The sequence below is a fragment of the Helicobacter macacae MIT 99-5501 genome, assembly GCF_000507845.1.
In the GTDB taxonomy this organism is placed as follows: Bacteria; Campylobacterota; Campylobacteria; order Campylobacterales; family Helicobacteraceae; genus Helicobacter_B; species Helicobacter_B macacae.
Window position 1 is genome coordinate 173015 of the sequence record NZ_KI669454.1, and the last position, 57671, is coordinate 230685.

The window sequence follows — 57671 nt, forward strand, 5'->3', positions numbered from 1 at the left end:
GTAGCCCTAAGATTCCGCTTCTTAGTTTGCATTCTTTAGAATCTAGCGATTTTGTAAATGGCGTTGGGTTTGCAGAACTGCTTGATAGGCAGAGATTAGCCACTTTTCAATCGCTTGAGAATCTGCAATATGATAGTCTTGGGGCAGAATCTAATATAAAATCTAGCAAGGAGCAAGCTAGCGTGAAATCTAAAGAGATTTTGTCAAAAATCCCGCTAGATTCTATCGTGCTAAATGAATTAAGCGAGCGTAGCGTAGGCGCGCTAATCGCGTATTTTGAGCTACTTACTTCAGCAGTGGGGTGCGCTCTAGATATAGACACTTACAATCAGCCCGGTGTAGAGCTTGGCAAGGTTTTGCTAAAAAAGGGCTTTTCCAAATAATCTCTAAAAGAGGGCAAATGCAAGAGAGCAACAATCAGCAAGAAAACAACCAACAAAATAACGATTCTAGTCCAAAACCTGCGAATTTCTCAAACCTAGCAAATCTCGCTCAAATCGCGTTTTTGAGTGTGCTTTGGGTAGGCAAATGTCCTAAGGCAAGTGGGACTATTGGCTCTATCGCAGGTGTGGCACTAGGCTTGCCGATACTTTATCTCTCCTCTCAAACGCTATTTTTGCTCTCTATCTTTGTAGGGCTATTTGCCATAAAGCAAGTCAATATATACGAAGCGCGAAATGAGGGCAAAGAGGGCTTTAGCCACGATGAGGGCTGGATAGTCATCGATGAGGTGGTGGGCGTTTGGATTGCGCTATCTATCGCGTGCTTTGGCGAGGTAAGTGTTATCGGTGTTGGGAGTGCGTTTGTGCTTTTTCGTGTGTTTGATATATGGAAGCCCTCTCTCATAGGCAAAATCGATAGAGAAGCAAAAGGTGGGCTAGGCGTAGTGGGAGATGACGCGCTAGCAGGTATAATCGCAGGGCTAGCTAGCCTTGTGGTAATAGAAGCGTTTGGATATTTGGTGAGATTTTATAGGGATTTTGGGGGATTTTGAGAGTAGATAGCGCGTATTTTAGGGCAGGTGGAACGATTATTGATTATTGATTAAAAAAATATCGACAATTAAAAGGTTTTTTATGGCTGATGACATTCGAGGGTTGTTTTTGGACTTTTTTGCCAAAAAGCAGGGCAAAATAGCAAGCACGCAAGGCACAAACACGGCACGCGACAAGGGAAGTGTGAGTGCAAGCAAAGCAGACACTAACGCAAGCCAAGCAGAAAATAGGGCAAGCCAAGCGGGAAATAGCGCGGATTCTTTGGCGAGTGAGTGCGCTAGTAGCGAGGCTAATGGAGGCGGTGGAGGCGAGGCTAGCGGGCATAAGGTGTATGATTCTATGCCTTTAGTGCCTGATGATGCGAGCTTGCTTTTTACCAACGCAGGAATGGTGCAATTTAAAGACATTTTCACAGGCAAAATCCCCACGCCCACGCCTCCTCGCGCCACTAGCTCACAGCTTTGTATCCGCGCGGGTGGCAAGCACAATGACTTAGAAAATGTCGGCTACACAGCGCGACACCACACACTTTTTGAAATGCTTGGCAACTTTAGCTTTGGGGATTATTTCAAGCGCGAGGCGATAGCATACTCGTGGGAGTTTGTAACGGAGGTGCTAAAGTTTGATAAAAGCCTTTTGTATGTAACGATTCACAAAAGCGATGATGAGGCTTACGAGCTGTGGCAGGAGCATATAGAGCCTAGTCGCATAAAAAGAATGGGCGATAAGGATAACTTCTGGCAAATGGGCGACACAGGACCTTGCGGACCGTGCAGTGAAATATACATAGACCAAGGGGAGAAGTATTTTCATAGCAGTGAGGATTATTTCGGTGGCGAGGGCGATAGGTTTTTAGAGATTTGGAATCTTGTCTTTATGCAGTATGAGCGCGACAAGCAGGGCAATCTAACGCCACTGCCACGCCCAAGTATCGATACAGGAATGGGGCTAGAGCGCGTGTATGCGCTAAAAGAGGGGAAAATCAACAACTATGATACTTCGCTTTTCGCCCCGCTAATGAGGAAAATCGAGCAACTCACAGGGCAAAAATATGTGCGCGATGATGAGATTTCAGAATCTAGAGGCGTTAATGAGGTAAAATCCAAGCACAGCAGTGGAGCGCAAAACGCGCAAGCAAGTTTCCGCGTAATCGCTGACCACGCGCGAAGTGTGGCGTTTTTGCTCGCGCAAGGAGTGAATTTTGATAAAGAGGGGCGAGGCTATGTGTTGCGTAGGATTTTGCGCCGAGCGGTGCGACACGGCTACTTGCTTGGGCTAAAAAAGCCCTTTTTGTGCGAAGTGGTGGGCGAAGTGTGCGAATGTATGGGAGCGCACTATGGCTACTTGCTAGAGCGCAAGGGCGCGATAATGGAGCAGTGCAGGGCGGAGGAAGCGCGATTTTTTGAAACCATTGACGCGGGAATGGAGCTTTTTAGCACGGAGTTTGAGAAGCTCCAAAAATCGAGCAAAAAGGGTGCTGGCAAAAATAGTGAGGACAAAATAGGTGAGGGCAAAAAAGGCACAGGGCTTTTTAGCGGGGAAGTGGCGTTTAAGCTCTATGATACTTATGGATTTCCGCTTGATTTGACGCAAGATATGCTGCGTGAGAGTGCTATGGAGGTGGATTTGAGCGCGTTTGATAAATGTATGGAAGCGCAAAAATCCCGCTCTAAAGCAAGCTGGAGGGGCTCTGGCGATGAAGCAAAAGAGGGCGATTTTAACGCGCTTTTGAGTGCGTTTGGCGAAAATGAGTTTGTGGGCTATGAGAAAGATTGTGCCAAAAGCAAGATTTTGGCTTTGCTTGATACAAATTATAGACGCATTGAAGTGCTTAATGGCGATGGATATATTTTCTTAGACTTAACTCCGCTTTATGCGGAGGGTGGCGGTCCTGTCGGCGATAGTGGTGAGATTTTTATGAATGGTAAAAAAGTCGCAAATGTCATTTATACCAAAAAATATTTTGGGCTAAATATCAGCGAGATTAGCACGAGTAGCGAACTAAAAGTGGGCGACATTGTGGAAGTCAAAGTTAGCCCAAGTCGCACCGAAATCGCCAAGCACCACAGCGCGACACATTTGCTCCACCTTGCGCTAAGGCAGATTTTGGGCTTACATATCGCCCAAGCAGGAAGCCTTGTAGAATCCACTCGCTTGCGCTTTGACTTTTCTCACCCAAAGGCACTAAGCAGCGAGGAGCTAAGCCAAATCCAAGATTTTGTCAATGAGCGTATTTGGGAGGGCAATGCCCAGCAGTGCGAGATAATGCCGATAGATGAGGCAAAGGCTAAGGGCGCGTGCGCGCTATTTGGCGAGAAGTATGGCGAGCGCGTGCGTGTGATTAGCTTTGGGGAGTCTATGGAGCTGTGTGGCGGGATTCACTGTGCCAATAGCGCGGATATTGGGAGCTTTTATATCACAAAAGAAAGTGGGGTAAGCTCTGGGGTGCGCAGAATCGAAGCGGTATGTGGCAAAGCGGGCTATGAGTATGCCAAAAACGCGCTTAATGAAGCAAAAGAAGCAAGGCTAGCACTTAAAAGCAATGACTTGCTAGGCGCGATAACTAAGCTAAGGCTAAGCGCGAAAAATGCCAAAAAAGCCACGCCCACAAGCCCCAAAAACTTGCAAGCCGAGTTGATAAATGGCGTTAGCTTAATCGTGCAGAGCTTTGAAGAAGTAGGCATAGACGCGCTCAAAGAAATGGTGGATAACGCCAAAAACGCGCATAAACGCGTGGCGATAATGCTTTTTGGGCTAAATGAGGGGCGCATAGACATAGTCGCAGGCGTGAAAGAAGCAAACTTAAAGGCTGGAGCGTGGGTAAAGCAAATCGCGCAAATGCTAGGAGGCAATGGCGGGGGCAGAGATGACTTCGCACAAGCGGGAGTAAAGATAGAGGGAGTAAAAATCGAGGGCGCAAAGGTAAATGGCGCGGATTGTGGGGATTCTAGTGGTGCAAGTTCTAGCGGGGTGGATTGTGGTGCATTAAGCTCTAAAATCGGCAACGCGCTAGAGGAAGCAAAAGGGATTGCAAAGGCGGGGTTGTAGTCAAGGGCGCAACTCAAAGGGCGCAATATAGGTGGTTTGCAAGAGTTGGTTTGTAAGTTTTGTGGGGAAAAAGTCGCAAGTCAAAAACTTACAAAGCAAAAATTTGTAAAAACAACAAAATTTGCAAAAGCAAGCAAGATAAGCAAGAAGATAAGTTAAAGTCTAAGAAAATAATTTAGCAAGCAAGGTAGATTTAAAGATTTTGCATAAGGCGCAAAGATTTTCACAAAATCTAGCCCGCACGACTAATCATCTGCAACTATATCTTATGGCTATTGCGCGTATGATGTTTGCGTGCAAACAACTTGCTTTGGCTGGGCTTGGTATTTTGCATATTTAGGTAATTTTTAGTAATTTATCATTATAATATGCGACTATTTCATTAAGCGATTCTTGCCTACACAAAGCAGATTAAAATCTCCTTATAAGGATATAAATGCCAAAGACTTCTTCAAGTAATAAAGACATAAAATCCCTCATCACTACCCCTATATACTATGTCAATGATGTCCCTCATATCGGGCATACATATTCTACTATCATCGCTGATATGCTGAAAAAATACAAGTGGCTAAGGGGCGAAGATGTGTTTTTGCTGACAGGCACAGATGAGCACGGGCAAAAAATCGAGCTTTCTGCCAAAGCAAAGGGTAAGACACCTAAGCAATATGCAGATGAGATAAGCTCTAAATTCCGTGATTTGTGGGATAGGCTAGGCATTGAGTATGATTATTTCATACGCACTACTGATGAGGGACACAAAGAAGCTGTGGCAAATGTGTTTGAAGAGATGTGCAAAAATGGAGATGTGTATTTGGGGGAGTATGAGGGGGATTATTGTGTAAGCTGTGAGAGCTACTACACAGGGGTAGAAAATGGCAAATGCCCAGAGTGTCCGGGGGATAAGCCACTTACCAAAATCAAAGAGGAGAGCTACTTTTTTGCACTATCTCGCTATGAAAAAAGACTGCTTGAGTGGTATAAAAATGGTGCGATATTGCCCATACACAAGCGCAATGAAGTCATAGCTTTTGTAGAGAATGGACTAAAAGATTTATCCATATCGCGCACAAGTTTTGAGTGGGGGATAAAGCTACCAAAGGTAAGTGTAGATGGGAAAACTCCACAAAAAGAACATATCGTGTATGTGTGGCTTGATGCGTTGTTTAACTACCTAAGTGCGCTTGGGTTTTATCAAAAAGAAAAATCTAGCCATAATGATTCTAGTCCAAAATCCACAGACAAAAAGCGATATTGGGGGAATGCCACTCATATCGTTGGCAAAGACATTTTGCGCTTTCACGCGGTGTATTGGCCTGCGTTTTTGATGAGCTTGGGACTACCTCTACCTAAGCATATCTATGCGCACGGGTGGTGGCTACGAGATGGGCAAAAGATGAGTAAATCACTTGGCAATGTCATAAATCCTACCGAGTTTGCCTCTGCTTATGGTATAGAAAATCTGCGTTTTTATCTTTTGCGCGAAGCACCATTTGGACAAGATGGCGACTTTAGCCAAAAGGCATTGGTTGAGCGCATAAATACCGAGCTTAGCAATGATTTGGGCAATCTACTAAATCGCCTCATAGGGATAAGCGAAAAATATACAAATTTGGAAATACACTTAGGCGGTGATGATTTTTCAAGCAATCTTGCGCAAGGCTTTGGTGGGCGATATAAGGGCGAGTGGGAGGAAGCAAACGCGATATTTGAGAGCGCGGAGGCAAAAATGGAATCGGTAAATATCAAGGGCTACATTGAGGATATTTGGAGGGTGCTTCACCTTGCAAATGCAAGTGTGGCTAAATATGAGCCGTGGAATCTATACAAAAATGGCGAGATAGAGGCACTAAATGGGCTTTTGGCATTGCTTGCAAACTTGCTATTGAAAGTTGGGTTTATGCTTTTCCCTGTGATGCCAAAGACTACGCAAACTATTGCTAGGGCGTTTGGAGTGGAGATTACGCAGGAGGATTTTAGGCGTTTGGTGGTGGAGAATGTGCCTTTTAGGGATTTGCGTGTGCAAAAAACACCGCCGCTTTTTAGTAAAATCGATGGATTGCTTATCGATGAAAACTACGCGCTAGAATCAAAAGAATCCAAACAAGAATCCAAAAACGCGCAAGAAAAAAATAAAAATGCCAAAAATGATAGTGCAAAAAATGCTAATGCCAAAATCGCAAGTGCCAAAATCGATGGCGTAGCTACTATCCAAGAAATAACCAAAGATTCTAGCCAAATCGGTATAGATGATTTTGCCAAAGTAGACATTCGCGTAGGCGAGATTTTATCTTGTGAAGCATTGCCAAAATCCAACAAACTTTTGCGACTAAGCATTGATATGGGGGAGGAAAGCCCTAGAGTGGTGCTCTCTGGCATAGCGCAGTTTTATCGTCCAGATGAGATTATCGGCAGGCAAGTGTGCGTGGTGGCAAACCTAAAGCCAGCTAAGATTATGGGGGAATTTAGCTATGGAATGATACTTGCTAGCAAAGATGAGAATGGGCTGTCATTGCTTGGCATAGATGGCAAACGCAAAAATGGGAGTAAAGTAAGCTAGTGAGAGTGCTTGAGGCGAGTGAAATCATTTGCGGGGAGCTTATAAATACCCCTGCTATCGGCTCTTTTGAGGGGTTTGCTACAAAGGTAGAAGATGTCAAAAGGGGTGTGCTGTTTTTTGCCCTAGATAGCGATGATATTGACGCAGCACTAGAAAAGGGTGCGTTTGGTGTTGTGTTTGATAGCTCTACACAGATGCGCAATGTCGAAATAGCGTGGATAAAGGTGGATAATATCCAAAGCTGTATTTCTCGCTTGGTGCGCTATCTCCTTATTAGCAAAAAGATAGAGATTATCTTGCTTGATGAGATTCAATATGCCATAGCAAAGCAGATAATCCGTGCAAAAGAAGTGCTATTTTTTGATGAATACAAGGGCGGGTTTATATCAGCAAACAACTCTATCAACAATTCTATGAGATTTTCTGTGTGTGAATTGCTTGATGAGATAGTCCAGCAAAATCCCACCAAAATCATCACTTCGCTTGAGGGCATAGCGGATTTGAGCATCGAGGAATACACCACTTGTGTCAATCCGCAGCATTTGCCATTTGATATTATCACTCCTCATCAAATCTTTGAATCCAAATTTTATCACAAGATAAGTGCGTATCAGATTCCATTGCCTGCGGTGTTTTTGCCAGAGCTTGCTGCGGTGGTGGAGCAGCTGTGCTTGCGTGAGGGGGAAGAGATAGCGTTTGATATGAGTGATTTTGCACCCATAGAGAAGCTACTGCCCATAGCACTTTCCCCAGAAGCGAGAATCCTCCCTCTTGGCAAAAGCAATAAAGTCGTAATCTCAACTAATAGTGTGGATATATTTTTGCGCTATGTGCGCTATCTCAAAGAAAACGCAAGGTATGGAGAGCTAGCGTTTTTTGTCCCTAGAATATTAGATGATAAGAGCAAAGAGGTGTTTACGCCTATCCCTTGTGAGGGGGATTCTAGCGAGTATGGTGGGGAGTCTTCTGCCCTGCAGTCGTATTGCAAGGTGGGATTTTGCGTGGAGTATGATAGAGGTGGAGCGCAAAGCGAAGTGGCTAGCGAAAATCCACAAGGTAAGGAAAGTGGGGAAAATAAGCAAAATAATGCTAGCGATAAACTAGAAGCGATATGCTATGACTCATCAAATGAGCTACCAAAGCTACTTAAGCTATCAAGGTTTAATTTCGCACTTGTGCTTGGGATTAGCACGGAGGGATTGATTTTTGTGCTAAATGAAGCAAGCAAGGACACTTCGCCCGTGCTGTTTTAGTGGATTTGGGTAAGCAAGAACTTTATTCGCTATTTATTGCCGATAAGTCATAGAGAATAGAACAATGCAAGGAGCACCTGACCCCGCTTGCACCATACAAGAACTTAGCCGAGCGATGCGCAACAATCCCACACAAGCAGAAAAAAAACTTTGGCAAGCATTGCGAGGCAAAAAACTAGGATTTAAATTTAGACGGAAATTTGTGATTGATTCTAAATATATTGAGGATTTTGTATGCTTAGAAAAGCGGCTTATCATTGAGTGTGCGGAGGACAACACTCAAAGTCCCCTCCCGAAGCACGAGGGGCATTTAGACTTTTATTTAGAATCAAGAAATTTTAGAATTTTGCGCTTTTGTAATAGCGAGATTTTGGGGAATTTGGAGGGTGTTTTGCGTGTGATAAAAGAGGCTTTGGAATCAAGTGAGGATTTTGCTAATGCAAAATCTACCCACGCCAAAGCCCCCTCCGCAAGGGAGGGAAAGAGAGAAAAACCCCTTCCCTTACGGTATGTATTTGGGGTGGGGCATCTTCCGCAAGGGGAGGGGGAATCAAAGAGTAGCCAATCAGCAATGAAGACGAAAAAGAATGTGTTGATGAGGAATCGGAGGAATACTGCACTAAAACGACATAGCAAGACTAAAAGAGTGCTAACAGATGAGCAAAAACTCATTGTTGATTTAAGCAAGAGAATGGAGGAAAATGAGATTTTGGCTATCCAAGCGTGCGCTGGAAGTGGCAAAACCTCTACTTTAGAAGAAATCGCTTTAGCAAACACTAAACAACGATTCCTCTACCTAGCGTTTAATAAATCTATCGCTACTCAAGCTATGGAAAGATTCCCAAAAAATGTCGAGGCAAAGACGATACACTCTCTTGCTTTTAATTATGCCAAAATGCACTTAGGAGACTTCGCTCCGCAGAGCAAGATAACGATACTTGACTTGGAAAAGTTGGTAGAATTTGACTTTGATGAGCCTTATGATTTTGCTTATGGATTAAAAATATTTGAAAATTTTTTAAGAAGTGATAAGACATTGGTTGAAACTACTTGTTTGCAAACATTTGATAGTGATTTGAGCGGAAGCAAAATCTCCCCCCCCCCCCTTAAGAGATGAAAAATTTATAAAGTTTCTATATGAAGCGACTTTAGAGGGGGCAATCCCACCAACACGGGATTTTGTAAAAAAATTTTATCAAATTCAAAAGAATGTGAAATATGATGATATTGATTTTGATAGTGCGGAAAGATATGCTAGAGCGAGGCTTTGTGAGAAAGTTGGTAATTTTAAGCCATTAGATAAATTAAATATTTTTAATTTGTGTGAGGTGTTGCGATTTAAGTGTGGGTTTAGAGATATTAAAGCAGGTTTGGATAGGTTTAATAAATTTCTAAAAAGCAAAAAAGATTTTGATGATGTCAAATTTTGGCACAGAACCATCATTAAATATTTATTTCAAGCAACTTTGGATAAAAAACTCCCCATAACCCACGACTTTTATTTGAAGTATTATCAGATGAGAAAATATGAGCGATTGGAAGAAAAATATGATTTTATATTACTTGATGAAGCGCAAGATACAAATGAAATAATGCTTAGCATATTTTTAGACAATGATTGTAAAAAAATCTTTGTGGGCGATACATTTCAAAGCATTTATGGGTTTAATGACTCCATAAATGCTTTTGAGATTGTAGAAACAAATCACCACCTTAGCTTATCGCAAAGCTTTCGTTGCAAGCAAGAAATACTTGATTATGCTAGCTTTTTCTTAGAAATGTTTGCAAACAAAGATTTTACGCCTATGAGAAGTGGATTTAGCGGTGATGAGAGAATCACTACTAGGGCGTATATATCACGCACAAATGCGGAAATCGCGCGATTTTTGGTTGATTTGTATAAAAGCGATAGTTTTGAGTATAAAGAGTATCGCTTACTAAAGAGGGTAGATAGTATTTTTGAGCCTATTTGGGCGATAGTGCATTTTAAATCAAGTCAATTTGATAAGATTCCAAAGCGGTATTCTTACATAAAAGATTTTAATGACTTCAAAGAATTGATAGAATATATCGAGGAAATAGGAGATGCAGAATTGAAACAAGCGATAAAACTTTTAGAGGAGTTTGAAAAGATAGAAATAAGCAAAATCCAAAATCTAGCAGAATCTCTCTATGCAAACAGAGAAGCCAAAAATATCATAACCAACGCTCATCAAAGCAAAGGCTTAGAATTTGATGAGGTGGTGCTCGGAAGAGATTTTTTTGACCTTTATGAAAAGCAACTAGAAGCGAGAAGAGAAAAAGAATGGGAAAAATTTCAGCAAGAACTAAATCTATTTTATGTAGCTATCACTCGGGCAAAAAAGAGACTTATTGATAAATCATCTAATGCGGAGTTATATGTTGAATGCAACGATTGGTATTACAACAGTGATGTGCTGATTTTGGGACTATAAGCGTTTTTGGCTTTGCCAAATCTATTTGGAGCGCACACCGATTTGGTGGTATTCAAAGCCTAGATTTTGCAGACTAAAATGCCGATAAATGTTGCGCCCATCAAAGATAACCTTTTCTTTTAGCTGCTTTGCTATCTCTTCAAAATCTGGGCTTCTAAACTCCCTCCATTCTGTTACTAGCACAAGTGCATTTGCACCCTTAATCGCGCTATATTTATCCTCTGCAAAGACGATAGAATCTAGCACATTTTTTAGATAAAACTTCGCTTGATTGATAGCTTTTGGGTCATAGGCATTGATTTTTGCACCTCTTTTTGCTAGCTCATTTATCAGCACGAGCGAGCTTGCCTCACGCATATCATCAGTCTCTGGCTTGAAGCTAAGCCCCCATAATGCAAACACAAATCCATTTAGATTTTCCCCAAATCGTGCGATGATTTTCTCCACCAAAAGCATTTTTTGAGATTCATTCACGCCTTGAATCGCCTGTAAGATTCGCGGTGTGTAGCCATTATCAAGTGCGGTTTTTTCTAGCGCTTTGACATCTTTGGGGAAGCAGCTACCGCCATAGCCACAGCCCGGATAGATGAAGCTATATCCGATTCGCGAATCTGAGCCTACGCCTAGTCGCACATCGTTTATGTCCGCGCCCACACGCTCACAAATCTGGCTCATCTCGTTTATGAAGCTGATTTTGGTGGCAAGTAGTGAGTTTGCGGCGTATTTTGTCATCTCGGCAGATTCTACACTCATAGCGATAAATCTATCGCTTTTGACTAAAAACGGCGAGTATAGTGTGCGCATAATTTCTAGGGCTTTTTGGCTATCTGCACCGATTACCACTCTATCTGGGCTCATAAAGTCTTTTATGGCTACGCCCTCTTTTAGAAACTCTGGATTGCTTATGACATCAAAGTCTATGTCTAAACCGCGCGATTTTAGCTTCTCTTTTATGATAGATTTCACAGATTTTGCAGTGCCAACAGGCACTGTGCTTTTATCCACCACCACGCAATATCCCTCTATAATCTCGCCAATATCCCCCGCCACACTTTGCACAAAGCGCAAATCCGCACTGCCATCATCGCCCATAGGTGTCCCCACAGCGATGAAAATCACTTCGGCATTTTGCAGTGCCTCACGCTTATTTGTGCTAAAGTGGAGTGTGCTTTTTGCTTGATTTTCCTTTATCATTTCACTTAAGCCCGGTTCATAGATAGGCACGATGCCTTGCTTTAATTGAGTGATTTTGTCCTCATCTATGTCAAGGCAAATCACGCAGTTACCATTCTCGGCAAAACAAGCCCCCGCTACAAGCCCTACATATCCACTGCCTACAACTGCGATTTTCATTGGAATCTCCTTTTTGGGTTTTATAGCGTTATCGCATTTTTGTGCCATTTTTGGCTAAAAGGTTTTCAAAATACTCTATTGTTTTGACTAGTCCGTCTTTTAGTGCGACTTTTGGCTGCCACTCTAGCTCTTTTTTTGCTAGGGTAATGTCTGGTTTGCGCTGCTTGGGGTCATCTTGTGGGAGTGGGTGAAAGATTAGCTTGGATTTAGAGTTGGTTAGGGCTAGGATTTGATTTGCTAGCTCTAGTATGCTAAACTCACTTGGATTGCCTATATTTACAGGTCCTACAAAATCGGGGCGAGAGTCCATTAGTCGCATCATTCCCTCTATCAAATCATCGACATAGCAAAAACTGCGCGTTTGTGAGCCATCGCCATAAATGCTTATGTCTTTGCCTAGCAATGCTTGAATGACAAAGTTGCTTACCACGCGCCCGTCATTTGGGTGCATTCGCGCTCCGTAGGTATTAAAGATACGCATTACTTTGATTTGTAAATTGTGCTGTCTATGGTAGTCAAAAAATAGCGTTTCTGCGCATCGTTTGCCCTCATCATAGCACGCCCTTATGCCGATAGGATTTACACAGCCACGATAAGATTCTACTTGGGGGTGGATTTCTGGGTCGCCATAGACTTCGCTAGTGGAGGCTTGGAGGATTTTTGCTTTGACGCGCTTGGCAAGTCCTAGCATATTGATAGCACCTACTACGGAGGTTTTGGTCGTTTGCACAGGGTCAAACTGATAATGAATAGGGCTTGCTGGGCAGGCGAGATTGTAAATCTCATCGACTTCTACATACAGCGGGAAAGTAATATCAGCTCGCATAAATTCAAATCTCGGGTGGACAAGCAGATGAGCAATATTTGCCTTTGTGCCCGTGAAAAGATTATCCACGCAAAGCACTTCATCGCCTCTCTCTATGAGCCTATCGCACAAATGCGAACCTAAAAACCCCGCCCCACCCGTTACTAGAATCTTTTTGTTTAGCATAGCGTTATCTCGTTGGTTTAATGTCGTGTTTTACTTAAAGGGGCTAATATAAATATTAGCGATAAGATTATCGCACATAGCGCGAATGCTGTTACTACTATACCAATCATTATAGTTCCTCCAAATCATCAAGTCTTTTATTAAATGCTCTATTAGCGACATAGATTCCGCACAATAAGACGATTATGCCAATAGCGATGCAGACTCCAAGCACCAAATCAATCTCTTTGTAGTGTGTTGCAGTGTATCCAAAGATTCCAAACAATGCCACCAAAAATGCAATGACTAAGGCTTTAAGATAGTCTAGCCTAGCTTGCAACCTCTCTTTTTTACTCATTGAAACCTCACAAAATTTTTTGTTATATTACCATAACAACACTTTAAAATATTATTTATGATTTTGCCACTTTACCCTCTTGGTAGTCATAGTCTGTATTTATCTCCCATAGATTTGGATTAGCCCTGCCCAAAATCTTATCAGCACACAAAAGCCCCATTAGCAAGCTATGGTCTTGATTGTTGTATTTAAACGCGCCGTTGCGTCCGATGAAGTGCAAGTCTTTGAAGTCATCTAGTGCATTGTAGATTTTACTAAGATTTTGCTTATAGCCTTTCTCATAGATGGGATAGGATTTATGGATTTTAAGCGCGTGGGTGCGCTTGATTTGGCTAGAGTGTGCCACTAGGTTTGAATCTAGCAAATCTTTCTTTGCGATATTTATGATTTCATCACTGCTTAGATTCCATAGCTTTTCATCATCATTTGCCCAATACTCAAGGCATAAAATGCTTTCACTTCTCCCACAGCGCAAGTCTTGCGTCCAATTTGCGAAGTTTGTGATTCTACCAGTCTCAATATTCTTAGAGTGAACATAAATCCAATTGTCCCTAAAAAGCTTCGTCTTTTGCGTGCTTTTTTCACGCAATGTTGTTTTTACGGATTGTGGGCTAGTATCTGCGCTAGATTCTTTTGCGCAATCCACCTCCACATACACCAAAATCGTGTTGCGAAATTTTAGATTTTGTGCCAAATCTTTAATCGCACAATCTAGCTCATCTAGGCTTAGCACCATATCCCTAAAAGGCGCGGTTGAAATCACTATATCGCCATATATCTCGCCACCACTCGTGCGAATCCCAATCGCCCTTTTATCCTGCGTGATGATGCCACTCACTTCTATATCGCAAAGTATCTCCCCACCATTTTGTAAAATCTCTTTTGCCATATTTTCATACACCACGCCACAGCCTTTTTTGGGGTAGCTAAACTCATCTACTAAGGTTTTGTGCTTTTTGCTTTTATCGCCCACAAATGCACTTTTGATTGCCTCATAGAGATTTAGCCCCTTTATGCGCTGTCTTGCAAAGTCGCTATCCAAATCCTTGCACTCTATGCCCCAAAGTTTTTGTGTGTAGGACTTAAAAAATATGCTATATAAGCGATAGCCAAAGGCATTTGCCACCCAAGATTCAAAGCTGTTCCCACCAAATGGCTTTATCTTTGCTTTTATAAAGCTAAGCACACATAGGGTGGATTCGATGATTCCAAGTTTAAAAAGTGCGTCAAATCCACGCAATGGGTAGTAAAAAAATTTGTTGTTATAAAAAATCCTAGTTAGTCGGCTTACCTTTTGGCTCTCCCCATAAGTGTGCGCACTCCAAAAGTCATTTAGCCGTTTGTCTTTGCTAAAAAATCTATGCGGTCCAATATCTACGATTTGGTCAAACATTTTTAATGACTTGCTCATACCGCCCACGCTAGATTGCGCCTCATAGATTGCGACTTTATAGCCATTTTGGCTTAGCACTCGCCCCGCGCTTAGTCCAGCCACTCCTGCACCGATGATTAGCACTTTTTTCATTTTGCCTCCTTTTTGTTACTTTTAATATCGCTGATTTTTATGCCACGCAAACGCGCTCTTTAGGATAGATTCCAAATCATAAAAGATAGGATTCCACCCTAAAATCTCTTTTGCTTTTTTGGCACTTCCTACTAGCTCATTTGGGTCGCCTTCTCGCCGTGATTCGTATTTGGTAGGAATCTCACATTGTGTGATTTTCCTTGCACACTCTAGCACTTCAATGACGGAGAATCCCGCACCATTGCCTAGATTAAACACTTCGCTTTTTAAATTTTGCTCTAAATAATATAGTGCCAAAATATGCGCTGCACTCAAATCATCTATATGGATAAAGTCCCGCACACAGCTGCCATCACGCGTGTCATAGTCTGTGCCAAAGACGCTAAAGCACTCACGCTTTTTGAGTGCGGTTTGTAGCATTAGTGGAATTAGGTGTGTTTCGGGGTTATGGGATTCGCCGATGTCAAAAAAGTTACTCGCTCCAGCGGCATTGAAATACCTTAGGGCAATGTAGTGTAGTCCATAAGCGTTTGCAAAATCAGCTAAAATCTGCTCTACCATTAGTTTGCTTCGTCCGTAGGGATTGATAGGATTTTGCGGGTGGGATTCTGCTATGGGTAGCTCCAAAGGATTGCCATAGGTGGCGCAAGTGGAGCTAAAGATAATGCGCTTAACGCCAAATTTGCGCATAGATTCTAGTAGGTTTAGAGAGTTTGCGACATTGTTTGCGTAGTATTTGGCGGGATTTTCTACACTCTCTCCCACATAGGCAAACGCAGCAAAATGCAAAACACAAGAAATTTTATGTTCCCTAAAAATCGCATCTAACGCTTCTTTGTCGCACAAATCTGCTTTGATAAATGTTGTGTTTGCTTTTGGGTTTGTGAGATTTGGCGTTACGCGTGATTGGGATAGATTTGTTCGATTAAAAAACTCTAAAATATTGCTAGAATCTAATAGCCTAAAATCTAGTGCTTCTTTGTGTCCAAAATGAAGGCTATCGACAACGATAGTGCGAAATCCTAGTGTGTTTAGCATAGCATTCACACAAGAGCCGATATATCCAGCTCCACCTGTGATTAGGATTTTGTCATTCATTTTTCGCCCCCTTTTTTATGAAATTTATTTTGCAGTGATTGCTCTAATGCGCTTGTCCTAAAGCTAAAAAATTTATGCCCCAAAAAGTTGCAAATAAAGCTAAAGCCAATGCCACAAATATGCGCTAGTAGCTTTTGTAGCTCTATGCTAAGCCCGAGATTTGCGCCTTGCAAAACTCTAAGCGCAAACACTGCTACAAAAGTCTGCACCACAAGCCCCACAAATGCCACGAGCGAGAATTTCACAAAGGCGATTTTGGTGCTTTTGTATTTGTCTTTTGGGAAAATGTATTTCACGCTTATGGCGAAATTCACAAAATGTCCGCTTATGTAGCCCAAAGCCACGCTCACACCAAAGCCAAAAAATAGCTCATAGAAAATGCGTGAGAGTAGATTCACAACTAAAGCGACAAAAGCCGAGCCAAAATAGCGCGTAAATTGCGAATGATAAATAAAAGCTAACACCGCGAATCCTTTAAAGCAAAATTATAGCAAAGTTTGGGATTTTCATTGTTTGATTACCTTAAATAGCTTAAATTGCGCGTTTTTATAGATTAGCTCTGTTTTCTTTAAAAATGCGCTTGAATCAATATTTATCGCATCATACCCACGCCACAAATCCCTCTCCCACAGCACGAAATCCACCTCATCGAATCTAGCGATATTATTACTCGCAAAAGAGATTCGATGCGTATTTAGATACAAAACGCGCGGTTTGCGAAATAAAATCACAGCATTTTTGGGCGTATTTTTATCGATAAACGCCCACATTTCCTTTGCTTCCTTTGTATATGCGCCACTTGTGGTGATTGTGCTATCAAAAATTTTTTTAAAATCAAGCACACAATTTGCCAAAATAATAAGCAACAATACGCTCATAAAACGCCCAAAGAATTGCCTATCAGCATTTAAGATAATAAGTCCTTTTGCACCCCATAGCACAGCAAAAGGCAATAGCAAATATACGAATCTAAGCCCTTGAATGCCAATCCACAAAAGCAACAACGCCAAAAATCCACACGCAAAAATCACATAAAAGATATTTTCGCTAAATCTCACGCCGTTTGCGCCCTTTAGGCTATCTTTGATACCGAAATATATCAGTGGCACACATAGCGCAAAAAGCGTTAGTCGCCCTTCATTTGCGAAAAAATCTTTGAAAATCTCCACATAATAATCAGCGTTGCGTAAAATACTTGCGCCACTTATATTTGCTAACATACCAAAATGTCCGCTACCACCGCTTGAAAGCGTGATTGAAACGATGGCGAATCCTACGATAAATATTGCATAAGGAATCGCGTGGATTTTCCAAGAATAGGGCGAATCTATAAGTGAGAGTGGCTTTAGGATTTTTGCTTTGAATAGATTCGGGGCGAATTGTTTGGCTAACAAAATGCCCTGCATTGCGATTAAAGCGCATAAAATAACAAATCCATTCATACGAATGAGACTTGCAAAAAGCATAAAGATTCCGCCAAAAGTTGCAATAAAAATGCCGTAACTGCGAGATTTTGATTCGCCAAATAACTTTGCCAAAATAATCAGCGTGATAAATCCAAATAATAAAAACGGAATGTCGCTTAAAATATTATTTGCCACAGATGAAGTCATAGAGGGATTTATCGCAAAAAATAGCGTGGCAAAAATAGCATAGATTCGTGGCAATCGAATCGCACAAAAGATATAAAAGATTCCCACAAATAGCGTGTAGCAAATGATTCCTATGCTTTTAAAAGCATAAATATTAAAGCCAAAGATTTTATAAAGCGGTGCTAAAAGCATTGGAAAGCCCCACGGATAGGCATAAGGACCATACAACCAATCGCATTGACTCATCATCAGCGTATTATCAGCGATATATTGCGCGACTTCGCCGTTTGCTAGGGCGATTCCTTGAGCGATATATCCGCTAAAATCCCCACCCCAATTATGCCCATTATCTACCTGCCCCACGCATAAAATAAGCGTAATTAGCGATAAAATAAGCGCGAGTGCGTAATCATATCTGCCAAACGGCACAAGGCGGTGCTTTATGGTATTTATTAACAAAAATGTAAGTGTCAAAATACCGATAAATATTTTTATAATATTCCACAGCAATGGATTAAAATCGATTGTATATTCCACTTTGCCTAGCGATTCAACGCCAAGCGTAGCTAAATCTTGCGTGGAGTTAAAAAAGACATTTCGTTTGCTATGTTTTAAATCCTTAAATGCGGTTGAATCCACCTTATTATCCCACGCATAGCTTATCACTTTGACATTTGAGATAGAGCTAGAGCGAAGCAGTGCGGCATATTTTTCAAAATAGATTCTAGCCGTATAGCTAAACTCGCCATCTATCGCATTTTTATCATCATCTAATGCCACTTTTTGCTCGTGTAGGCTTAGATTCGCGCTATATGTTTCGCCTTTTGTGGATTGATTTAGCATAAATGTGCCGATAATCCCTACTACCGCGATTATGCTTAAAACACATAGAGAGATTTTCGCCCACTTTGGGAATATCGCATTTAGCGTTGTATTTAGTGTTGCTTTTGGATTTGCCTTACTCATCTGCAAATCCTTGAATCAAAGCGTAGATTGGCTACCCCGTCATTGCAAGAGCTAGATTGCCACGAATATGCTAACGCAAATGCAAGGCTTACAAGTAAGCCTTGCAATGATGATAGGGCGATAATTTGTGCGAATGTCGCGATGGTGGCGTGAAATAATTGCTTTGTAGGTTTGGCAGATTTGTAAGAATAGAGTGTATTTTTGGGAGATTTATCTAATGAGTGAAGTGTATTCGCCCCCCCCCCCCCCAATATTTATCACTTTATGAAAAAGACCGTGTGTGAGTGATAAACTTTGCGTCAATCGACTTTGTGTAGCGTCTAAAAGATTTTGCATAATGAATGCCTTTGATAAAAAAATGTAGCCAAAAGCTAAATAAAGGCTGAATTATACAAAAAAAAAAAAAAACAATACCAAATAATAAGTCCGCAAAAAAATGTTTGTAAAAGAGTGCTTTATTTGCAAGAAATTATAATATCTTTGTTTGATTTGTTTATAATTTGCCACTGATTTGCCACACTAAAAAAAACGCAAAAAATATTGAAAAAGGTAAAAATGCAAAATCTGCTAAAGAATATCAACGATAAATATCACTTGCTTAGGGCTAAGCCTATCGTGCCGCTTCTATCTAGGCTAAGGCAGCTTAGTGAGGATTTGCCAAGACTCAAGTGCGAATATCACTATGACAGAGGGATAAGGATTCCACAAATACTGCCAAAAAATCACACAAACAAGCAGAGCATATATGAGATGATAGAATCTCTAGCGTGGGATTTGCGCTCGTGGAGGAAGGGACCATTTTTTTTGGAGGATTTGCATATAGATAGCGAGTGGCAGAGCTTTGTGAAGTGGGATTTGCTACTGCCTTATGCGCAAAATCTCCTAGAAAATGCGATAGTGGGCGACATAGGGTGCAATAATGGATTTTATCTCTTTGCGATGAGTTTGCACAAGGCGCGAAAGCTGGTGGGCTTTGACCCTAGTGCGCTGTTTTTTTGTCAATTTTGCTTTATCAATCATTTTTTGGATTTGCCTATTGAGTATGAGCTTTTGGGCGTGCAAGATTTAGATGAATACCTAAAATCCCAAAACACGCTAAAATCTCACAAGATAAATGCACTATCTAGCCCAAGCGGTGCTACAAAGCGCGAAAAATTTGATGTGCTTTTTTGTCTAGGTGTGCTCTATCATAGGAGCGATGTGTTTGCTACGCTAAAATCCCTTGCAAACGCGCTAGATTCTGGTGGGGTGGCGTTTGTAGATACGCTTGTGATAGATGAGATTGACTTAGGCGAGGAGATTTTGGCAAGCTTGCCACAAGAGGCAAGGCTGGCTTTGAGTGAAAAACTTGATAGACTTGCAAAAATGGAATTTGTGCTAAGCCCTAAAAAAAGTTATGCTAAAATGCGCAATGTGTTTTTTATCCCAAGTGTGCGGGCTTTTGAGGGGTGGGCATATCGCTGTGGATTTGGGGAGGTGGAGCTGCTTGCCATAGTGCCAACCACCACAGATGAGCAAAGAAAAACAAAGTGGATAACCTCCCTAAGCCTAGAATCTTTCCTTGACGAAAACGACTCTACGCGCACAAGTGAGGGCTATCCCGCACCAAAACGGGCGTATTTTAAGCTAAGGAGAAAATAAATGGCAGAAGAGATTGAGGAAGAGGAAAAAGTAGATAGATTATTCCCTGATGAGCGCGTGGTGGGCAATGCTATCAATCCGCATTTTTGTGGCGAAATGGAGGAAATCGGCAAAGATAAAGCCACTATCACTCTAACCACACGCGAGGATATGGAGGTGGATAAAGGCATAACGCATACGGGGTTTGTCCATAGCGCAGCGGGGTTTGCTGCACTATGTGCGATAAATAAGAAAAACTCCATAATCATAGGCTCTGATGTGAAGTTTCTCGCTCCTGTGGAGACGAACCAAAAGGTGGAATTCAAAGCCAAAACACTTGTGGGGGATATGCGCAAATGCGAAGTCAAGGTAGAGGGATATGTGCTTGATATAAAGATTTTTGATGGGTTGTTTTATATCGTAATCTTTGATAAAAAGCTATTCAAACTTAAGCTAAAAGAGAATGCTGAGCAACCTTAAAAGCACAATCTTAATAAGTCGCGCTTAAAAAAGCAGTGGCGCGAGATATTACTTTTGCAAAAGGCTTTGTGTAGATACTAAACTTCTAGAGGCTAATTTTATTTCTTTTTAGATTTTGCAGAATCGTCTTTTTTTGAGCTTTTTTTGGAATCGGCTTCTTTTGTTGGGCTTTGTGAATTTTCATCGTCCTCTTTATACCATTTAGAGATGGGCTCTGCTATGCCATAAGAGGGGTATTTGAAGCTATCTAGCACGATTTGAGCCATTGTTTTGTTGTCAAAATTAAACACAAGTGGGGCTAGGAAATTTATCGTGGAGTTTTGGATAGGTGTTTGCATTACCATAATGTTTGCGATAAGGATATTTTTGGAATTTTTCAAATCAAGCAAAAGCTCCATAGCCACAGGGACTTCAAAATCATATTGACGCAGGGCAAATGGATTTATCAGCACAAATACAGGGGCTGTGCCATCGGTGTTGCTAAGTCTCATAAAAATATCATCGATTTTTTCTAATGTCATTTTGCTGACATCTTCAAAGCCCAAAATAGGAGATTTTATATCGAAATCCATACTGCACCTTTGTCGTATTTGGTTTATCCTAGCAACCGCAAGCTATTTGGGAGCTATTTGTAAGAGTTGCTTCATAAATTTTAAATTCAAGGATTCTATCCAATTTTGGCTATAAAATCAATTTGTTGGGCAAATTTTTGCGTATTTTTCCCTAATTTTGTGTTTTTGTCTGATTTTTTGGATTCTTATAATTGTCTTATTTTTGGTAGAGAATCTTATTTTGGGATATGAAATTTTGACTACACATTACAAAATGTGTGCTACAATCCGCGCAAAATCAACCAAATATTAAAGTTTTCTTAAATTTTTAAGTTTTATCGCTTTGCTAGGCATTTTTGCCACCAAAGCTCAAGCCACAATCATATATTTATTATCAAGTGGATTATCAATATTACTAGATTTTTACAAAACCTGCTTTTATGCCTTTATTTGCCTTAAATCTAAAATCTGTTTTGTAAGCGGGATTTAAGTTAAAGCGCGGTTTAGTCAATGCGCTTTAGTCAATTAGCCAAAGTGATTTTTGCGCAAAATCCACAGCGCAAATCACAAACACAAATCCGCATTTGCAAGGCGACACAAACAAGCAACACAAAAAGGAAAAAAAATGACAAAGAGAATCTACCTAGACAACAACGCCACAACGATGATTGACCCCAAAGTCAAAGAAGCTATGGAGCCGTTTTTTGGCGAGCAGTTTGGCAATCCAAATAGCTTGCACAAATTTGGCACAGAAACACACCCAGCCATAGCCGATGCTATCGAGAAAATGTATGCAGGACTTAATGCTAGCGATGAAGATGACATAATCATCACTTCTTGCGCGACAGAATCAAATAATTGGGTGCTAAAGGGCGTGTATTTTGATTTGATTCATAATGGTGGAAATATCACAAATAGCGAGAAAAACCATATCATCACTACCGAAGTTGAGCACCCAGCTATCGGTGCTACTTGCGATTTTTTGGAATCTTTGGGTGTAAATATCACGCGATTGCCTGTGAATAAGCACGGAGCGATTTTTGCCCACCAAGTCGCAGAAGCAATCACGCCCAAAACCGCGCTAGTAAGCGTAATGTGGGCAAACAACGAAACAGGAGCGGTATTTCCCATAGAAGAAATAGGGGCGATTTGCAAGCAAAAAGGTGTGCTTTTTCACACCGATGCGGTGCAGGCTATCGGCAAAATCCCTGTGGATGTCCAAAAAGCAAATGTGGATTTTCTAAGCCTATCAGCGCATAAATTTCACGGACCAAAGGGCATAGGTGCGCTATATATCCGCAAAGGTGTAAGCCTAACTCCACTGCTTCACGGAGGTGAGCAAATGCGCGGGAGGAGAAGTGGCACGCTAAATGTCGCTTATATCGTGGGTATGGGCGAGGCTATGCAGCTTGCAAATGATTATTTGGGATTTGAGGGGACTTATGTGAAGTCTTTGCGTGATAAGCTAGAATCTGGCTTGCTAGAAATCCCTGATGTGCAAGTCATAGGCGACATTATTCATCGTGTGCCAAATACGATTTTGGTAAGTGTCAAAGGCATAGAGGGGGAGGCAATGCTGTGGGATTTGAACAAAGCTGGAATCGCGTGTAGCACGGGGAGTGCGTGCGCTAGTGAGGACTTGGAGGCAAATCCCATAATGGTAGCCGTAGGGGCGGATAAAGAGCTAGCACACACGGCTATTAGAATCTCACTTAGTAGGTTTAATACCGAAGAGGAGGTAGTTTATACGCTAGAAGTGTTTAGGAGAGCAGTAGAAAGACTGCGCAATATTTCTAGCTCATATTTGGCGTAGGCTGTGCTTGGCTTTTTGCGGATTATTTACGCGTTTGATTTAAGGCAGATTTATCTTGCCACATAATCCCAAAAATAGCCTAAAAGCACTTTGTAGAAGCGATTGAAAAAACTCTAGGCAATAATCAAAACAACAAAGGATAACAAATGGCAAAAAATGACTTAATCGGCGGTGCGTTATGGGACGCATATAGCAAAAAAGTAGCACAGCGAATGGACAATCCAACTCATCTAGGTGTCATCACCCAAGAGCAAGCAGACGCCAAAGGTGCGAAACTCATCGTAGCGGACTATGGCGCGGAGTCGTGTGGCGATGCGGTGCGGCTGTATTGGCTCGTGGATAAAGATGACAGAATTATTGATGCGAAGTTTAAGAGCTTTGGCTGCGGGACGGCTATCGCAAGTAGTGATATGATGGTGGAGCTGTGCCTAAACAAAACCGTGCAAGAAGCGGTAAAAATCACTAATATCGATGTAGAAAAGGCACTGCGTGATGACCCCGATACGCCCGCTGTCCCCGGGCAAAAGATGCACTGCTCGGTAATGGCTTATGATGTCATCAAAAAAGCAGCAGGGCTCTATCTAGGCAAAAATGCCGAAGACTTTGAAGATGAAATCATCGTGTGTGAGTGCGCACGCGTAAGCCTCTCTACGATAAAAGAAGTCATACGACTAAATGACTTAAAATCCGTAGAGGAAATCACCCAATACACCAAAGCAGGCGCGTTTTGCAAATCTTGCGTGAAAGCAGGCGGGCACGAGAAGCGCGAATACTATCTAGTGGATATTCTAAACGCTGTGCGAACCGAAATGGAGAGCGAGAAGCTAAAAACCCAATACGAAAAAAGCCAAAGTGATGGCGCGAAATTCGCAGATATGACAATGGTGCAAAAGGTAAAAATGGTGGATAAAGTCATCGATGAAAATATCCGCCCAATGCTAATGATGGATGGCGGAAATATGGAAATCCTCGACATAAAGGACACAAGCGATGGGCATATCGACATCTATATACGATATATGGGTGCGTGCGATGGGTGCGCGAGTGCTGCCACAGGCACGCTCTATGCCATAGAATCTGTCTTGCAAGAAAATCTCGATTCTAGCATTCGCGTAATGCCGATATAGACGCAAAATATGGGTATAGTAAGTGTGGTAAGCCAAGTGGATTTTAGCCCTATTTTGGAGTGAGTATGCTTAGCATTGATGAGGTTGCAAGAGAGACAAATATGTCGGTAAAATTTGTTCGCAGAGAAGTGGCGAATGGAAATCTGCAATCTACCAAAAAACACTCCAAATATCACATTTCAAGGCTAGATTTTGAAAGCTGGAGGGACACACCACAAGTTGCTAAAAACACCAAAGCTAAAGCAAGACAAACAAAAGACATTGTCCATTGGATTGATATTGCTAAGCAAATGCAAAATATCAATGGTTGGGCAAATCAATGCGATAACTCTTATAATATGATAGATTTATTTTCTGGTGCTGGTGGATTGTCTTGCGGGCTTATGATGGCTGGGTTTACTCCCATAGCTTGTGCGGAGATTTTGGATTCTGCTATAAGCACATATAAACACAATATTTGCTCTAAACTAGGCGCAAAACCACATTTTATAGCGCGTGATATTAGCGATTTGGGCGCAAAAAATGATTTAATCAATTATGCAAAAAATACCCATATACATTTGATTGCTGGAGGGTTTCCTTGTCAAGGGTTTAGTATGGCAGGAAATCGCATAGTAGATGACAAACGAAATACTCTATATGTGGAAATGCTAGATATTGTAGGGCGATTGCAACCAGATTTTATTTTAATGGAAAATGTAGAGGGAATCCGCTCAATGCTAAATGGCGAAGTGGAGCACAAAATCATCAAAGATTATGCAAATATCGGCTATGAAATCAATGTAACCACGCTTTGTGCGGCGGATTATGGTGTGCCACAGCTTCGCAAAAGAGTGATATTTATCGGCAATCGAGTGCATAAAAGGAACTACCACCCTAAGCCTATTTTTAATAAACACAACTACAAAACCGTAAAAAATGCCATAGAGCGGTTTTTGCACTTAGATGAAAACAAAGCTATCAATCACGAATTTACCAAACATTCAAAAGACATCATAGAGAGGCTAAAAAATCTCAAAGAAGGGCAATCGCTTTATGAAAATTACTCTGATGCGTGGAAAAGAGTGTATTGGGATAAACCCTCAAGCACTGTGAAAGAAAATCACGGAGGTGTGAATGTCCATCCATTGCTTCCAAGAGTTATGACACCAAGAGAATTGGCTGCATTGCAGAGTTTTCCTGATGATTTTATATTTCAAGGGAGCAAAAAATGGCAATTAGTCCAAATAGGCAATGCAGTCCCGCCACTACTTGCAAAGGCGATAGGGCTTGCTATCATAGAATCTATAAATAAAAAAGAATGCGTGAATGAATGCTTATTTTAAAAATATTTGCGAAGCAAAAGATAAAATAAAAGCATATTTAGACACGATATATCAAGTGTCAGGCGATGAATTATTGCTTGAACTAGAGCATTATAATTTACTTGAAAATCCAAATAATTGCATTGAGACTTCTACGGCAATCGGCTTTATTTTGGAGGAATTTATCACTTCAAAACTAGAAATTTACACCAAAAAATTTCATAGCAATAGCGATGAAATCCTAATCAAAAAAATATCTACTAGCTCGGCGACAAAATATAGCTTTGATTGCTATGGTTTGTATAAAAATATTTTGTTTTTGATAAATATCAAGGTGCAAAAAGAGGGCTCTGCAAATAACGCAATCGCGGCGATAAATCGTATATATAAGGATTATGTGGAAGAAAGCATAGATAATATCAACACAGAAAAATCCTATCTAATCCTAAAAACTCACTATGGTTTTGCCAAATCAAAAAATGATGGGGAGCGAAAAATCAGCATTAAAGGAACACAATGCTATGCTTTAGAAGAGATTGATTTTAGCAAAGGAGTCCTAAAAGACCATAGAAATTGGAGTAAGACATTTAACGAAAATAGTGGCAGACTTCAAATACCTAATAAGTGGCTAATAAATCATAGATTAAAAGATGGCGAAATCTCTTATAACACGACAAAAGATTTTCTAACAAGTATTTATAATGGCAAATACAATGAAAAAAGATAAAAAATGCTAAGGCAAGATATGCGTGTAAAGACAAACAAAAAGCATCTTGTCTTGCTTGATTTGTATCGACATTGTGAAGCGCGAAATGATTTTGTCTTTCACAACGACTTAGTCAAAGAGATTTCAAAAAAGCACAAGTTTGGCAATCCATTTGACGCGACAAAACTTGATTGTAGCGATAAATTGCCACCATATTTCAAAGATAATGATATTGCCCTCTTGCATTTAGGCGGTGGCAATCACAAATTTATCAAAGGCATAGACAAACTTTACCACGCATTTGAGCCGATACAAGAATCCCTCAAGTGGAGCTACAAAAAAAGCCTGCTAAATGAATACAACGATAGCGAAAGCAATATTTTAAGCGTAGCAAACAATCAGCGCATTTTGCACGATTTTGTATTTGGGGAGGATTTGGACTTTAGCACTCTTAGCATCGATAAACGGCCCAAAACCTACTTCCCACACCGCACAAAATCCACACTTCAATACTTTTTTGAATCCCAAGAAATCACAGCCCAAAATCAGCAAATCGAAATCGACTTGACGCTAGAATTTAACGGCACTATCAGCATTTTTGAAGCAAAAAATGGCGAGCCAAAAGATTTTAATATCTATCAAATCTATCACCCATTTTTGTATTATCATAGCTCAAAACTACCGATAGATAAGATTATTTGTTGTTATTTGGTGCGTAAAGGGCAGAGATTAAAACTTTGGGCTTATACTTTTAGTGAGCCTTTGTGTTTGGATTCTATCGTGTTTTTAAAATCTAGAGAGTATGTTTTGGTAAGGAGCTAAAATGCAGTGGAATACAATCCATAATGATGACACGCTAAAGATTTTGCAATCCTTGCCAGATGAGTGCTTGGATATGGTTTGGGGAGACCCTGATTATAATGTGGGCATTGATTATAACGGGAGCAAATACACGCAAAAATGGGAGGATTATATAGATTGGTATGCAAAGATAGCACAAGAATCCCTGCGTGTGCTAAAGCCTAGCGGCAACGCGTTTTTTATGAATTATCCCAAGCAAAATGCCTATTTGCGCGTGAAATGCCTTGATAGCCTTGCTTATGATGTGTGCGAATATGTGTGGGTGTATAATACCAATGTAGGGCATAGTAAAAGACGGCTTACCACCGCGCACCGCTCTATCTTGCACGCGACAAAATCCAAAGACAATCATTTCTACAAAGACAATATCGCCCTACCTTATCAAAACCCAACTGATAAGCGGATAAAAGAAAGGATAGCGCGTGGGGAAAAAGGGCGAATGCCCTACTCGTGGTTTTATTTTGATTTAGTCAAAAATGTAAGCAAGGATAAGACTTTCCATTCTTGTCAGATTCCCGCCGCACTTGTAGAAATGTTTATCAAATCTTGCACAAATGAGGGAGATAGCGTGTTTGTGCTATTTGGCGGAAGTGGTGGCGAAATAATGCTATGTGAAAAGCTCAAGCGCAAATGGCTAAGCTGCGAGCTGCATAAGCCTTATTTTGATATGATTGCTGATAGATTGCAATCTAATGGAGCGATAAAAAATGAGTTTCGCTTGCCAAATTTCACGCGCAAAGATTTCGCAGGCAAGGACTTCACGAGCCCAAATTTAATGCAAAAGGAGCTCACGCTTCTAGATTTTAAACAGACAGATGAGAAGCGCAAAGATTTTGATAAATCCCAAATTGCACATTCTAGAGCGTTATAAAATCTAAAACCAAAGGAAAGATAAATGCCACGCACGCAACACTCTCACTCCAAAGATTCCCCCAAAGCCACCTCGCAATCCACCTTGCAAAACACTTCTAGCACAATCCCCCGCTCAAATCCACAAACTCTCCACATAAACTCTACCAACTCTACAAACCCCACAAATGCCCTGCTTTACGCGCTTATCGCGCTACTTGGCTTTATCCTCATCGTGCGCTTGGTTAGCCTCGCACTCTACCCGCTTATGGACCCCACAGAGGCACGGTATGCCGAAATGGCGCGAAAGATTTTGGAGCTAAATGATTGGGTGGTGTTGCATTACACCTATGAGCAGCCCTTTTGGGGGAAGCCTCCGCTTAGCTTTTGGGGGAGCGCGGTTGGAATGTGGATTTTTGGGATAAATGAATTTGGTGCGCGAATCGCCCCTTTTGTCGCTAGCTTGCTTGTGTGCGTGCTTTTCTTTGCGTGGGACTTTGGAGGCAAGTCCTCAAATGGCACAAACACCGCAAGTAGCGCAAGCGATTTTGCCAAAAGGCGTCATATCCTGCTAGCCCTTGCAAGCGCAATTATTTTATCAAGCAGTGCGATTGGGCTTGTGAGTGCGGGGGCTGTGATGACTGATGAGTTTTTGCTCATTTGCGTGGGGCTGTGTATGGTGGGATTTTGGCGATGTGTGGGGGATTGTGGCGTGGCAAATGTGGCTAGCAAGCAAGAATGTGGCAGTGAGAAAGCCACAATTTCCAAAGCCACCAAAACTTGCAAAACCTCCAAAAATAAACGCCTTTGGGGCTATGTCTTTTTTATCGGCGTAGGCTTAGGCTTGCTGGCAAAAGGACCGCTTATCCTTGTGCTAGCTGGCGTGCCGCTTGTGGGATTTGTGCTGCTTGTTTTTTTGGCTAGGCGATTTTGTGATTGCGCGAGTTTGCGCCTTGATTTTAGGCATTTTCCGCTTTTTAGCGGGAGTGCGCTCGCCCTGCTTATCGCGCTTCCGTGGTATGTGGCGTGTGAAGCGCGAAGTGAGGGGTTTTTGGAGTATTTTATCGTGGGCGAGCATTTCAAGCGGTTTTTGGTGAGTGGCTGGGAGGGGGATTTATACGGCAGTGCGCACTCTCGTAGGCTTGGGAGTATATGGCTGTTTTTCCTTGTGGCGTTTTTGCCTTGGAGTGTGGCTTTTGTGGGGTTTTTGTGCGCCTTTGCCACTAAAATCTTTAGGCAAGATAGCTCTGTGCCAAACGCGCAAAAAAGTTCAGAATTTAAAGCCTTAGCGGGAGTTAGCAAGCGCGTTTGTAACGCTATCTTTACCCCTCTGCTAGCAAACAACGCCAAAAGCCTTTATCTCACACTTTGGCTTCTTACCCCACTTGCCTTTTTTACCCTCTCGCGCAATGTGCTTTGGACTTATGTGTTGCCTTGCGCGCTTCCATTTAGCATACTGCTTGCGCAGTGGATTTTCCAAAGTGGGCTTAAAAAATACATTTGGATTGCGCCTTTTGTGATTGTCGCGGGATTTGGCGCGTTTATCGCCACGCCTAGCGCGGATAAGGCACTTGCGCCCTATCATCACAAGGATATTTTTGCGCACTTTAGCGGGGATAGTGAGCTCTTATATATCGGGCTTACTCCCTCATATAGTGCGCAGTTTTATACCCACGCCAAATTTGACACACTGCACGCGCAAAGCCCTGCGCTAGAGCCTTTTAGGGAGAAAATCTACTCGCTAAAAGACTTAAAAGAGTGCGAGGATTTGGGGGCTAGCTGTGAGATTTCAGCCCTGCTTAGCGCAAAAAAGCGCGTAAGTATCGCTATAAAATCAAGTGATTTTGCTTCATATAGCGAGATTTTTACTCGCCTTGCCCCGCACTTTAGGCAAGTTGCACAATCCAAAGGCATAATGCTTTTGCAAAATTTCTAAGCGAACTTTTGTCGCGCAAATATAGCGCAAAATCTAAAAAACGGGTTTGTAGGAAAAAGCGTTAGAAAAGCTAGAAGCTAGGATATAAAAAATCTTGCAAAGTGTTTGGAGTTAGATTTTGCAAAAGTGTGCAAAAACGGGTTTATTGCACTTTATTTGCTCTTTGCTGTCGTAGCAAGCCTTGTTTTTCAAGTTTTTGCACAGCTTTTATGTTTTTGTAGATTTTGTTGTAGTATTTTTGTGCTGACCTTGAGTTTACCTTAAATCCCGCGTTGTAGCTTTTTATGGCGTATTCTAGGGGATTTTTTTTGCGCTTAGACCAATAGTTATAAAAGTATTGCAGTGTGTCTAGCGCGGCGTTTATGGATAAATCCTCATTGATTATTAGATTTCCACAATAGATATTGCGATTTAGCGGGGAATCTTTGATTTTGTTAAACCTAAGATAGCTTTTGATATTGATATGTAGCACTCCGCAGTCATAAGTTTGCAGGTTTAGCGGGTATAGTCCTAGCCTAGATTCTGCATAAGAAATGGCGATAAGCGCGTAGTGAAAATCAAATGGCTTGCCTACTGCCCAGAGCTTTTTTAGCAAGGCTTTTTGTGTGTCTTCTAAATCTTCCCATTCTAGTGTGCTTGCAGATAGTGGGCTAGAAGCGCACACAAGGCAGAGCACCAAAGGTGCTAGTAAGATTTTCACGCAAGATTTTGCTTTGGAATTTATCCAAGATTTTGCTTGATAAGTCGCACAATAAGTTGTGTAAAAAAAAGTGCGGGGAAAATCAAAAATCCTAGCGTAAGCCATAAAAAAATAGCGATAAAGTCCTAGCCCAAATCGCGCTAAAAAAGCGCGGATATGAGCGCAAAATCTCACAAAAAAGCGAAAAATCCTAGCAAAACCACATAAAGCAACTATACGAGCTGCTATGTGGATTTTTGGAGGGATTTCGGGGATTTTCTCACTAGGCTTTTTGCGATAGTGATTTGGGTTAGCTTTTTTTAGCTCTTGTGCTTGCATTTTTGATATACTCCTTGCAAGTATTCATTTACTATTGGTTTGCCTACTAGCAAAATATATTCCAAAGTAAATGTATCACAAACAATTAGCTAATGAATGAAAAACACTAGGCAAATGATAAGCAAACAAATACCCTCGCACTTCTTCTAATCACTATTGCCTCACACCTCCTCTAGCCACGAACCCCCTCGCAAGTAGGCAAGCTATATAAACCCCGCAGATTCTATAACCCCCACAATCCGAAAAATCAGCTAAAACGCTAAGCGCAAGCCACCATTTACTTGCGTAAGTGTAGGCACTCCATAAGAATCCAAATGTGTATTTGCGACATTTACCACACCTATGACATTATCGCTAAACCAAATCTCAAAGCCCGCATTTACTTCGTTTTGAGTGGATTTTACGCGCCTTGTCTGCGTGGCAGGATTCGCACCATTCGCACTATTTGCCATAGATTCTATTGCGTCATAAAAAGTCGCCCCATAAGCTACAAAAAAGTTAAATCTCTTTAGTTTTGCAGAGATTTTGCCATATATGAGATTGGCGTTTGGCTGTGTTTTTAGTGTGCGACCTCCCCACACAAAAAACGGGCTAATATCATCGCCCAAAATCCCTAGACTACCCCACCCAGCTTTATACCCTGTCAGCACATATCCAGCTGCAATCTCAAAGGTATTTTTCATCGAAAAATTCCCTTGTAGATAAAACACCCCGCCGTCATTTTTCCCGCTAGATTGCACTACTTGGAGGGCATTTTTGTGCTCAAAGCTATATGCCCCACCACTTCTAGCTTGAAGTGCAAACTTTTCGCCTATATCAAAATCTGCTTGTAGATTCCCACCCACAGCGGTAAAAATCGGTGGGGAAAAGTAAGTATAAGCCTTTAGCGTGAGTTTGTCATCTAAAAAATAATACTTCGCTCCCGCATAATACACGCCTGCTTCACTAGGACGGACAAAGTTTGTCATCGCATAATAATCAATCCGCCCAAAATCATACACCCAAAACGCTTCTATGAGTAGATTTTCTAGCGAGCGATTGCGCACCCAAATTGCATCGGTAAGTGTGTTTATCCACTCATTTTTTATGTCGATTCTGCCGAGTTTGACATTGGTATCGCCATCGAAATATTCAAAAAAGGATTCTGCTAAAGCGGCTTGATTGGAATTAAAAAAATCCTCCCTCACGCTTCCGCCACCTTTTTTGGAATCATAAAAGCTAGCCATTGCGCGGAAGCTAATACTTGCGCGGAAGTTTTTGTAAAAACCTGAAGTATATCCTAGTCCCACATTCCCTAGAAAATATCCCATATTGCCCATATATCCGTAGCTTGCAAGCCCTGCGTTTTTGTTGCCTACTATTGTGGGAGTGCCTTTTATGCCACCTATGAAATTTCCATAAAAGATTAAATCCCCCTTGCTTACGCCGTTTTTTAGCGCGTCATCTATGCTTTCAAACGCCACACTTGGCACAATTAAAAGTGAAAAAACAAAGGCTAGAGCTAAGCGCAAGTTTTTTATCATTTGGCATTCCTTAAAGTAGGGAGATTAAGATATTTTTGTGATTGTATCTTATTTGGGTGTTTTTTGTGCATTTTGGGTATTTATTGTCGTGGTGTTTTTGGGGTTATAGCCATAGATTATCAAGCAGTCTAGTTTTGCCTACAAATCCCGCAAGCAAGATTATGCTTTTATCTGGCGTGAGCGTGTCAGTCCTTTTTAGCTCATAATCACACGCTTCTAGATAGTCTAGCTCCACTCCACTATTTTGTAGCACTTTTTGCCCCACGCTAAGAACTTCTTTTGCACTAGGCACTTTTTTGGAATCTACTTTGTGGTTTTTTGATTTTGCAGAAATCTCATCATAGTGTTTTTTCATAGATTCTATCGCTTTTGGGATTGCTAGTGCGATTTCACGCTCTTCTTTGGATAGATAGGCATTGCGTGAGCTTAGAGCTAGTCCGTCTTTATCCCGCACGATAGGACAAGGCACGATAGAAATGGGGATAAAAAAATCCTTTACCATTTTTTGTATGACTAAAAGCTGCTGGGCATCTTTGCGCCCGAAATACGCATTATCAGCACAAGATAGCCAAAAAAGTTTCATAATCACTTGTAGCACTCCACCAAAATGGCTAGGGCGGGCAAATCCCTCAAGCACGCAAGCAAGAGATTTTGGTGGGTTTATGCTTGCTTCATCATCGCTTTGATACATATCGCTAGCTTGTGGGAGAAACACAGCACTTGCTCCTAGCTCCTCACACCTAGCTATATCTGCTTCAATCGTGCGTGGGTAGGTGGCTAAGTCCTCGCTTGGTGAGAATTGAGCGGGGTTTACAAATATTGATACGATTGTGTGGGAATTTTGCTTGATACTTGTGGATATGAGCGAGGAGTGTCCAGCGTGGAGTGCACCCATAGTGGGGACTAAGCCTAGAGTGGATTTTTTGTTGCCTTTTTTATCGGTGCTTTTTGTGGATTTTGCATTTTCTCTAGCTTTTATGCAGTATGCTTGGAGTTCTTTTGGGGTTTTTAGAAGTGTGATTTTGCTCATTTATGTTTGCCTTAGTTTATGGGATTTTAGATTTTGGCTTAGAGATTTTGCATTTGCAAAAGTATGTCTTGCAGGGCTTTTTGTGGTGAGTGGGACTGATAGATAGGACGACCTATGACTATGAAATCCGCTCCTGCGCTATGTGCTTCTTGCAAGCTAGCTACTCGTCTTTGGTCATCTTTATTTGGGTTATTTTTGTTTGACTCATTTTGGTTTATTTGTGGGCGTATGGCGGGAGTTAGGGTAAGTAGCTGCGGGTGGGATTGCTTGATAAGTGCGCACTCTTGCACAGAGCAAACCATACCGTCTATGCGAGATTTTGCACAAGAATCGCTAAATTCCCTCACAGCTTGTGCTATGCTAGTGTGATACACTTCACTAAATTCTACTTCACTAAAGCTCGTAAGTGCGCTAACTGCCATTATGAGAGGTTTTGTAGAATCTAGCTTGTCTAGCCTTGCCATTATTTCTTGCATAGCTCTTTTGCCAGCACTTGCGTGGATTGTCAGCATATCTATGCCGATTTTTGCGCACTCATTGATAGCATCTGCCATTGTGTTTGGAATGTCATAAATTTTTAAATCCAAAAATATAGGCAAATCACATACTTTTTTTATCGCTTCTATGCCATTTATGCCATCACGCACAAACGCCCTAAGTCCTACTTTTAGCCAGATTTTGCTTTCTTTTGGTGTTTTTGGTGTGCTAAGCCTAAAATCGCTTTTTAAGTCGCTTATGCAATCTAGCGATTTTATAAGCGATAGATTTTGCTCTAAAGTATCTAAATCTAGCGCGATTACAAGATTCATCTTAACTCTTTTTGCGAGTGTATATAAGCGCGTAGATGAGCGCGACAACGATGACAAATCCTAGCGTGCCAAATGCGATATAGCGCAAATTTTGCTTTATGCTTGCAAACTCGCTAAGAGAGGCTTTTGAGGCAAAAATATCTACAATGTTGCTAATGCTTAAATCATCTCCAAACCACACCCCCACATAATACCCAAACACTGCCAAAATGCTTATCCAAATAGTCGCACCCAAAGTTGTATAAAAGCTAAATTTGATGATATTCATTCGCGCAAGTCCAGCAGGTAGGGAAATGTATTGTCTAACACCCATAATGAGCCTGCCCAAAAATGTGCTAATCTCGCCGTGCTTTTGAAAAAAGCTATCCATTTTATCCATCGTTTTTGGGGTGAAAAAGAAATATTTGCCATACTTTAGGAGAAATCCTCTGCCAAAATAAAGTGCCAAATAGTAGTTAAAAAGCGCACCTGCCAAGCTCCCGCCAGCTCCTGCTAAAAGTGCTAGATACATATTCATCTCTCCACGATAGACAAGGTAGCCCGCAGGAATCATCGCCACTTCAGAGGGAAAAGGAAAAAAGCTAGATTCTAAAAACATCATAATAAAAATCCCTGCGTAACCAAAAGAGCCTACCGCATCGACAATAGTGTGGATAATGTGATTCATTTTGTGCCTTTATTTTGTTGTGTTTTTGGGGTTATTTTGGCGTGCCTATTTGCCACAAAATCCATTTATTGCTTCATTGTGTAGCACGGGGCTAAACTCGATGATATTGTATGTGGCTGCGTTTTTTAGATTGTATGGGTCGTTTTTGGTAAATTCTTGCACGGATTCTAGGCTAGGAAATCTCCCAATGATGATTCCGCCTGTTTTTGGATTGCGCGGTCCAGAGGCAAGCAAAAATCCTTGCTCATAGCCTTTTGCTAGATATGCTCTATGCTCCCCCACGATAGAGTCTATCACTTCTAAACTAGCGGTGTAGTTCACTTCTATGATAAAAAGATTTGCCATTTTGCACTCCTTAAGATTTGCGCGTTTTGGATTTTGTCTGTTTGTCTGTGATAAATCATCGATAAAATCATCACAAAAAGCATAATGGTAGCAAAAAATGACAAAAATTGCCTAAATCTTGCGGTGCAAAACCACATAAAAATCTATGCAAAATAAAAAGCGTGAAAATGCTATTTTGACTGAAGTGCTTGCAAAATTTTGCGCAAAAAATTGTGCTAAGCATATCGCTAAATATTACTAACTCAAAGTGATGCAAAAGTAAAACAAGCAACATACGCAATAAAGAGCCAAAAAATATCTAAATGATTTTGCGCAAAAAAGCCTAAAATTTCAAAAAATCTAGCTGATTTTCATAAAAATCATAGAAAATTTATAAAAAAATTGTAACTTTTAAAAATTGATTAACTTTTTATAGGCTACAATTCTAATTGATAATTTTTATTGATTATCAAATCTTAATCTAAAAAAGGAGTAACTATGTTAGTTACAAGAAAAGCACCTGATTTCAATGCACCAGCGGTGCTAGCAAACAATCAAATCGTAGAAAGCTTCGAGCTTAGCAAAAATCTAGGCAAAAATGGCGCGGTAGTGTTCTTTTGGCCAAAAGATTTTACTTTTGTATGTCCTAGTGAGATTTTGGCTATGGACCACCGCGTGAAAGATTTTGCCGAAAAGGGATTTAATGTCATCGGAGTGTCTATTGACTCTGATGTCGTGCATTTCGCGTGGAAAAACACACCCGTAGACCAAGGTGGCATCGGCAATGTCAGCTTCCCTATGGTATCTGACATCACTAAGCAAATTTCTCGCGACTATGATGTCCTAGTAAACGGAGCGGTGGCACTTCGCGGCAGCTTCCTAATCGACAAAGACCAAATCATTCGCCACGCGGTTATCAATGATTTGCCACTTGGACGAAATATGGACGAAATGCTACGAATGGCTGATGCGCTATTATTTGTCCAAGAGCACGGAGAAGTGTGCCCAGCAGGCTGGCAAAAAGGGCAAGCAGGTATGAAGCCCACAGCTGATGGCGTAAAAGATTACCTAAAAAACAACGCTAGCAAGCTATAAAATTTGCCTGCATTTTGCAATCTTTAGGGGGGCGACTTACACACGCCCCTTAGAGATTGTGCTTACACCTTTTGGCACTTTGTCAAGTGGAGGTGGGGTTCATAAAGTGGGATTTATAAAAACTTAAAACAACACAAAAACTAGAGACTTCAAATATAAAAACTCTACTTGTTTCTTTCGCTCATTTCAAATCCTCAAAATCTACAAAAACACAAAATCTACTTCAAAAATCCTTGATAAACTTTTATTTGTTTGTGCTTCCTTTCTATGCAAAAATGTGCAAAAATTGTGTGCTAAAGTTGCGCACTTTACGCGATATTTTATGTTTTTAATGTTTTTTTAAGTTTAGAAATAGTTTAATTTCTATTTAAAATACATTTGCATACATAAATTTTGCAAAAATGTCGTTCGCTGTCGTTCTCGGTGCAGAATCAACCAAGAATCAACTTAGGAGAATCACAATGCCAACAACACAAAAAACACAAAAGCAGAAATTTTTGCAACTAAGCGTGGTGGCTACTTTGGCACTATCAAGTCAGAGTTTGCAAGCAGCTGATGACCTCACTTTCTCAAGGGCTATGCTTCAAAATGTCGCCCTTACTCATCTACGAAATAGTGTCATAGCTGATAGTATTTTGGACTCTATGACGAGGAAAAGCTTTCACTCCAACTATGGGCAAAAAACTGCTGTGGGAGAGCTAAAAGAAGCAGAAGAAACCATAAGAAACAGAGATTATGACTATGAAGCCATAGAGATATATGTCGCAGGCAAAGTCGCCAAAGAAAAAGCCCAAATAGCCAAACTAGAGGAAAAAGTCCAAGCACTAACCGAGCAACACAACGCACTTCAAGAAAAAGCCACCCAAGCAGCCATAGAGGAAGAAAAAGCCAAACAAAAAGTCGCACTCATAGAAAAAGCAAAAGTCATAGCCGAGCAAAAAGCAAAATCCGCCCTCCAAGTCAAAATCCAAGCCCATCAGCGCGAAAAAGCACGGCTAGCACGAGAAGAGTCTCTAGCCAAAAGCAAAGCCCAAGCCAAAATCCAAGCCCAAGAAAGAGAGCAAATCGCTACTAGAAATAGACAGAGAGATACCCAGCTAAATGAGCAAGTAGCACAAGCCAAGCAACTCCAAGCCAAAATCGCTCAAGCCAAGCAGACAAAAGCAAATCTTGCTAGGACACTAGAGCAAGAAAGAGCGCGGATAGATTCTCAAGTGCGCCAGCTACAAAAAGAGTATGAAGAAGACACACAAATCAAAAATCCAACTTCTATGCAAAAAAGCAGGCAAAAAGAGCGACAAAGAGAGATAGCAAATCTAAACACCAAGCTAAAAGACTTGAGTGCCAAAACAAAGCAAGATAGCCAATCCCAAGACATAATCATAACTAACAATGAAAGAGAGCTAGCAAAGGTAGATGCCTCCCAAAAAGAGATAAAATCAGCTTGTGAGCGCGACATAGCAAGCATAAAAGAGCAAAACAAACAAGAGTATCAAGCCCAGCTAAAAGAAATCGCTAAGCAATACTACCTAGAGCCACTTGATACCAAAGCCGAGCTAGAATCCCTCCGTCAAGAGCACACGCAAATAGAGGTCGCCAAAGCTCAAAATACAGAGATAAAGCTACCTCAAGCTAGCATATCTGCTATCCAAACACGGATAAAAGCTCTCTATCAGCAGCCAAATCAAGGCAAAAACCCCGAGATAGCACAAACCAAAAATCAAATCGCTGAAGCACAAAAAAAGCTCGAAGAAAAAGCAGCCTACTTCACTGCCCAAGCTAAGCTAGAGCAAGATAGACAAAAGCAATTAGAGCTAGACTCTGTGCGGGTGGATTTGAGTGAGGTAAACAAAATACGGCTAAAGGGCGTGGATTTGGATAAGCAGGATTGGACAAATCAGCAGATTTTGGACGCGCTTGATAGGATATTTATCCCTTATTATGGGGATAAAAAACAGCACTTTTTCCTAGTCCCTTATGCACTACATAGCTACCTAAACGAAAAAAGTAGCATAAAAGGAGATGATATAGGTGGGGGAGTCTTGCTAGGAATCGAGCGCAATCTAGGACCTCTAGCAGGTAGAATCGGTGGGTATGTGGGCTATGAGTTTGGCTACCTAAATACCACTGTGGAGGGTGGCGTTAGCAATGTCGATACAAGTATATACAATCACGGCGTAAATGGTGGTTTGACTTATTTCAAGCCATTTGCCACGAGCGGGACAAATGAGTGGTTTTTCAAAACAAGTTTGCGTGGAGGAGGGAGATTTATGACTTACAATAATGTCAATATCTATGGAAATACAACCACAACTCTAGGCAGCGCAAAACCTGATATGATAAAAGCGTGGAATGTAGGTATTGATATGCGAGCGGGCAAGAAATTTTACTCTGTGAAGCGAAACTCGTATTTTTCCCCAGAATTTGGCATAAGCTATGATATGCTCCAAACGCTGAAGTGGGATTCTGTGAGTGTGAATGGAAATAAAGAATCTATAAAAGAGCATTCTTTTCACTTGCCTCAAGCAAGAGTGCAGATACACTATCAAAAGGCGTTTAGAAATACATTTAAATTCTCCGCGACACTTGGTGGCGTGTATAACATACTAAACACACCTAGCGTGTCCTACTACATAGATTCTAACTCTACGACAACTCCAACTAGCAAAGGAGTTGATTTGCCTGCGGTTTATGGCGTGGCGGATTTGAATGCTCACTGGGCACTAAAGAGCAACACAGAGATTACATTTGGCTACACGGGCGCGTATTTTAGCACGGCAGTATCTAGCGCGGTTTTCCTAAAAATCGCTAAGTGGTTTTAGGTGGCACTCTTTTAGATAGATTTAATGGATTTTGCTTGAATTGACTTTAGTAAGTCTTTAGGCTTTGTTTGTGCGGAGCAAAATATAGCTTGTTTTTTCGCTAGATTTGTTTAAGTGATTTTTAGTGGCACTTACACTATGTAGCTATATTTCTATGTTTATAGTATATTTCTGTGGGTTTTAGGATTCCAAAATCTGCTTTAGCAAATCTATGCTTTGGGCTATGGCTAGATTTTCTTCTTGCCTAGTTAAGTTAGATTTTGGGGATTTTAGAAATACATAGCGATTATCCTTTGTGCTCCATTTTTTGCTTTCACTTCTCTCATATAGCCCGATAGTGCTTATCCCTAGATTGCTACTTAGGTGGATAATCCCCGTAGAGGGCGAAATCACTACCCTGCATCGGCAAATCATTTCGGCTAGATTTAGCAAGTCATCGTTGTTTTTAAACACAAGCACGGAGCTATACAAATCACCTTGCTTCTCTAGCTGTGTGATAAACTCGCTATGCACTTTGGGGTAGGTGATGACAAGGGGGAGTAATCTTGTAGGGCATTGCTTTGTGGGGTGCGCTTGTGTGGGAGCTGTATCTTGGTGGCTAGTTTTGTGGTTTGTATTTGTGTGATTTTGGCTAGATTTTGTCATTTCTAGCGCGTTTGTCTTTTGACTTTTGTAGCTGCCCCCCCCCCATTTAGGATTTAGCATAGTGATAGCTCTCATAAGGCGAAAATACCCATCTAGTGATAGCGTGTGCCCACACATAATGCTAAAAGGATTTACTAAAATCAGCGCGAGATTTTCGCTGGTGTCGATACTGCTACCGATACTGTGGCGCAAAAACTCATCGACAAATTCTTTGTTTTCTTGCGTAGTTTTTACTCTAGCCTTGTCAAAATCTATATCCTTTATGCGCTCATCATAGGATTTTTTATCCATAGCTCGCACCATTTTTAGACAATGCGCCCTTATGCCGACTTTTTGCAAAAGTAGATTTCGCATAGGCACTAAGCGGATATGTCTATATCTAGGAAGTAGTGGCAAAAGCACATTTGCGCCCTTGCAAGCGATGATGATTTTGCTAGCATTTAGTCGAGGTAGGAGAGGAAAGATATGTGAGTAAAATTTGGTGATTATTATGCAGTCGTAAGTGTATTTGTTGATTTTGGGGAGGGACTCTTCTGGTAGGTAGCCCTCTAGTGAGTGATACTCATCGACAAAATCCACCTGACTTACAAGACGCTCCATAGCCCCACCCACGCCAAAAAGCACCACTTTGGCGTTGGGGTGGATTTGCTTTAGCGCGTAGATTGCCTCCATTGCGATGACATTATCGCCAAGTCCATATCCATATAGATGCACAAATCCCACAACCATTTTGCCTGCTACTGCGCTTTTGGATTTCATAGATTTTGTGTTTTTGGCTTTGTGATAGTGTGTGCTTTGTGTTGCTTGCTTTGTGCTGTGCTTTATTTTTTATCTTGGGTAGAATCTTGCATAGGTTTTTTACTTTGCATAGAATCCACAAAGAGATATTTATGCTCTTGGGGGAGTGCCTCAAATACCGCTTCTGCTAGCTCTTGGATTTCCCATAGTGCGTAGTGAGAGCTGCGAAGCTCTAGGAAATTTTGCAAACTCCTTGCATTGACACTCCACGCTAGCTCTGTGAGGTAGGATTCTGGCATAGCAAACTTAGCAAAATCCATTTTCATATCTGGCTGGTTTAGTAGATTTTGGAGAGCTTTTAGCGCGTTTAGGCTAGCGTTGTCTACTAGCTCATTGCCTGTGAGTTTGATAAATCTGCTTGCGCTCTCAAGTGAGCTAATATCGGCTTTGCGGAGTTCTTTTAGGGTGTAGCGAGAAGACTTGACACTATAAGAGGCGATTCGATGCCTTGCTAACTCTTGCAAGCACGCCCTTGAAATGCCTTTTATGTAGAAGTTGTAGTAGAGGTGCTCTAGGGTGGATTTGTGCTTATTGATATTGCCTACGCGGTAGATGAGGGATTTGTCTGCCTCACCACCGTCATCGCTTTTATCAAAGCTCTGCCAACACGCTCTGATAGCGTTTGAGCATATAGGAAGTGGTGTGTAATGTAGCAACTTTACCTGCACAGACATCGCCAACCCTTGCCTAACTTTTGCCTATATTTTTGGACTTTGCGCTAGTCTCTTAGCTGTGTGCCTAGCTGTGCCAAGACTATCCATAGTTATGTGCGTTGGATTTGCGCTAGGATTTGGCTGACTGCTTAGCACTATTGCTTTCTAGCGTTTGCTTCATTTACGCGGATAGTCCTGCCACCGAAATTTGTATTATCAAGTGCACTCATCGCAGCTTGTGCCTCTGCATCGTCCATTTCTACAAACCCAAATCCCTTTGGTCTGCCACTTTCTCTATCGTTTATAAGCTTCACGCTATGGACTTTGCCATACTGCGAAAATAGCTCGTTCATTTCCTCGTTTGTCGTAGAATAGGGGAGATTTCCCACATAAATGCTTTTCATCACAATGCTCCAAAAGTAAGATTCCAATGCCTCATTAAAATCCCAAGTGAAAACGCAAAATTACAGAATCTTAAAAATGCAGAATCTAAATTTTGGAAATCGCCTCTTAAGCCCTTAATGCAACATTAACGCTTGTAATCGTAGGCTTTTTGTGCTTAAAGTTTGCTAAAACACGCGGGATTTTGCGTAAAGTTTAGTCATTTTCACAAAAACCTAAATTCTTGTGAAAAAAAATCATAGAATCTAGAATTTATTGCTAAACTAAAACTATGCTACAATTAAAGTATCACAAATATCAAAGGAGCGAAAAATGAAAGTTTTTAAGCTCATCATTTCACTATTATGTGCTTGCTTATTTGTCATCGGGTGTGCGAAAAAAACCGCGCCAAGCATTGATAACACAACTTCCCATAGCCCAAAACCTCGTCCCACGCCACAAAACGCACCCACCTTGCAAAGTGCGCCTACTCTGCAAAGTGCGCCCACTCTGCAAAGTGCGCCCACTCTACAAAGTCCATTGCAAGGCATACAAAAAAGCGTAATAATTGCCAAAAATGGCGATACCATTGATGGCAATGGATATGCAAATACCTTGTATCATATCATTATCTTTGATAATACCGTGCTTATGGGCGGGATTTTTGATGATAAGCAAGGCATATATAAAAGCCCCGATAGAGAGATTAGCTACACGCTTACGGGCGACACGCTAACAATCAAAGATATTGCCCAAAATACGCAATTTACAATCATCAATTTTAGTCAAGGCGATTTTAATATTTATCTTAGCAACAATCCTACAAAAGAAGTCGCAATCGTGCTAAATACAAATAAATCAATGAGTGCGTATATCAACGCGCTAAAAGACATTGCGCCATTTGTGGGAAATCACATTTTGGGCGAGCGGGAAAAGCAATTTGCCAAAATTTCGCTTGAGACTTTTACCTACATTCGTTTAAGTGATTTAGGCACTTTTTATGATGCGGAGGACTTTGCGGACGCCATAAATAATGTGAATGTAAATAGATTAGCCTCTTCGGATAATATGGTAAATTTGGGCTTAATTATGGGAATGCGCAATTTCACTAATGCAAATGGGCTAAAAAAGGAAGTTTTCCTCATCACAAATGGCGCGTCCGATGACCCACAGAATCTAGAAAGAGTGCTGTTTAGCGCAAAAAATCTAAAAGCACAGCTTGATAGCCGCGATAAAGACAATCTATTAAAGATTCACATTTTTGCAATTAAGCCATTTAACTCGCGCAAATCCGCTAGTGAAAATATAAGGCTTTTGAAAAACCTCGCAAATGCCACAGGTGGCACATATAACGAGATAGAAAATGTGGTTGAGCTAAAGGAAAAAGTGTTGCTTTTTAGCAATGATGGCAAAGCGTTTGATAAAAAAGAAATAGGCAATGAGATTCGCATAATAGAAACGCAAAAGCTAGATGACCCTGATAAATAGTGTGGATTTTGCAAAGTGGTAAGTGAATCTAAAATAGCTCGCTATGTGAGCCGATAGCAAGGCAAGTGAGGATAAAACGCACCCCTCTTTTTTGTAGATTAAAAGCAAATCTGGCTTTATGTGGCATTCTCTAAATCCCTCGTATTGTCCTGTTAGCTTGTGGTCTTTGTGCTTTGGCTCTAGGGATTCATCGTTTAAAAGTTTATTGATAATAGCCTTTGCGCTTTGCTTATCATTTTGATTTAGCTTTTTATATTGCCTTTTGAATCGTGAGGTAGGTTTGAATATATACATTAAGCATTTGCTCCAAATACTTCTCTTTCAAATTCCTCAAAACTCTTGTAACTTTTAAGCGAATCTTTTTCTCTCTCATATTCTCTTATGGCTTTGTCTATGCCTTTTTCACGGCTTATCTTCACTTTTGCTTTGGCTAGTTTGGCGATACTTTTGATGATTTTTGCCAAATCTTTGTCGGCATTTTCTATGGTGATAGTCATTTGCTTATCCTTATGAAAGTAAAATTTCGCGCATTATAGCATAGATTTGCGCGGTTTGGATACTTCACGCTATTGCGCTTAAGTTTTTGCAAAAACCATAGAACCCACACGCTAAAAGAAAATCTACAAATCAAAAAACATTACATCACAATAGCTACTGATATGCCCTGCTTCTGTGTGTTATGTTGATAGCATAAATAATCAACTCACTATCAATGATTTCGCATATTATGCGATAATCTCCCACGCGATACCGCCAGAATCCAGAGAGATTCCCCGCTAGTGCCTTTCCCCTTTTCCGTGGATTTTCTAGCTTTTGTAATTCTTGTGTGTAGTCTTTTATACGCTTTTGAATCGCGCTATCTAGTTTTTTGAATTGCTTTTGCGCGTTTTTGGAGTAGAGAAAGCGCATTAGATTCCTAGCTGTTTATAAAACTCACTAGCTTCTATGCCATTATCGCCCTTTAGCCTATCCTCGCGCCCTTTTATCGCTATGGCTAAGTCCTCTAAATCCTCCAAATAAGCCTCCAAAGCCTCTTGCATAAGTTTTTCTTTTGAAATTTCTTGCTCTTTAGCGAAGCGATTATACGCATCTTGCAGTTTCTGTGGCAAGTCCAAAACCACGCTCATTTGCTACTCCTTTTGGTTAGATTTGTGTGTATTGTAGCATAAATTTGTTTTAGTTAAAGTTTGTGCTTTGGCTTTGTGTAGTAGTGTATGTGCTTAAAGTTTGCTAAAACACGCGTGATTTTGCGTAAAGTTTAGTCATTTCCTAAGCAAAAATTTCTTATAATGCGCTTTTGTGATGACTGTGATGGCAATGTGGTAGCAATCACAAAACATATAGAGATTATTAAGGTGATGAAATTGTCCGCTTTTATAAAAACCATAGACACTTACACGCTAAAAGAAAATCTGCAGGATTTTTGTATCATAGATATTCGTGGAAAACAGGCGTTTTTAAGCGCACATTTGCGCGATTCGCATAATTTCCAAAGCAAAGATGAAATCATAGATTTTCTGCGCTCACAAGCACAAGCTACAAATCAAAAGCCCATTTTGTTTGTATGCTTTAGTAGTATAAAGGCTAGGGCTATGTGTGAGGGCGTGGCAAAAGATAAGGCATTTTTGGCACATTATGGCTTTGATAGAGTGTATTATTTAGATTGTGGGATTATGGAGGCGTTTGAGAGTGGGTTAGAAGTGTGTGAAGGGAGTGATGATACGCAAGATTTTGGCGAAAAGCAAGAATCAAATCCGCTAATCTCTCAAACTATCCAAAATATAAAACAAAAATACCTAGCTAGTAAAAAGGCGTGGGTGGTTACTTTTAGTGGTGGTAAAGATTCTACTTGCGTGTTGCAGCTCGTGTATGAGATGCTTTGCTCTTTGCCACCGCATTTGCGCCGTCCTACCTTTGCTATCGCGTCAAACACACTTGTGGAAGCCCCGCATATTGATAGGTTTTTGCATAGCGTGATTGATTCTATCAATTCTCACTCAAAGGCGCACAGTATCCCCTTTGAAGTGATTTTAGTCGCCCCAAGTCTTAAAGATGATTTTTGGGTAAATCTCATCGGCAAGGGTTATCCAAGCCCTACGCGCACATTTCGCTGGTGCACAGAGAGGCTAAAAATCAACCCCGCAAAAGCAGAGGTAGCAAAAATCACGCGCAAATATGGCTCGTGTATCTTGCTACTAGGCTCACGCAAAAGCGAATCAAGCAATCGCAAAAAGTCCATACAAAAGCGAATCTTAAACGAGGAGGGCTACTCTCAACACCACGATTTCCCAGATACGCTGACATTCTCGCCCATTACTGAATGGGATACAGACACGGTGTGGGGCTACTTGCTCTCACATAAGCCTTTGTGGGACAAAGACCATAGTGAGCTTTTCTCACTTTATTCTAAAGCAAGTGGTGATGAATGTCAGTTTATCACGGATTTGGCTCAAAGTAGCTGTGGCGGTTCGCGCTTTGGGTGCTGGGTTTGCACGGTGGTAAATGAAGATAAATCAATGCAGGGCTTTATAGGAGCGGGGGAGGCAAATCTAAAGCCACTTAATGATTTTCGCAACTACATAAAAGAATTACGCGAAGATTCTAGAGCGAGGGCGGATTATAAGCGAGATGGACGCGCAGTGTATAAGGTGGGAGGGCTTGGACCATTTTTGAGTAAAATTCGTGCTATAATGCTTGAAAGACTTTTGGAGGCTGAAAGAGCGTTTAGACAAAGCGGTGGTGAGTTGCTTATCACAGATGAACAGATTTTGGCGATTCAAGCGCAATGGGATAAAGATTTTGATTTGGATAAAACAGCGATAAAAATAGCCCAAAAATTTGGGCGGTTAAAGGAGCAAAAAATGGAAAAACATACCGTGTTGCATAGAGAGATTTTAGATGAGGTGCAAGAAGTAATGAGCCAAAAGCACGGCGAGAGTGTGCTAGATTCTAGAAGTATAGAAAGTCTTATAACACAATCAATGAGTATATGCAATAATGCTGGCTCTCGTGGCAGGCATAGCGCACCAGCGCAGATAAAAGCCCAAATCGAAAAACTCATCAGTGATAAAACTTCCAAAGAGCAAACACAGCAAGAGGAGGCGTAGCAATGTTTATTAGCAAAATAACGATATGCAATCTTTTTGCTTACTATGGCGAAGTAATCGTAGAATTTAAAAAACAAGAGGGTAAAAATATTTATTGTATCTATGGCAATAATGGTTTTGGCAAGACGAGTTTTATCAGGTGTGCGAAACTGCTATTTTTGGGCACAGGTGGAGAGAGTGAAAATATCCCAGATACCATAAAGCGATTTGCACCAAAAGCAAATGATTTAAAACAATTTATAAGAGGTAATGCAAATTGGAGTGGAATCCTTAATAAAAACGCATTGCAAAATGCGGGGGGGGGGGGGGGGGTAGAAAATAAAGAATTTTTCGTGCGCTTTGATGGGCATATAGATGATAGTAAGATTAGCATACAAAGAACTTATGAAATTACACAATCAAGCATTAAAGAGAGCTTGTTTTTAGAGATTGATACAGAGAAATTCTGTGATTATGAAGCACAGCATAGGCTAAATAATATTTTGCCTGAAAATTTTGTGGAATTTTTCTTTTTTGACGGTGAGGAAATCGAAAAAATCGGCGATAATTTGCGCACAAAATTACGCGAAAAGATTGTGGATATTTTGCAGATTAAGCCACTTGAGATTATCATAAAGCAAGCACAATTATTGCGAGATGACCTCCTAAAAAGTCAAACAGAAAATAGCAAACAAAAAAACGAAATAGAAGTCAAAAAATCACAACAAGACACAAAAGAAAAAGAAATAAATGCAAAAAACGAAGCCATAAGCAATACCCAAAGGCTTTTAGATGATAAAAGAGAGCGTGTGAAAGTCTTGCAACGCAAACGCGATAAACTCATCGCTGATAGTAGTGCAGAGCTAAATGAGCTAACGCGAGAAAAAGATGATATAGAACAAAACCTACACCAACAAAAGCAAAATCTTAGCGAGAGTATGAAATCCATAGTTTTTGCAAGTAATGCTAGCTTAATGCAAAGGCTTAAAGACGAGCTAGAAAAAGTAGAGCATAGCACCCAAAAAAGCGATATAGAGGCACTAAGCCGACTTATCCCAGATATGACACTCTTAAGCAATCAAAAGATAGACACACTGCATTATGAGCAAAGCACAAAGGCTGAATTGCAAGAATTTTTTAGCACACTTTTGCAAGAAATGCCACACAATCTAGAATTTAGACTTGCTAAAGAATATTCTAAAATCCCTTTGCAGCTCATAGGAGAAATTAGAGAAAGTATTGTAAGGACAGAATCTAGCACAGCATTGCGAGATATTGAAGCGATAAAAAAACTAAAACGCGAGCTTGTAGCAGTAAAAGAGCGCATTAGCGAGCTAACTACTGATGAGTATGTAAGAAAGGAAAAAGAAGAGATAGATGAGGAGCTAGCAAAATGCGAGGAGGAAATCAAAAACTACCAAGCAGAGCTAGAAAATTTTAAACGCGAGCTAACCGAACTAAAGATAGAATTAGAAAATCTAACAAAAGAGCTTAATAGCTTGGAGCAACGCATTGATATTGAGCGCATAAAGAATAAACTACACTTGCTTGATGTGCTAAAAGAGAGTATTGAAGCATATAGAGAAAAACTCGTTTCTGCATTGCGGATAGAACTGCACGATATGATTTTGGATAAATACAAACGCACTATCACAGATGATAATATCGCGGAGTTAGAGATTGATGAAAATTTTGAGATAAAGCTCAAGGATAAATATGGCGAGCCAATCACGGTAGAATCTCAAAGTGCTGGGCAAAAGCAGGTTTTGGCGATTTGTATTTTTGGTGCTTTAAGCGAGCTATCAAAATCTCAAATACCATTTATTTTGGATACGCCTCTAAGCAGGATTGATTCAAAAAATCGTGCAAATATCATAAAGCATTATTATTCTAAAGCGGACAATCAAGTGATTATATTGCCCCTAGACACAGAAATGGGCGCAAAAGAATATGAGTTTGTCAAGCCAAATTTGGCAGGGATATACAAGATAGAAAATGATGATGACAGAAGCCACGCTAGCATAAAAGAAGTGCAAGATATTAAAGAGATTTTATAAAGTGATTTTAGCAAAAGGAGTGCAAAATGGCAGATTTTCATACCACTAGCAATGAGGAGCTTTGTATTGATAGACTACGCAAAGACGGATTTGGATATAAGCAGCCAGATTTTAGTGATAGTGATTTCCCTAAATATCTTGTGCTACGAGTGGCTTTGGCTAGAGCATTGCAATCTAGCAAAATCGCTCTAGATTCTCCACAATGGGATAGCAAAAGACTAAGCGGGGATAAAGGTAAAGAATATCATTTAGAGCAGCTAACAGGAAAGGGCAAAGGAAAACAAGAGGGTAAGCAAGAGGACTTTGATATGCTTATTCGCTCACTACTTTATATCCAGCATAAAGAGGAGCTAGAGAGGGACAATATTGATATTTTTAGCAGTGATAAAGAATACACAGAGATTTTATCCAAATACATAAAGCGGGGGCTGTATGAAATATATCATTCTTGGAAAAACAATGATTGCATATATCAGTGGTGTTTGGATAATTTGGCATTGCAAGCTATGCAAACTCACATAAAGAAAGAGAGCGAAAATGTGCCAAGTGCTGATAATGCTTATTTTGAACGATTGCAAAAATACTTTAGAGGGTTTGCCATAAACATACAGCTTATCAATGAGGAGGATTCATATCGTCATCATATTTGCAAAATCGAGCTTACAGACCCTAGTAAAATCCAACATTTTGAGAGCAAATCAAAATACCTTGATAAAGAGCTAGGACAAACGGTGCTTGTAGAAGCAGTAGAGCAAATGTCAAGAACATACAATATCCAAATCGCAAAGCCACAGGAGCAATGGCAAAATTTAGGCTTGCAAGAATTTAGGGCTGGATTAGCCGAGCTAAAAAGACACGATTTTAAGCTAGGGATTTATGCGGGAAATGATATTGATAAAGAAATGCTTTGCTTTGACTTAGCGCAAGCCCCGCATTGCTTTGTGGCTGGGGCAACAAATAGTGGCAAAACAAGATTTATCCAAACGATGATAGTGTGTTTACTGCAAAATCCCAATGTTGAAATTGCTGTGATTGACCCAAAGCAAGGGATTGACTTTAGGATTTTTATGCCTAAAATTAGATTTATTACAGATTTGGAGGAAGTGCGTGATTACTTTGATGAAAAAATAGCAGAAATGGAATCCCGTTTTGCTCAAATGAGCGAGGCTCAAAGTGATGATATACTCAAACTAGGCTTGCGCTATGAAGTCATTATCATCGATGAGCTAAAAGACTTAATCGACCAAGAAAAGAAAAAAGAATTAAGCACGCCATTAGGGAGATTGGCACAAAAAGCAAGGCAAGCTGGGATTCATCTCATACTAGGCACACAAAGACCAGATTCTGCTAGCTTTAGTGGCATTTTACGAAGCAATATCCCAAGTCGCATAGCTCTAAAGGTGCAAAAATCCACAGAATCAAAAATTATCCTTGATGAGGTGGGGGCAGAAAAACTGCTAGGCAAAGGCGATATGCTAGTAAAAATGGCTAATATGTCAAAGCCAAAACATATCTTTAGCACTCTTTTGCAACCTGATGATATAAAAAGCCTAATCTAGCAAGCTTGGCACACAAAATCTAAAATAAACTACTAAAATAGGCAATAGTGGCGTTTATATTTTGGATTTAAGATTTTGCGTTGATATTAGTTAATTTTTAGGCAAAATTTCTTATAATGCGCTTTGTGATAAGAATCCAAACTATCACAAAATCACAACAACTAAAGGAGAAAATATGTTTGAACTACGAACGCTACCTTATCAAAAAGACGCTTTTGGGGACTTCCTAAGCCCTATCACTTTTGATTTTCACTATGGCAAACATCATCAAACCTACATAAACAACCTTAATAATCTCATTAAGGGCGGTGAGTTTGAGAATGCCGAGCTGTATGACATTATCAAAAAGTCAAGTGGTGGTGTGTTTAACAACGCTGCGCAGGTGTATAACCACGATTTTTATTGGGACTGCATCACGCCAAAAGGCGATACAAGTGCGATTAGCGCGGAGCTAAAGGCGGCTTTAGATTCTGAATTTGGCGGAATCGATGGGTTTAAAGAGAAGTTTTTGAGCGCGGCGACTACGCTGTTTGGCTCTGGGTGGTGCTGGCTCGTGCTAAATGGCAACAAGCTAGAAATCGTGCAAACAAGCAACGCACAAACACCAATAAGCGAGGACAAAATCCCGCTACTTGTCGTAGATGTGTGGGAGCACGCCTACTATATAGACCACAAAAACGCGCGCCCTGCGTATTTGGAAAAATACTTCGCGCATATAAATTGGGCGTTTGCCTCTAAGGCGTATGAATGGGCGCAAAAAGAGGGTGCAAGCTCGGTGCGGTTTTATATAAACGAACTGCATAAGAAGTAGGGTGCTTTGGCACAAAAACGCGGGGAAAAACGCGTGAAATACTGAACGCGGGAAGTAGCTCGACAACGCGACAAATACGCGTAAGAAACGCGGAAATACTTAAAAATACGCGGGGAATACTGAACGCTGGAAATAAGGCGGGAGATACACTAAATATACGCGTGAGAAAGGACACAATAGCGCGTTTGTGAAATAAATGCGCTATTGTGTGTGAGTAAATGCGCGTTTGGCACACATTTGGTGTTTATCACGCCTTAAGCGTGCTTTTGGTTGATAGAGCCTGCTTACTTGTTTTGATTGGCAGGCTTAAGTTTGAGAGGAGTGGATATGGTATTTTGCTTTATCCAAACACTTCACATTCCTCTCAAATTTACTTAATTAGCATATATTCAAATACGCAAAAATATCACACAAAATCTTTAGAATCAAATTTCACAAACTCACTCAAAAATCATCAAAAGGCTAAAAAAATGCACCAACAAAAGCAATCACACCAACAAAATAAGCAAAATCAATCAAACAATCTCACAAACAATACTACTTCAAACGACACAAATATCACAGCAAATGTAGCCCAAAATCCACAAAATCATAGCACAACTATTTCTGCTCCCCCCCCCCCCCAATAGAAAATACCTTTTTAGCCTAGATTATACCTTAAGCATTTTTGCACTTTACTTCATAAGCCTAGCTGTTTTTGGGATTTCTAGACTGTGTATGCAGCTGTCTTTTGTGAGTGCGGAGGTGGGATTAAGTGATAAGCTAAACCTCTACAAATATGGATTTCTCTATGATACACGCGTGATTTGCATAGCACTTTTTGTGTATCTAGCACTTGTATATGTGCTAAAGCCGCTTAAGCATTTGTGTCAAAAGCCAAATATTTTGCTACGCGCAAGTAGTGTCTATGCGTTTGTGCTTGGGTTTGTATGCGCTAGCTTTGCTATTGTAAATTTTTATTATTATGAAATGTATAAAACCAAGATTGATATTTTTATCTTTGGGCTAAAAGATGACAACACAAAAGAGATTTTAGGCATTATCTTTAGGGATTATCCTGTGGGTGTGCTTACCTTGTGTATATTATTCATCGCTATGTTTTATGCTTTTGTCAATTCTAGGATTTTGCGTAAAATCAATATGCCCCTTGTGCGACTTCGCACTTTTGCAGTGGCAAATCTCGCACTTATCTGCGTGCTTTTCATCGGTGCGCGTGGCTCTTTTGGCTCATTTCCACTAGGCGAGAAAGATAGTACTATCTCTACCTTTGCTTCTATAAACGCGCTAAATCCCAATCCGATTTTGGCGTTTTCTTGGGCTTTTTCGCAGTATAGGGCAGATAGTGATTATTTCATAGCAGATAGAGATGCTTTTGAGAGGGAGTTTTTGAGCTTACAAAAAGAGATTTTTACAATCCAAAGGACAAGCCCAAAATCCACAAAATCTACTTCACAAGCCACTTCAAAACCCCTGCCCAAACCTCATATCATCATAAACCTAATGGAGAGCTTTGGTAGCGGGGCTTTGAGCTTTGATTATGCTTTTGCGCAGGATTTGTGGCAAAATCTAGAGCAAAATGCGCAAGACAATACACAAGTAATACAACAAAATCAACAAACACACAAAAATCCAAGACTTGATTTGCTAGGTAGTTTAAGGGAGCATTTTTTGAGTGCAAGAGTTTTTGAAAAAACTTCAAAAATAAAAACACAGCAAGATTTTAGGCAAGATTTTGTGTTTTGGCGGTTTTTTAGCTCCAATACAGGAACTGCGCCATCGTTTTTTGATTTGTATTTTTTGAGCCCTACGATAAATCTCTCCACAGGCAAGATGAAAAAACACAAGCTAACGCACACGCCACTAGACACACTAGAGCAAAACGGCTATGAAGTGGTGTTTATCACTTCTAGTTCTGGCTCGTGGGTAAATATCACAGAATATCTACAAAATCAAGGCATAAAGGTTTATGATGCTTCGTTTTTGGGCGCGAAATATCAAGACGCTGATAAGCACAAAAATAGCTTTGGAATCAATGATGAGTATATCTACAAATGTATTATGGAAATATTGCAATCAGCTAGTAAGCCTACGGCGATTTTTACGCTTACTACTTCAAATCACCCGCCATTTATCACGCCAAGTGAGTTTGATGAGGTAAATGCCCCAAATATCACCGCAGATGTGCAAGAGAGGTTTAACAAAAAAGCCAAGCCAAAGAAAGTGCTAGGCTCGTTTTTGTATTCAAACAATGCCTTTGGAGAGTTTTTGAACGCACTAAAGAAATCTAGTGTTGGCAAAAGCACTGTGGTGTTTGCCACAGGGGACCACCATTTGAGAGATTTGAGAGCGTTTCCTCCGCGCTATAACGCGCTAAATTTTGCCGTGCCGTTGTATGTATATATGCCAAAGCAAGTGCAGGATTCTCTAAAATCTGCGGGTAGGGATATATACTATGACCCTTTGCGTGTGGGCTCTCACAAGGATATTTTCGTAAGCATTTTTGAGCTGTTTTTGGACAATGCCGAGTATATCTCACTAGGTGGTAAAAATATGCTAGGTAGCAAAAATGATAAGTATGAGTTTGGGATAAATGCGGGGATTTGGGCTAGTGATGAGGGAATCTACTATAATGGCAAACTTTTTAGGTGGCGATATGGTGGGGATTTTGGGAGTTTGGGCGAGCTAGTAGAGACTAGCTTTGAGCCCGAGCAAATTGGGCAAGCTAGCCTTAAGCAAGTCGGGCAAGAGCAATCTAGCCTTAAGCAAGCTAGTCAAAGAGGGCAAGACTTCAAGCACAAATATGATAGGCTAAATCAAATGCAGTTTTTGTGGAGGATAAATTCTGCAAAATAGGTAAAAAATAGATGCGCAATAAACACGCAAAAGTAAGTGTGCAAAAAAGATATGCCTTGAATATTGCTAGGTATTTTTTGGATTTTGTGGCGTATATCATCGAATCTATTTTTAGCCACTTCAAAAGGCACAAAACTTAACAAATAATTGACTTTTTGGGCAAAATCTTAATAGTTTATATGCAAAATCACTCAAAAGATAAGCATATTTTTTACTTTTTTATCAAAATTGCCACAATAATGAACATAGTTTAAGTGATATTTAAACTAAATAGCTTATAATGTTTTCTCACAAATCCTAGTATTTTAGGATTTGTCCCACAACATACTTTCTTAAGGAGTGTCATTATGCAACACAAGCACGAGCAATCTATGACGCAATCAGCGTTTTCCCCACTAGCTGACATAGACGCAAATGCCCAAGATATGATGTATCAGCAGGCAAAGGAGAGATTGGATAGTTTGAGCGGTTTGCCCGCTTGCAATGCTGATAAAAATCTGCATACCGAGCTAGAATCAAAGGGTATTAGTAGGCGTGATTTTATGAAATGGGCGGGTGCTATGACAGCTGCACTATCGCTACCTGCGTCTTTTGTCCCACTTACTGCGCGTGCTGCTGAAGTGGCAAATCGCTTGCCTGTGATTTGGCTTCATATGGCAGAGTGCACGGGTTGTTCAGAGAGCTTGCTAAGGACAGAAGACCCAACGATTGATAGCATTTTGTTTGATATTATCAATCTTGAATACCACGAAACCATAATGGCAGCTTCTGGGCATCAAGCCGAGCAAAATCTAGAAAACGCTATCAAAAAACACAAAGGCAACTACATACTAATGGTAGAGGGTGGTATCCCAAAAGGCAGTAGCGAATACTTCCTAACTATCGGCGCACACGGACGCACAGGTGCACAAGAGTGTAGAGATGCCGCTGCTGGGGCTGCTGCTATATTTAGCATAGGGACTTGCTCTAGCTACGGAGGCGTGCAAGCTGCTGCGCCAAATCCCACCAATGCTCATCCGCTAGATTCTATCATCTCTAAGCCTGTGATAAAAGTCCCGGGCTGTCCTCCAAGTGAGAAAAATATCGTAGGCAATGTGCTTTATTTCGCGCTATTTGGCAAACTACCACCTACTGATGCTTTTGGGCGTCCTACTTGGGCTTATCAGCACAGAATCCACGATTTGTGCGAGCGCAGAGGGCATTTTGATGCGGGCGAGTTTGTCCAAAGCTTTGGTGATGAGGGTGCAAAAAATGGCTACTGCCTCTACAAAGTAGGGTGCAAAGGACCATATACTTTCAATAACTGCTCAAAATTGCGCTTCAATTCTCACACAAGCTGGCCAATCGGTGCAGGGCACGGCTGTATCGGTTGCTCAGAGCCAAATTTTTGGGATACGATGAGTCCATTTGAGCGACCACTTGGCAATACGCCATTCCACACTGCGTTTGGTGGGTATGGTGCGGATAAGACAGCTGATACGATAGGCACGGTGATTTTGGCGGCTACTGCGGTAGGTATCGCAGCGCACGCCGTAGTATCTGCTACACAAAAAGCTAAATAGCAAAATCTTACCACTTAAGGAGCGAATATGTCAAAGCGAGTAATAGTAGACCCAATCACGCGGATTGAGGGGCATTTGCGGATTGAAGTGATTGTAGATGACAACAATGTAATCCAAGATGCGTTTTCTTCATCGACACTATGGAGAGGGCTAGAGAAAATCATCGTAGGGCGCGACCCTAGAGATGCTGGATTTATCGCGCAAAGAATCTGTGGTGTTTGCACTTATAGCCACTACAAAGCGGGCATTATGGCAGTGGAAAATGCACTTGGCATACAGCCTCCACTAAATGCCACCCTCACAAGAAGCCTTATGAATATGGCGTTGTTTTTGCACGACCACGCTGTGCATTTCTATACATTGCACGGGCTTGATTGGTGCGACATCACTTCAGCACTAAATGCAGACCCTGCAAAAGCTGCAAAAGAAGCATATCTCTACACAGACTATCCACTTGCAGCAGGAGAGAGTGAGCTAAAAGCAGTGCAAAAAAGAGTGGGCGACTTTGTCAAGCAAGGTGCGCTAGGACCATTCCAAAACGCATATTGGGGGCATAAAACTTATAGATTTTCCCCAGAGCAAAATCTAATCGTATTATCCCACTACCTAAAACTCCTTGAAGTCCAAAGAGAAGCAGCAAAGATGATGGCTGTGTTTGGTGGTAAGCAGCCTCACCCACAAAGCCTAACTGTAGGTGGCGTAACTTCTGTAATGGATATACTAGACCCAAGTAGATTAGGCGAGTGGAAAGGCAAATTTGACGCGGTGGCGGATTTTGTGAATCGTGCTTATTGGCCTGATTTGGTAATGGCGGGCAAAGTCTATGCAAATGAACCCTCTGTAACGCAAGTGGGCTGTGGAGTGAAAAACTTCCTATCTTTCCAAGAAATCCAAGTAGGAGCTGATGAGTATCTATACAGCACGGGTATCGTAAAAAATGGCGATTTAAGCACACTTCATCAAGTAGATGAAAGCCTAATCGCTGAAGAAGTAACCAACTCTTGGTATAAATACGAAAACACTGACAAAGTAGCTCTCCACCCCTATGATGGGCAAACTACACCAAACTACACAGGGTTTGTAGATGGCACAAGCATAGGCGCAGATGGCAAAGAAACAAAGAGCAAAAACCTCAAACTTGATGGCAAATACTCTTGGATAAAATCTCCTCGATATGATGGAGAGCCTATGGAAGTAGGACCTCTAGCCACTGTGGTGGTAGGACTAGCAGCCAAAAATCCATACATTACTCCTGTGGCTCAAAAATTCCTAGCTCAAACAGGACTGCCCGTAGAAGCACTATTTAGCACGCTTGGGCGCACAGCAGCTCGCTGTATAGAAGCAAAAGTCATCGTTGATAATGGACTAAAAGCATTTAACGCACTTGTAGAAAATCTAAAAGTCGATACTCGCACTTGCGCGACTTATAGTATTGATGAGAAAAAAGAGTATAAGGGTAGATTTATCGGCAATGTCCCACGCGGTATGCTAAGCCATTGGGTAAGAATCAAAGACGGCAAAGTCCAAAACTACCAAGCTATCGTGCCTAGCACTTGGAATGGTGGACCTAGAGATTCTAAGGGCAAAAAGGGACCTTATGAGATGAGCCTCATCGGCACAAAAGTGGCAAATATCACTCAACCACTAGAAATCATACGACATATTCACTCATTTGACCCTTGTATAGCGTGCGCTGTGCATCTAATGGATACCAAAGGCAATGAAATCGCTCAATACAAGGTTGAGCCAGCCTTTGCAAGAATCTAGCCTTAAAGTCAAAATCTAGCTTAAAATCTATGAAAATATCCAAAAATTGCGACAAAGATTGTGCTAGATTTTGTATAGTTTGGGTGTGTTGAGATTTATACCATAAGGAGATAACAATGAGAGAAGCGATTGGTTCAGGCGAAAAAGAGTTTATGGCGCACGAAGAGTTCTCTTTGCTTACGAGAGTTTTTCATTGGCTTAGGGCTTTTAGCATTTTCGCGCTTATCATCACGGGGTTTTATATCGCTATGCCGTTTTTGCAAACGACACCTAGCAGTGAGCCTACGGGCTTTACGCAAGGGTATGTGCGAAGTGTGCATTTGATATGTGGCTTTGTGCTGATTGGGATTTCGATTTTTCGGGTGTATTTGTTTTTCTTTGACAAAGAGGGTTGTAGTGAGGAGAGACGCTCTTTTGGGCAGTTTTTGCAACCAAGTGTGTGGATAGAGCAGATTAAGACTTATATCTTTATCGGTAGGCATCCACATATTGACGGTGCATATAATCCTTTGCAATTTGCTACATATTTCTTTTTAGGTGTGCTTGTGCTACTTATCAGCCTTACAGGTGTCGCGCTATATGGCAATGTCTATCATAGCGGGCTAGGTGGTGTGCTTGGTGTTTGCTTCAAGTGGGTAGAAGTAGTGTGTGGCGGGATTGCAAATGTCCGCGTGATTCACCATATATTGACTTGGGCGTTTATCATTTTTATCCCTGTGCATATTTACCTTGCTGTGTGGAATTCTGTGAAGTATCCAAATGGTGGCGTAGATAGTATCGTAAGTGGTGTGCGCTATCAAGGCAAACTAAAAGTCTAAATCCATAAAATCTAAGCCTTTTGTAACTACTTAAGGCTTAGATTCTCTCAAATCTTTTTTGTAAGGTGTTTATGAAAGTCCTTGTGCTTGGCATTGGCAATATTTTGTTTGGCGATGAGGGCATAGGCGTGCATTTGATGAACTACCTAAAGCTAAACTACAAATTTACTTCCCCACTAGATTCTAACCAAACTCCAACCCATAGCCTAGAATTTATCGATGGTGGCACGCTTGCCCAAGCTCTTATCCCCCTCATCGTAGAGTATGATTTCGTGCTTATACTAGACACCGTAGATGTGAGCGGTGGCAAGATAGGAGATGTGTATAGCTTCTCTTTTGATGCTTTGCCTAAGCAAGTCTCTTGGGCAGGGAGTGCGCACGAAGTCGAAATGCTACAAACGCTTCGTCTCACACAAGTTATGGGTGATTTGCCACAAATACATATCGTGGGGATTATCCCTGAAATCATCGGCGAGGATACGAC

Annotated in this window: 53 protein-coding genes (2 of these 53 running past the window's edge); 31 read left to right on the forward strand and 22 right to left on the reverse strand. The window is 41.0% G+C overall.

The annotated features are described in order from the left end of the window. From HMPREF2086_RS00755 to HMPREF2086_RS00785, 7 genes are all read left to right on the forward strand, one after another. Nucleotides 1–383, forward strand: the final stretch of a protein-coding gene (locus tag HMPREF2086_RS00755) for a hypothetical protein (RefSeq protein WP_023926811.1). Its footprint begins 1069 nt before the window's first position; 383 of the gene's 1452 nt are visible here — the last part of the coding sequence; the start codon falls outside the window, past its left edge; its stop codon occupies nt 381–383. Nucleotides 384–400: 17 nt separating this feature from the next. Further along, the gene (locus HMPREF2086_RS00760; RefSeq protein WP_023926812.1) at nt 401–994 is read left to right on the forward strand and encodes a phosphatidylglycerophosphatase A family protein; all 594 of its coding nucleotides are present in this window, start codon (nt 401–403) and stop codon (nt 992–994) included. 82 nt (nt 995–1076) lie between these two features. Then, entirely contained in the window at nt 1077–4043 is a 2967-nt protein-coding gene (gene alaS, locus HMPREF2086_RS00765) for an alanine--tRNA ligase (RefSeq protein ID WP_023926813.1), read from the forward strand. Nucleotides 4044–4479: 436 nt separating this feature from the next. Then, on the forward strand, nt 4480–6603 hold the full coding sequence (gene metG / locus HMPREF2086_RS00770) for a methionine--tRNA ligase (RefSeq protein ID WP_023926814.1): 2124 nt from the start codon (nt 4480–4482) through the stop codon (nt 6601–6603). Then, nucleotides 6603–7856, forward strand: a complete 1254-nt coding sequence (locus HMPREF2086_RS00775; protein WP_023926815.1) for a hypothetical protein — start codon at nt 6603–6605, stop codon at nt 7854–7856. Before metG ends, HMPREF2086_RS00775 begins: the two co-directional genes overlap by 1 nt. 64 nt (nt 7857–7920) lie before the next feature. Continuing rightward, entirely contained in the window at nt 7921–8973 is a 1053-nt protein-coding gene (locus tag HMPREF2086_RS10520; protein WP_023926816.1) for an endonuclease domain-containing protein, read from the forward strand. A 94-nt stretch (nt 8974–9067) separates the two neighbouring features. Further along, entirely contained in the window at nt 9068–10312 is a 1245-nt protein-coding gene (locus HMPREF2086_RS00785) for a 3'-5' exonuclease (RefSeq protein ID WP_023926817.1), read from the forward strand. A gap of 21 nt (nt 10313–10333) precedes the next feature. Here the strand turns inward: HMPREF2086_RS00785 and HMPREF2086_RS00790 are convergent, their stop codons facing one another. From HMPREF2086_RS00790 to HMPREF2086_RS00820, 7 genes are all read right to left on the reverse strand, one after another. Continuing rightward, the gene (locus HMPREF2086_RS00790; protein ID WP_023926818.1) at nt 10334–11665 is read right to left on the reverse strand and encodes a UDP-glucose dehydrogenase family protein; all 1332 of its coding nucleotides are present in this window, start codon (nt 11663–11665) and stop codon (nt 10334–10336) included. Nucleotides 11666–11693: 28 nt separating this feature from the next. Beyond that, nucleotides 11694–12656, reverse strand: coding sequence for a UDP-glucuronic acid decarboxylase family protein (locus HMPREF2086_RS00795; protein WP_023926819.1), 963 nt, complete (start codon nt 12654–12656; stop codon nt 11694–11696). A gap of 109 nt (nt 12657–12765) precedes the next feature. Next, nucleotides 12766–12993: a hypothetical protein gene (locus HMPREF2086_RS00800; protein ID WP_023926820.1), complete on the reverse strand. Its 228-nt coding sequence runs from the start codon at nt 12991–12993 to the stop codon at nt 12766–12768. Nucleotides 12994–13048: 55 nt separating this feature from the next. Then, a complete protein-coding gene (locus HMPREF2086_RS00805) occupies nt 13049–14518 on the reverse strand; it encodes an FAD-dependent oxidoreductase (RefSeq protein WP_023926821.1) in 1470 nt (489 codons plus the stop codon). 21 nt (nt 14519–14539) lie between these two features. Then, nucleotides 14540–15616, reverse strand: a complete 1077-nt coding sequence (gene galE, locus HMPREF2086_RS00810) for a UDP-glucose 4-epimerase GalE (RefSeq protein WP_023926822.1) — start codon at nt 15614–15616, stop codon at nt 14540–14542. Continuing rightward, on the reverse strand, nt 15613–16080 hold the full coding sequence (locus HMPREF2086_RS00815; protein WP_023926823.1) for a GtrA family protein: 468 nt from the start codon (nt 16078–16080) through the stop codon (nt 15613–15615). Before HMPREF2086_RS00815 ends, galE begins: the two co-directional genes overlap by 4 nt. 42 nt (nt 16081–16122) lie before the next feature. Next, the gene (locus HMPREF2086_RS00820; RefSeq protein WP_023926824.1) at nt 16123–18174 is read right to left on the reverse strand and encodes a glycosyltransferase family 39 protein; all 2052 of its coding nucleotides are present in this window, start codon (nt 18172–18174) and stop codon (nt 16123–16125) included. Nucleotides 18175–18201: 27 nt separating this feature from the next. Between HMPREF2086_RS00820 and HMPREF2086_RS12250 the strand changes: the two genes are divergently transcribed. Further along, nucleotides 18202–18327: a hypothetical protein gene (locus HMPREF2086_RS12250; protein WP_267902058.1), complete on the forward strand. Its 126-nt coding sequence runs from the start codon at nt 18202–18204 to the stop codon at nt 18325–18327. 57 nt (nt 18328–18384) lie between these two features. Here HMPREF2086_RS12250 and HMPREF2086_RS12255 read toward each other — a convergent pair whose 3' ends face one another. After that, nucleotides 18385–18510, reverse strand: coding sequence for a hypothetical protein (locus HMPREF2086_RS12255; protein ID WP_267902059.1), 126 nt, complete (start codon nt 18508–18510; stop codon nt 18385–18387). 219 nt (nt 18511–18729) lie between these two features. On the opposite strand from HMPREF2086_RS12255, the gene HMPREF2086_RS00830 reads away from it, so the two are divergent. Together HMPREF2086_RS00830 and HMPREF2086_RS00835 are read left to right on the forward strand one after the other, a co-directional pair. Further along, entirely contained in the window at nt 18730–19815 is a 1086-nt protein-coding gene (locus tag HMPREF2086_RS00830; protein WP_023926825.1) for a DUF1698 domain-containing protein, read from the forward strand. Beyond that, nucleotides 19816–20274 carry a hypothetical protein gene (locus HMPREF2086_RS00835; RefSeq protein ID WP_023926826.1) on the forward strand — a complete coding sequence of 153 codons (459 nt, stop codon included), beginning with the start codon at nt 19816–19818 and terminating at the stop codon, nt 20272–20274. A gap of 98 nt (nt 20275–20372) precedes the next feature. On the opposite strand, the gene fliW is transcribed toward HMPREF2086_RS00835, so the two are convergent. Next, a complete protein-coding gene (gene fliW / locus HMPREF2086_RS00840) occupies nt 20373–20846 on the reverse strand; it encodes a flagellar assembly protein FliW (protein ID WP_023926827.1) in 474 nt (157 codons plus the stop codon). Nucleotides 20847–21335: 489 nt separating this feature from the next. On the opposite strand from fliW, the gene HMPREF2086_RS11300 reads away from it, so the two are divergent. From HMPREF2086_RS11300 to HMPREF2086_RS00875, 8 genes are all read left to right on the forward strand, one after another. Then, nucleotides 21336–21497: a hypothetical protein gene (locus tag HMPREF2086_RS11300; protein ID WP_156921300.1), complete on the forward strand. Its 162-nt coding sequence runs from the start codon at nt 21336–21338 to the stop codon at nt 21495–21497. Further along, complete coding sequence (locus HMPREF2086_RS00845; protein WP_023926828.1) at nt 21451–22638, forward strand: NifS family cysteine desulfurase; 1188 nt, start codon at nt 21451–21453, stop codon at nt 22636–22638. Before HMPREF2086_RS11300 ends, HMPREF2086_RS00845 begins: the two co-directional genes overlap by 47 nt. Before the next feature lie 146 nt (nt 22639–22784). After that, nucleotides 22785–23765, forward strand: coding sequence for an iron-sulfur cluster assembly scaffold protein NifU (locus tag HMPREF2086_RS00850; RefSeq protein WP_023926829.1), 981 nt, complete (start codon nt 22785–22787; stop codon nt 23763–23765). 65 nt (nt 23766–23830) lie between these two features. Then, nucleotides 23831–25090: a DNA cytosine methyltransferase gene (locus HMPREF2086_RS00855; protein ID WP_023926830.1), complete on the forward strand. Its 1260-nt coding sequence runs from the start codon at nt 23831–23833 to the stop codon at nt 25088–25090. Then, a complete protein-coding gene (locus tag HMPREF2086_RS00860; protein WP_023926831.1) occupies nt 25074–25796 on the forward strand; it encodes a UpaP162 family type II restriction enzyme in 723 nt (240 codons plus the stop codon). Before HMPREF2086_RS00855 ends, HMPREF2086_RS00860 begins: the two co-directional genes overlap by 17 nt. Before the next feature lie 3 nt (nt 25797–25799). Then, a complete protein-coding gene (locus HMPREF2086_RS00865) occupies nt 25800–26597 on the forward strand; it encodes a type II restriction enzyme (protein ID WP_232219080.1) in 798 nt (265 codons plus the stop codon). A gap of 1 nt (nt 26598) precedes the next feature. Then, nucleotides 26599–27507, forward strand: coding sequence for a DNA-methyltransferase (locus HMPREF2086_RS00870; RefSeq protein ID WP_023926833.1), 909 nt, complete (start codon nt 26599–26601; stop codon nt 27505–27507). Nucleotides 27508–27531: 24 nt separating this feature from the next. Next, complete coding sequence (locus HMPREF2086_RS00875) at nt 27532–29421, forward strand: ArnT family glycosyltransferase (RefSeq protein ID WP_023926834.1); 1890 nt, start codon at nt 27532–27534, stop codon at nt 29419–29421. Nucleotides 29422–29563: 142 nt separating this feature from the next. Here HMPREF2086_RS00875 and HMPREF2086_RS00880 read toward each other — a convergent pair whose 3' ends face one another. From HMPREF2086_RS00880 to HMPREF2086_RS00905, 6 genes are all read right to left on the reverse strand, one after another. Continuing rightward, the gene (locus HMPREF2086_RS00880; RefSeq protein ID WP_023926835.1) at nt 29564–30439 is read right to left on the reverse strand and encodes a hypothetical protein; all 876 of its coding nucleotides are present in this window, start codon (nt 30437–30439) and stop codon (nt 29564–29566) included. A 251-nt stretch (nt 30440–30690) separates the two neighbouring features. Further along, complete coding sequence (locus HMPREF2086_RS00885) at nt 30691–31962, reverse strand: hypothetical protein (RefSeq protein WP_023926836.1); 1272 nt, start codon at nt 31960–31962, stop codon at nt 30691–30693. Between the two features lie 103 nt (nt 31963–32065). Next, entirely contained in the window at nt 32066–32941 is an 876-nt protein-coding gene (gene panC, locus HMPREF2086_RS00890; RefSeq protein ID WP_034560574.1) for a pantoate--beta-alanine ligase, read from the reverse strand. Nucleotides 32942–33030: 89 nt separating this feature from the next. Then, nucleotides 33031–33801 (reverse strand): orotidine-5'-phosphate decarboxylase, encoded by a 771-nt coding sequence (gene pyrF / locus HMPREF2086_RS00895; RefSeq protein ID WP_023926838.1) that lies wholly within the window; start codon nt 33799–33801, stop codon nt 33031–33033. A 1-nt stretch (nt 33802) separates the two neighbouring features. Continuing rightward, nucleotides 33803–34468, reverse strand: a complete 666-nt coding sequence (locus HMPREF2086_RS00900) for a DedA family protein (protein WP_023926839.1) — start codon at nt 34466–34468, stop codon at nt 33803–33805. Between the two features lie 45 nt (nt 34469–34513). After that, nucleotides 34514–34813 (reverse strand): YciI family protein, encoded by a 300-nt coding sequence (locus HMPREF2086_RS00905; protein ID WP_023926840.1) that lies wholly within the window; start codon nt 34811–34813, stop codon nt 34514–34516. Between the two features lie 477 nt (nt 34814–35290). Here HMPREF2086_RS00905 and HMPREF2086_RS00915 point away from each other — a divergent pair, with 477 nt between their 5' ends. After that, nucleotides 35291–35887 (forward strand): peroxiredoxin, encoded by a 597-nt coding sequence (locus tag HMPREF2086_RS00915; protein ID WP_023926841.1) that lies wholly within the window; start codon nt 35291–35293, stop codon nt 35885–35887. A 461-nt stretch (nt 35888–36348) separates the two neighbouring features. Further along, complete coding sequence (locus HMPREF2086_RS00920) at nt 36349–38709, forward strand: hypothetical protein (RefSeq protein ID WP_023926842.1); 2361 nt, start codon at nt 36349–36351, stop codon at nt 38707–38709. 180 nt (nt 38710–38889) lie between these two features. On the opposite strand, the gene HMPREF2086_RS00925 is transcribed toward HMPREF2086_RS00920, so the two are convergent. The 3 genes from HMPREF2086_RS00925 to HMPREF2086_RS00935 all read right to left on the reverse strand — a co-directional run bounded on the left by HMPREF2086_RS00925 (nt 38890) and on the right by HMPREF2086_RS00935 (nt 41209). Continuing rightward, nucleotides 38890–40113 (reverse strand): glycosyltransferase family 9 protein, encoded by a 1224-nt coding sequence (locus HMPREF2086_RS00925; protein ID WP_034560215.1) that lies wholly within the window; start codon nt 40111–40113, stop codon nt 38890–38892. A 62-nt stretch (nt 40114–40175) separates the two neighbouring features. Further along, nucleotides 40176–40820, reverse strand: coding sequence for an FAD-dependent thymidylate synthase (gene thyX / locus HMPREF2086_RS00930; protein ID WP_034560575.1), 645 nt, complete (start codon nt 40818–40820; stop codon nt 40176–40178). 140 nt (nt 40821–40960) lie between these two features. Continuing rightward, on the reverse strand, nt 40961–41209 hold the full coding sequence (locus HMPREF2086_RS00935) for an RNA recognition motif domain-containing protein (protein WP_023926845.1): 249 nt from the start codon (nt 41207–41209) through the stop codon (nt 40961–40963). A gap of 310 nt (nt 41210–41519) precedes the next feature. Here HMPREF2086_RS00935 and HMPREF2086_RS00940 point away from each other — a divergent pair, with 310 nt between their 5' ends. Beyond that, nucleotides 41520–42674, forward strand: a complete 1155-nt coding sequence (locus tag HMPREF2086_RS00940; protein ID WP_023926846.1) for a vWA domain-containing protein — start codon at nt 41520–41522, stop codon at nt 42672–42674. Here the strand turns inward: HMPREF2086_RS00940 and HMPREF2086_RS00945 are convergent. The 4 genes from HMPREF2086_RS00945 to HMPREF2086_RS00960 form a co-directional block, all read right to left on the reverse strand. Next, nucleotides 42654–42968: a type II toxin-antitoxin system YafQ family toxin gene (locus HMPREF2086_RS00945; protein WP_023926847.1), complete on the reverse strand. Its 315-nt coding sequence runs from the start codon at nt 42966–42968 to the stop codon at nt 42654–42656. The genes HMPREF2086_RS00940 and HMPREF2086_RS00945 overlap by 21 nt on opposite strands. Next, nucleotides 42968–43171: a hypothetical protein gene (locus HMPREF2086_RS00950; RefSeq protein WP_023926848.1), complete on the reverse strand. Its 204-nt coding sequence runs from the start codon at nt 43169–43171 to the stop codon at nt 42968–42970. Before HMPREF2086_RS00950 ends, HMPREF2086_RS00945 begins: the two co-directional genes overlap by 1 nt. 154 nt (nt 43172–43325) lie before the next feature. Continuing rightward, entirely contained in the window at nt 43326–43583 is a 258-nt protein-coding gene (locus tag HMPREF2086_RS00955) for a type II toxin-antitoxin system RelE family toxin (protein WP_023926849.1), read from the reverse strand. Next, nucleotides 43583–43801, reverse strand: a complete 219-nt coding sequence (locus tag HMPREF2086_RS00960; RefSeq protein WP_023926850.1) for a hypothetical protein — start codon at nt 43799–43801, stop codon at nt 43583–43585. Before HMPREF2086_RS00960 ends, HMPREF2086_RS00955 begins: the two co-directional genes overlap by 1 nt. Nucleotides 43802–44038: 237 nt before the next feature. On the opposite strand from HMPREF2086_RS00960, the gene dndC reads away from it, so the two are divergent. From dndC to HMPREF2086_RS01010, 10 genes are all read left to right on the forward strand, one after another. Next, nucleotides 44039–45781: a DNA phosphorothioation system sulfurtransferase DndC gene (dndC, locus tag HMPREF2086_RS00965; protein ID WP_232219081.1), complete on the forward strand. Its 1743-nt coding sequence runs from the start codon at nt 44039–44041 to the stop codon at nt 45779–45781. Between the two features lie 2 nt (nt 45782–45783). Further along, entirely contained in the window at nt 45784–47817 is a 2034-nt protein-coding gene (locus tag HMPREF2086_RS00970; RefSeq protein WP_023926852.1) for a DNA sulfur modification protein DndD, read from the forward strand. Nucleotides 47818–47843: 26 nt separating this feature from the next. Continuing rightward, nucleotides 47844–49376, forward strand: a complete 1533-nt coding sequence (locus HMPREF2086_RS00975; RefSeq protein ID WP_023926853.1) for an FtsK/SpoIIIE domain-containing protein — start codon at nt 47844–47846, stop codon at nt 49374–49376. Between the two features lie 175 nt (nt 49377–49551). Next, the gene (locus tag HMPREF2086_RS00980) at nt 49552–50187 is read left to right on the forward strand and encodes a superoxide dismutase (RefSeq protein ID WP_023926854.1); all 636 of its coding nucleotides are present in this window, start codon (nt 49552–49554) and stop codon (nt 50185–50187) included. 218 nt (nt 50188–50405) lie between these two features. Further along, on the forward strand, nt 50406–50816 hold the full coding sequence (locus HMPREF2086_RS00985) for a hypothetical protein (RefSeq protein ID WP_034560217.1): 411 nt from the start codon (nt 50406–50408) through the stop codon (nt 50814–50816). Between the two features lie 88 nt (nt 50817–50904). Beyond that, complete coding sequence (locus HMPREF2086_RS00990) at nt 50905–53040, forward strand: LTA synthase family protein (RefSeq protein WP_023926856.1); 2136 nt, start codon at nt 50905–50907, stop codon at nt 53038–53040. 425 nt (nt 53041–53465) lie between these two features. Continuing rightward, a complete protein-coding gene (locus HMPREF2086_RS00995) occupies nt 53466–54602 on the forward strand; it encodes a hydrogenase small subunit (RefSeq protein ID WP_034560588.1) in 1137 nt (378 codons plus the stop codon). Nucleotides 54603–54629: 27 nt separating this feature from the next. Continuing rightward, nucleotides 54630–56369, forward strand: coding sequence for a nickel-dependent hydrogenase large subunit (locus tag HMPREF2086_RS01000; RefSeq protein ID WP_023926858.1), 1740 nt, complete (start codon nt 54630–54632; stop codon nt 56367–56369). A gap of 116 nt (nt 56370–56485) precedes the next feature. Beyond that, on the forward strand, nt 56486–57187 hold the full coding sequence (gene cybH / locus HMPREF2086_RS01005; protein WP_023926859.1) for a Ni/Fe-hydrogenase, b-type cytochrome subunit: 702 nt from the start codon (nt 56486–56488) through the stop codon (nt 57185–57187). A 71-nt stretch (nt 57188–57258) separates the two neighbouring features. Beyond that, nucleotides 57259–57671, forward strand: the 5' portion of a protein-coding gene (locus tag HMPREF2086_RS01010; protein WP_023926860.1) for a HyaD/HybD family hydrogenase maturation endopeptidase. Its footprint extends 154 nt past the window's final position; the window shows 413 of its 567 coding nt (coding positions 1–413); its start codon is at nt 57259–57261; its stop codon lies off the right edge, out of view.

Excerpts from the sequence above, each read along its gene's own strand:
- HMPREF2086_RS00760 (WP_023926812.1), top strand. The coding sequence starts at position 401 with ATGCAAGAGAGCAACAATCAGCAAGAAAACAACCAACAAAATAACGAT.
- alaS (WP_023926813.1), top strand. The coding sequence starts at position 1,077 with ATGGCTGATGACATTCGAGGGTTGTTTTTGGACTTTTTTGCCAAAAAG.
- metG (WP_023926814.1), top strand. The coding sequence starts at position 4,480 with ATGCCAAAGACTTCTTCAAGTAATAAAGACATAAAATCCCTCATCACT.
- HMPREF2086_RS10520 (WP_023926816.1), top strand. The coding sequence starts at position 7,921 with ATGCAAGGAGCACCTGACCCCGCTTGCACCATACAAGAACTTAGCCGA.
- HMPREF2086_RS00790 (WP_023926818.1), bottom strand. The coding sequence starts at position 11,665 with ATGAAAATCGCAGTTGTAGGCAGTGGATATGTAGGGCTTGTAGCGGGG.
- HMPREF2086_RS00795 (WP_023926819.1), bottom strand. The coding sequence starts at position 12,656 with ATGCTAAACAAAAAGATTCTAGTAACGGGTGGGGCGGGGTTTTTAGGT.
- HMPREF2086_RS00800 (WP_023926820.1), bottom strand. The coding sequence starts at position 12,993 with ATGAGTAAAAAAGAGAGGTTGCAAGCTAGGCTAGACTATCTTAAAGCC.
- HMPREF2086_RS00805 (WP_023926821.1), bottom strand. The coding sequence starts at position 14,518 with ATGAAAAAAGTGCTAATCATCGGTGCAGGAGTGGCTGGACTAAGCGCG.
- galE (WP_023926822.1), bottom strand. The coding sequence starts at position 15,616 with ATGAATGACAAAATCCTAATCACAGGTGGAGCTGGATATATCGGCTCT.
- HMPREF2086_RS00820 (WP_023926824.1), bottom strand. The coding sequence starts at position 18,174 with ATGAGTAAGGCAAATCCAAAAGCAACACTAAATACAACGCTAAATGCG.
- HMPREF2086_RS12255 (WP_267902059.1), bottom strand. The coding sequence starts at position 18,510 with ATGCAAAATCTTTTAGACGCTACACAAAGTCGATTGACGCAAAGTTTA.
- HMPREF2086_RS00830 (WP_023926825.1), top strand. The coding sequence starts at position 18,730 with ATGCAAAATCTGCTAAAGAATATCAACGATAAATATCACTTGCTTAGG.
- HMPREF2086_RS00835 (WP_023926826.1), top strand. The coding sequence starts at position 19,816 with ATGGCAGAAGAGATTGAGGAAGAGGAAAAAGTAGATAGATTATTCCCT.
- fliW (WP_023926827.1), bottom strand. The coding sequence starts at position 20,846 with ATGGATTTCGATATAAAATCTCCTATTTTGGGCTTTGAAGATGTCAGC.
- HMPREF2086_RS11300 (WP_156921300.1), top strand. The coding sequence starts at position 21,336 with ATGCGCTTTAGTCAATTAGCCAAAGTGATTTTTGCGCAAAATCCACAG.
- HMPREF2086_RS00845 (WP_023926828.1), top strand. The coding sequence starts at position 21,451 with ATGACAAAGAGAATCTACCTAGACAACAACGCCACAACGATGATTGAC.
- HMPREF2086_RS00850 (WP_023926829.1), top strand. The coding sequence starts at position 22,785 with ATGGCAAAAAATGACTTAATCGGCGGTGCGTTATGGGACGCATATAGC.
- HMPREF2086_RS00855 (WP_023926830.1), top strand. The coding sequence starts at position 23,831 with ATGCTTAGCATTGATGAGGTTGCAAGAGAGACAAATATGTCGGTAAAA.
- HMPREF2086_RS00860 (WP_023926831.1), top strand. The coding sequence starts at position 25,074 with ATGAATGCTTATTTTAAAAATATTTGCGAAGCAAAAGATAAAATAAAA.
- HMPREF2086_RS00865 (WP_232219080.1), top strand. The coding sequence starts at position 25,800 with ATGCTAAGGCAAGATATGCGTGTAAAGACAAACAAAAAGCATCTTGTC.
- HMPREF2086_RS00870 (WP_023926833.1), top strand. The coding sequence starts at position 26,599 with ATGCAGTGGAATACAATCCATAATGATGACACGCTAAAGATTTTGCAA.
- HMPREF2086_RS00875 (WP_023926834.1), top strand. The coding sequence starts at position 27,532 with ATGCCACGCACGCAACACTCTCACTCCAAAGATTCCCCCAAAGCCACC.
- HMPREF2086_RS00880 (WP_023926835.1), bottom strand. The coding sequence starts at position 30,439 with ATGCAAGCACAAGAGCTAAAAAAAGCTAACCCAAATCACTATCGCAAA.
- HMPREF2086_RS00885 (WP_023926836.1), bottom strand. The coding sequence starts at position 31,962 with ATGATAAAAAACTTGCGCTTAGCTCTAGCCTTTGTTTTTTCACTTTTA.
- pyrF (WP_023926838.1), bottom strand. The coding sequence starts at position 33,801 with ATGAATCTTGTAATCGCGCTAGATTTAGATACTTTAGAGCAAAATCTA.
- HMPREF2086_RS00900 (WP_023926839.1), bottom strand. The coding sequence starts at position 34,468 with ATGAATCACATTATCCACACTATTGTCGATGCGGTAGGCTCTTTTGGT.
- HMPREF2086_RS00905 (WP_023926840.1), bottom strand. The coding sequence starts at position 34,813 with ATGGCAAATCTTTTTATCATAGAAGTGAACTACACCGCTAGTTTAGAA.
- HMPREF2086_RS00915 (WP_023926841.1), top strand. The coding sequence starts at position 35,291 with ATGTTAGTTACAAGAAAAGCACCTGATTTCAATGCACCAGCGGTGCTA.
- HMPREF2086_RS00920 (WP_023926842.1), top strand. The coding sequence starts at position 36,349 with ATGCCAACAACACAAAAAACACAAAAGCAGAAATTTTTGCAACTAAGC.
- HMPREF2086_RS00925 (WP_034560215.1), bottom strand. The coding sequence starts at position 40,113 with ATGAAATCCAAAAGCGCAGTAGCAGGCAAAATGGTTGTGGGATTTGTG.
- HMPREF2086_RS00935 (WP_023926845.1), bottom strand. The coding sequence starts at position 41,209 with ATGAAAAGCATTTATGTGGGAAATCTCCCCTATTCTACGACAAACGAG.
- HMPREF2086_RS00940 (WP_023926846.1), top strand. The coding sequence starts at position 41,520 with ATGAAAGTTTTTAAGCTCATCATTTCACTATTATGTGCTTGCTTATTT.
- HMPREF2086_RS00945 (WP_023926847.1), bottom strand. The coding sequence starts at position 42,968 with ATGTATATATTCAAACCTACCTCACGATTCAAAAGGCAATATAAAAAG.
- HMPREF2086_RS00950 (WP_023926848.1), bottom strand. The coding sequence starts at position 43,171 with ATGACTATCACCATAGAAAATGCCGACAAAGATTTGGCAAAAATCATC.
- HMPREF2086_RS00955 (WP_023926849.1), bottom strand. The coding sequence starts at position 43,583 with ATGCGCTTTCTCTACTCCAAAAACGCGCAAAAGCAATTCAAAAAACTA.
- HMPREF2086_RS00960 (WP_023926850.1), bottom strand. The coding sequence starts at position 43,801 with ATGAGCGTGGTTTTGGACTTGCCACAGAAACTGCAAGATGCGTATAAT.
- HMPREF2086_RS00970 (WP_023926852.1), top strand. The coding sequence starts at position 45,784 with ATGTTTATTAGCAAAATAACGATATGCAATCTTTTTGCTTACTATGGC.
- HMPREF2086_RS00975 (WP_023926853.1), top strand. The coding sequence starts at position 47,844 with ATGGCAGATTTTCATACCACTAGCAATGAGGAGCTTTGTATTGATAGA.
- HMPREF2086_RS00980 (WP_023926854.1), top strand. The coding sequence starts at position 49,552 with ATGTTTGAACTACGAACGCTACCTTATCAAAAAGACGCTTTTGGGGAC.
- HMPREF2086_RS00985 (WP_034560217.1), top strand. The coding sequence starts at position 50,406 with ATGCGCGTTTGGCACACATTTGGTGTTTATCACGCCTTAAGCGTGCTT.
- HMPREF2086_RS00990 (WP_023926856.1), top strand. The coding sequence starts at position 50,905 with ATGCAGCTGTCTTTTGTGAGTGCGGAGGTGGGATTAAGTGATAAGCTA.
- HMPREF2086_RS00995 (WP_034560588.1), top strand. The coding sequence starts at position 53,466 with ATGATGTATCAGCAGGCAAAGGAGAGATTGGATAGTTTGAGCGGTTTG.
- HMPREF2086_RS01000 (WP_023926858.1), top strand. The coding sequence starts at position 54,630 with ATGTCAAAGCGAGTAATAGTAGACCCAATCACGCGGATTGAGGGGCAT.
- cybH (WP_023926859.1), top strand. The coding sequence starts at position 56,486 with ATGAGAGAAGCGATTGGTTCAGGCGAAAAAGAGTTTATGGCGCACGAA.